The 57,671-nt window shown below is 43.5% G+C and carries 49 protein-coding genes, 1 pseudogene and 1 other annotated feature (1 of these 51 only partly in view); of the genes and pseudogenes, 47 read left to right on the plus strand and 3 right to left on the minus strand.

Going from position 1 to position 57,671, the window contains the following annotated elements; translation table 11 throughout:
* From DW981_RS01090 to DW981_RS01100, 3 genes are all read right to left on the minus strand, one after another.
* Window positions 1-879: the 5' portion of an RNA degradosome polyphosphate kinase gene (locus tag DW981_RS01090; RefSeq protein WP_118506470.1), read on the minus strand. The gene continues 1,326 nt to the left of window position 1, outside the view; only the first 879 of its 2,205 coding nucleotides appear in the window; the start codon lies at window positions 877-879; the stop codon falls past the left edge of the window.
* A 15-nt stretch (window positions 880-894) separates the two neighbouring features.
* Window positions 895-2,466, minus strand: a complete 1,572-nt coding sequence (locus DW981_RS01095; RefSeq protein WP_022026273.1) for an HD domain-containing protein — start codon at window positions 2,464-2,466, stop codon at window positions 895-897.
* Between the two features lie 236 nt (window positions 2,467-2,702).
* Window positions 2,703-3,119 carry a helix-turn-helix transcriptional regulator gene (locus DW981_RS01100; RefSeq protein WP_022026274.1) on the minus strand — a complete coding sequence of 139 codons (417 nt, stop codon included), beginning with the start codon at window positions 3,117-3,119 and terminating at the stop codon, window positions 2,703-2,705.
* Between the two features lie 298 nt (window positions 3,120-3,417).
* Between DW981_RS01100 and glmM the strand changes: the two genes are divergently transcribed.
* The 47 genes and pseudogenes from glmM (at window position 3,418) to DW981_RS01330 (ending at window position 57,661) form a co-directional block, all read left to right on the plus strand.
* The gene (gene glmM / locus DW981_RS01105) at window positions 3,418-4,761 is read left to right on the plus strand and encodes a phosphoglucosamine mutase (RefSeq protein ID WP_022026275.1); all 1,344 of its coding nucleotides are present in this window, start codon (window positions 3,418-3,420) and stop codon (window positions 4,759-4,761) included.
* A gap of 86 nt (window positions 4,762-4,847) precedes the next feature.
* Window positions 4,848-6,134, plus strand: a complete 1,287-nt coding sequence (tig, locus tag DW981_RS01110; RefSeq protein ID WP_118506472.1) for a trigger factor — start codon at window positions 4,848-4,850, stop codon at window positions 6,132-6,134.
* A gap of 135 nt (window positions 6,135-6,269) precedes the next feature.
* Window positions 6,270-6,857, plus strand: coding sequence for an ATP-dependent Clp endopeptidase proteolytic subunit ClpP (gene clpP, locus DW981_RS01115; RefSeq protein WP_118506512.1), 588 nt, complete (start codon window positions 6,270-6,272; stop codon window positions 6,855-6,857).
* An 87-nt stretch (window positions 6,858-6,944) separates the two neighbouring features.
* Window positions 6,945-8,222 (plus strand): ATP-dependent Clp protease ATP-binding subunit ClpX, encoded by a 1,278-nt coding sequence (gene clpX / locus DW981_RS01120; protein WP_022026278.1) that lies wholly within the window; start codon window positions 6,945-6,947, stop codon window positions 8,220-8,222.
* 86 nt (window positions 8,223-8,308) lie between these two features.
* Entirely contained in the window at window positions 8,309-9,166 is an 858-nt protein-coding gene (locus tag DW981_RS01125; protein WP_118506473.1) for an LON peptidase substrate-binding domain-containing protein, read from the plus strand.
* Window positions 9,121-10,629, plus strand: a complete 1,509-nt coding sequence (lon, locus tag DW981_RS01130) for an endopeptidase La (RefSeq protein ID WP_118506474.1) — start codon at window positions 9,121-9,123, stop codon at window positions 10,627-10,629. The genes DW981_RS01125 and lon overlap by 46 nt, the downstream gene beginning before the upstream one ends.
* Window positions 10,630-10,656: 27 nt before the next feature.
* Window positions 10,657-11,265, plus strand: coding sequence for a ribosome biogenesis GTP-binding protein YihA/YsxC (yihA, locus tag DW981_RS01135; protein WP_118506475.1), 609 nt, complete (start codon window positions 10,657-10,659; stop codon window positions 11,263-11,265).
* 78 nt (window positions 11,266-11,343) lie between these two features.
* Entirely contained in the window at window positions 11,344-13,029 is a 1,686-nt protein-coding gene (locus tag DW981_RS01140; RefSeq protein ID WP_118506476.1) for an NlpC/P60 family protein, read from the plus strand.
* Between the two features lie 117 nt (window positions 13,030-13,146).
* Entirely contained in the window at window positions 13,147-14,184 is a 1,038-nt protein-coding gene (locus DW981_RS01145; protein WP_118506477.1) for a D-alanine--D-alanine ligase, read from the plus strand.
* Window positions 14,185-14,192: 8 nt separating this feature from the next.
* On the plus strand, window positions 14,193-15,563 hold the full coding sequence (gene murF / locus DW981_RS01150) for a UDP-N-acetylmuramoyl-tripeptide--D-alanyl-D-alanine ligase (protein WP_118506513.1): 1,371 nt from the start codon (window positions 14,193-14,195) through the stop codon (window positions 15,561-15,563).
* Between the two features lie 15 nt (window positions 15,564-15,578).
* Window positions 15,579-15,825: a binding site (T-box leader), on the plus strand.
* A gap of 186 nt (window positions 15,826-16,011) precedes the next feature.
* Complete coding sequence (gene pheS / locus DW981_RS01155) at window positions 16,012-17,031, plus strand: phenylalanine--tRNA ligase subunit alpha (protein ID WP_022026284.1); 1,020 nt, start codon at window positions 16,012-16,014, stop codon at window positions 17,029-17,031.
* 102 nt (window positions 17,032-17,133) lie between these two features.
* The gene (pheT, locus tag DW981_RS01160; protein WP_118506478.1) at window positions 17,134-19,575 is read left to right on the plus strand and encodes a phenylalanine--tRNA ligase subunit beta; all 2,442 of its coding nucleotides are present in this window, start codon (window positions 17,134-17,136) and stop codon (window positions 19,573-19,575) included.
* A gap of 19 nt (window positions 19,576-19,594) precedes the next feature.
* Window positions 19,595-20,071 (plus strand): VanZ family protein, encoded by a 477-nt coding sequence (locus DW981_RS01165; RefSeq protein ID WP_118506479.1) that lies wholly within the window; start codon window positions 19,595-19,597, stop codon window positions 20,069-20,071.
* Window positions 20,072-20,102: 31 nt separating this feature from the next.
* A complete protein-coding gene (locus DW981_RS01170) occupies window positions 20,103-20,438 on the plus strand; it encodes a DUF6142 family protein (RefSeq protein ID WP_118506480.1) in 336 nt (111 codons plus the stop codon).
* A 48-nt stretch (window positions 20,439-20,486) separates the two neighbouring features.
* Window positions 20,487-21,296, plus strand: coding sequence for a hypothetical protein (locus DW981_RS01175; protein ID WP_118506481.1), 810 nt, complete (start codon window positions 20,487-20,489; stop codon window positions 21,294-21,296).
* Window positions 21,297-21,572: 276 nt separating this feature from the next.
* Entirely contained in the window at window positions 21,573-23,366 is a 1,794-nt protein-coding gene (locus tag DW981_RS01180; protein WP_118506482.1) for an ammonium transporter, read from the plus strand.
* A 268-nt stretch (window positions 23,367-23,634) separates the two neighbouring features.
* Window positions 23,635-24,342 carry a response regulator transcription factor gene (locus tag DW981_RS01185; protein WP_022026291.1) on the plus strand — a complete coding sequence of 236 codons (708 nt, stop codon included), beginning with the start codon at window positions 23,635-23,637 and terminating at the stop codon, window positions 24,340-24,342.
* A gap of 90 nt (window positions 24,343-24,432) precedes the next feature.
* Window positions 24,433-27,285: a HAMP domain-containing sensor histidine kinase gene (locus tag DW981_RS01190; RefSeq protein ID WP_182434065.1), complete on the plus strand. Its 2,853-nt coding sequence runs from the start codon at window positions 24,433-24,435 to the stop codon at window positions 27,283-27,285.
* Window positions 27,286-27,416: 131 nt separating this feature from the next.
* Window positions 27,417-28,883, plus strand: a complete 1,467-nt coding sequence (gene miaB / locus DW981_RS01195; RefSeq protein WP_022026293.1) for a tRNA (N6-isopentenyl adenosine(37)-C2)-methylthiotransferase MiaB — start codon at window positions 27,417-27,419, stop codon at window positions 28,881-28,883.
* A gap of 50 nt (window positions 28,884-28,933) precedes the next feature.
* Complete coding sequence (locus tag DW981_RS01200; RefSeq protein ID WP_022026294.1) at window positions 28,934-29,974, plus strand: deoxyguanosinetriphosphate triphosphohydrolase; 1,041 nt, start codon at window positions 28,934-28,936, stop codon at window positions 29,972-29,974.
* 92 nt (window positions 29,975-30,066) lie between these two features.
* On the plus strand, window positions 30,067-31,866 hold the full coding sequence (gene dnaG / locus DW981_RS01205; RefSeq protein ID WP_118506484.1) for a DNA primase: 1,800 nt from the start codon (window positions 30,067-30,069) through the stop codon (window positions 31,864-31,866).
* Between the two features lie 54 nt (window positions 31,867-31,920).
* Window positions 31,921-33,309: an RNA polymerase sigma factor RpoD gene (gene rpoD / locus DW981_RS01210; RefSeq protein WP_279220169.1), complete on the plus strand. Its 1,389-nt coding sequence runs from the start codon at window positions 31,921-31,923 to the stop codon at window positions 33,307-33,309.
* Window positions 33,309-33,983 (plus strand): class I SAM-dependent methyltransferase, encoded by a 675-nt coding sequence (locus tag DW981_RS01215; RefSeq protein WP_118506485.1) that lies wholly within the window; start codon window positions 33,309-33,311, stop codon window positions 33,981-33,983. Before rpoD ends, DW981_RS01215 begins: the two co-directional genes overlap by 1 nt.
* A 40-nt stretch (window positions 33,984-34,023) precedes the next feature.
* Window positions 34,024-35,697 carry a nucleoside kinase gene (locus DW981_RS01220; protein ID WP_118506486.1) on the plus strand — a complete coding sequence of 558 codons (1,674 nt, stop codon included), beginning with the start codon at window positions 34,024-34,026 and terminating at the stop codon, window positions 35,695-35,697.
* Window positions 35,698-35,845: 148 nt separating this feature from the next.
* The gene (gene folD, locus DW981_RS01225) at window positions 35,846-36,694 is read left to right on the plus strand and encodes a bifunctional methylenetetrahydrofolate dehydrogenase/methenyltetrahydrofolate cyclohydrolase FolD (protein WP_118506487.1); all 849 of its coding nucleotides are present in this window, start codon (window positions 35,846-35,848) and stop codon (window positions 36,692-36,694) included.
* A gap of 15 nt (window positions 36,695-36,709) precedes the next feature.
* The gene (rimO, locus tag DW981_RS01230) at window positions 36,710-38,062 is read left to right on the plus strand and encodes a 30S ribosomal protein S12 methylthiotransferase RimO (protein ID WP_022026300.1); all 1,353 of its coding nucleotides are present in this window, start codon (window positions 36,710-36,712) and stop codon (window positions 38,060-38,062) included.
* A 26-nt stretch (window positions 38,063-38,088) separates the two neighbouring features.
* Window positions 38,089-38,631 (plus strand): CDP-diacylglycerol--glycerol-3-phosphate 3-phosphatidyltransferase, encoded by a 543-nt coding sequence (gene pgsA, locus DW981_RS01235; protein ID WP_118506488.1) that lies wholly within the window; start codon window positions 38,089-38,091, stop codon window positions 38,629-38,631.
* A complete protein-coding gene (locus DW981_RS01240) occupies window positions 38,618-39,124 on the plus strand; it encodes a CinA family protein (RefSeq protein ID WP_022026302.1) in 507 nt (168 codons plus the stop codon). Before pgsA ends, DW981_RS01240 begins: the two co-directional genes overlap by 14 nt.
* A gap of 1 nt (window position 39,125) precedes the next feature.
* Window positions 39,126-40,355, plus strand: coding sequence for an NAD(P)/FAD-dependent oxidoreductase (locus DW981_RS01245; protein WP_347474480.1), 1,230 nt, complete (start codon window positions 39,126-39,128; stop codon window positions 40,353-40,355).
* A 19-nt stretch (window positions 40,356-40,374) separates the two neighbouring features.
* A complete protein-coding gene (gene cmk / locus DW981_RS01250; protein ID WP_118506490.1) occupies window positions 40,375-41,034 on the plus strand; it encodes a (d)CMP kinase in 660 nt (219 codons plus the stop codon).
* 44 nt (window positions 41,035-41,078) lie between these two features.
* Window positions 41,079-41,924, plus strand: a complete 846-nt coding sequence (gene ispH, locus DW981_RS01255; RefSeq protein ID WP_118506491.1) for a 4-hydroxy-3-methylbut-2-enyl diphosphate reductase — start codon at window positions 41,079-41,081, stop codon at window positions 41,922-41,924.
* Complete coding sequence (gene rpsA / locus DW981_RS01260; protein ID WP_022026305.1) at window positions 41,908-43,017, plus strand: 30S ribosomal protein S1; 1,110 nt, start codon at window positions 41,908-41,910, stop codon at window positions 43,015-43,017. The genes ispH and rpsA overlap by 17 nt, the downstream gene beginning before the upstream one ends.
* Window positions 43,018-43,133: 116 nt before the next feature.
* On the plus strand, window positions 43,134-43,910 hold the full coding sequence (locus DW981_RS01265) for a protein-glutamate O-methyltransferase CheR (RefSeq protein ID WP_022026306.1): 777 nt from the start codon (window positions 43,134-43,136) through the stop codon (window positions 43,908-43,910).
* A 30-nt stretch (window positions 43,911-43,940) separates the two neighbouring features.
* Window positions 43,941-44,956: pseudogene (gene plsX, locus DW981_RS01270) on the plus strand (phosphate acyltransferase PlsX).
* 37 nt (window positions 44,957-44,993) lie between these two features.
* Window positions 44,994-45,221, plus strand: coding sequence for an acyl carrier protein (locus tag DW981_RS01275; protein ID WP_022026308.1), 228 nt, complete (start codon window positions 44,994-44,996; stop codon window positions 45,219-45,221).
* Between the two features lie 18 nt (window positions 45,222-45,239).
* The gene (gene rnc, locus DW981_RS01280; RefSeq protein WP_118506492.1) at window positions 45,240-45,926 is read left to right on the plus strand and encodes a ribonuclease III; all 687 of its coding nucleotides are present in this window, start codon (window positions 45,240-45,242) and stop codon (window positions 45,924-45,926) included.
* Between the two features lie 8 nt (window positions 45,927-45,934).
* A complete protein-coding gene (gene smc, locus DW981_RS16020) occupies window positions 45,935-47,788 on the plus strand; it encodes a chromosome segregation protein SMC (RefSeq protein ID WP_347474478.1) in 1,854 nt (617 codons plus the stop codon).
* Entirely contained in the window at window positions 47,782-49,497 is a 1,716-nt protein-coding gene (locus tag DW981_RS16025; RefSeq protein ID WP_347474479.1) for a hypothetical protein, read from the plus strand. Before smc ends, DW981_RS16025 begins: the two co-directional genes overlap by 7 nt.
* Window positions 49,498-49,608: 111 nt before the next feature.
* Window positions 49,609-50,529, plus strand: a complete 921-nt coding sequence (gene ftsY / locus DW981_RS01290) for a signal recognition particle-docking protein FtsY (RefSeq protein WP_118506493.1) — start codon at window positions 49,609-49,611, stop codon at window positions 50,527-50,529.
* A gap of 39 nt (window positions 50,530-50,568) precedes the next feature.
* Entirely contained in the window at window positions 50,569-51,786 is a 1,218-nt protein-coding gene (gene ilvA, locus DW981_RS01295) for a threonine ammonia-lyase (RefSeq protein ID WP_118506494.1), read from the plus strand.
* Between the two features lie 17 nt (window positions 51,787-51,803).
* A complete protein-coding gene (gene hisZ / locus DW981_RS01300) occupies window positions 51,804-53,048 on the plus strand; it encodes an ATP phosphoribosyltransferase regulatory subunit (protein WP_118506495.1) in 1,245 nt (414 codons plus the stop codon).
* A gap of 14 nt (window positions 53,049-53,062) precedes the next feature.
* A complete protein-coding gene (gene hisG, locus DW981_RS01305; protein ID WP_118506496.1) occupies window positions 53,063-53,704 on the plus strand; it encodes an ATP phosphoribosyltransferase in 642 nt (213 codons plus the stop codon).
* 23 nt (window positions 53,705-53,727) lie between these two features.
* The gene (gene hisD / locus DW981_RS01310; protein ID WP_118506497.1) at window positions 53,728-55,020 is read left to right on the plus strand and encodes a histidinol dehydrogenase; all 1,293 of its coding nucleotides are present in this window, start codon (window positions 53,728-53,730) and stop codon (window positions 55,018-55,020) included.
* Between the two features lie 71 nt (window positions 55,021-55,091).
* Window positions 55,092-55,694 carry an imidazoleglycerol-phosphate dehydratase HisB gene (gene hisB, locus DW981_RS01315; protein ID WP_022025189.1) on the plus strand — a complete coding sequence of 201 codons (603 nt, stop codon included), beginning with the start codon at window positions 55,092-55,094 and terminating at the stop codon, window positions 55,692-55,694.
* A 10-nt stretch (window positions 55,695-55,704) separates the two neighbouring features.
* Window positions 55,705-56,967, plus strand: a complete 1,263-nt coding sequence (gene hisIE, locus DW981_RS15855; RefSeq protein ID WP_022025188.1) for a bifunctional phosphoribosyl-AMP cyclohydrolase/phosphoribosyl-ATP diphosphatase HisIE — start codon at window positions 55,705-55,707, stop codon at window positions 56,965-56,967.
* Between the two features lie 21 nt (window positions 56,968-56,988).
* Window positions 56,989-57,183, plus strand: coding sequence for a hypothetical protein (locus tag DW981_RS01325; RefSeq protein WP_022025187.1), 195 nt, complete (start codon window positions 56,989-56,991; stop codon window positions 57,181-57,183).
* The gene (locus DW981_RS01330) at window positions 57,173-57,661 is read left to right on the plus strand and encodes a CYTH domain-containing protein (protein WP_118506499.1); all 489 of its coding nucleotides are present in this window, start codon (window positions 57,173-57,175) and stop codon (window positions 57,659-57,661) included. The genes DW981_RS01325 and DW981_RS01330 overlap by 11 nt, the downstream gene beginning before the upstream one ends.
* The last annotated feature ends 10 nt before the right edge of the window (window positions 57,662-57,671 follow it).

The following is a 57,671-nucleotide window of genomic DNA, read 5'->3' on the forward strand; positions in this document are numbered from 1 at the left end:
AACTTCCAAACGGATTGCCTGCCCCCATTGACGTTTCTTGAGCTGTCGTTCGATCTCGATCAGAAGATCAGCAGCTTCATCTTCTTCAATGCTAAGGTCTGCATTACGCATGATACGATATGGAAATACCGATTCAATCTCATAATTGACAAACAGTTTTCCAATATTTTTTTCAATGATCTGCTCTAACAAAATAAAGGTTTTTTCACCTTTTTGCTCGGATGGGATCTCGACAAAACGAGGCAGTACAGAAGGAACCTGAACCGTTGCAAAATCGGTATCATTGGAATCAGCTCCTTTCTTTTTGTTGCCATGTGACAGATAAAGATCGCGGAATTGTCCGCCTGCAGCTTTGTCTTTTTTCATGCGGAGAATAGCACCAATATTTAATGTTTTATTACGGATCAGCGGAAATGGTCTGGATGAATCCACTGCCATAGGAGTAAGTACCGGGTATACTTCATCGGTAAAATAACGGTCTACATATTTGGACTGTTTCTCACTAAGATTTTCATAGTGGGATAAGACGTGTACGCCTTCTTTTTCGAGGGCCGGGATCAGAGAACGATTAAAAATATCATACTGATCTTTAACGAACAAATGTGTACGTTCGTTGATCGCAGCTAACTGTTCTGCAGGGGTCATGCCGGAGATGTCTTTTTTGTTGTATTTTACCTGTACCATGTCTTTGAGAGAGGCAACACGTATCATGAAAAACTCATCTAAGTTGGATGACGTAATGCTCAAAAATTTAAGACGATCAAATAAGGGAAGAGAGGAATCTTTGGCCTCTTCCAGTACGCGGCGGTTAAATAACAGCCAGCTTAATTCACGGTTATAAAAATATTCCGGTTTGGAATAAGGTGATTTTGTACTCATGATAGAGTCTCCTTTCTATAGACACTTTTTTTGGCGGAGGACAGGGCGAATACCGAAGGCCTCTTCAAAAAATGGTGATTTCTGTATAAACATACCATGTTCCAATGTGATGTCATACAATGTCTGACCGGTGATGGTAAGATCATATCCGCGTTTGCGGACCGTAAAATTGGTGAATTTCTGTTGATGGCTTCGATCCATAGCATCGGCAAGACAGAGTATTGCATTTAGTTTTGCAATCTTGATATATTCTTCACGGCTGAATTCATTTTTGATCTCGCTGTATTCCGGAAAGTCGCCGGTTGTATATCGGATCACATAAGCAACGATCATACGTTCCTGATGGGATAATCCGATGATCTCTGTGGAAGTAACAATTTTGTAGGAGTTTTCACCGATGTCATTTAAGTTGAGAAAACTGCCACAATTGTGAAGTATCGCTGCTATCTGAAGAAGTAAACGATCCTTCTTGGTCAGGTGATTGGCTTTGCGCAGAGCATCAAACAGCTTTAAGGCAGCAATCTCTACCTGATGAATGTGTTCTGTATCGCAGCAAAAGCGTTCTGCCAGTTTGCGTGATACGGAGATGATATCATCCGAGAAAGGATGAGCCGGAACAATATGTTCTTTGCATTCGGCAAAATCAGCTGCCATGCCATCGCAGATCGTTATGCCGGACAACCACATAAACTCGGCATCTGTCTCTTCAAAAATATTGTGATAGATCATGGCAGTCGGCAAAAGCAGCTCTGCCTTGTCTTCAGAAATTGACAGTTCGCGGGCAAGATCATCCGGTGCCTGCGTGGAAATGGCATGATACAGTTCTTCGTATTCCTGACGGTTGACGGAATCTTTTTTGTTACCCTTTGAATCGACCGGCTGCAAATTGCCAAAATGGTGCGTGACCAGATATTTTACAAACGTTTGCAGTTGGTTGCCGACAGCAATAATGTTTCGGACATTACAATCTTGCAAATACAGTTTAGAAAACGTATGCAGACTGTTAGAAATATATTCATGAACCAGATTCTGATAATTGATCACATCGCCCTGCATTGTTTGTAAAAACTCTTGGATCCGCAGAGAACCTAACAAAATATTATGGGTCGTGATCAGGTTGTTTTTGTCGAATAATGATAATTGGATACTGCCACCGCCGACATCGACCAAAAGCGTACCCTTTTGGATCAGCTTGTGGAATGAGTTGGGCTGCAATGCGATGGCTTTATAGCATAGATAGCGCTGTTCGGAGTTGCTGAGGATCTTGATCTGAAAGCCTGTGCGCTGTTTCACCTGATCTAATACGATCAGATTATTATCGGCTTCCCGGAGAGCACTGGTTGCAATGATCATATAATCTTTGATGCGGTACTCCATCATCTTTTCCTTAAAGCCGAGTAAAATATTACAGAGCTTATCAATCGTGTGATAGCTGATATGTCTTGTGGAAAATGTTTCATATCCAAGACGCGCTGTGTGATGCAGATATTCCAATTCATGTACACCGTGTTTTTTGGAAATCTCGTAAATACGCATTGCGGTTTCATGACTACCGACATCAATTGCCGCAAAAACAGTTATTGCCATGAGAATATACCTCCTGTTCATGTAATGATAATAGTTTAAATCATTTTGTATAAAAAAACCATATATAACTGTCGAATTATACTTTTTTTACAAATAATTTACACAAATTTCCCATGCCTTATAACTGATCGCATTTCGTTTTTACAGTGATTTCCAGATTTTGTTGTCTCTGATGAATGATTTACCTGCCCTTCGGAGAACTCGAAGTCACGTAAAAACGTTGCGTTCTGCGTCTATTATTTTGTTGGAATAAATCGATTCGCTTTTGTTTTCGTCTGCCGGGATGGATATTCGGTGACATTCTTGACCATCTGATAGACATGCTGGATCTCTTCGGAATTTAACTTTTGCAATAGTGGAATAAAATAGGCGAAGGATTGATACGTATTATCATCAGTATAGAAAAAGGTAAAGGGATCGACGTGAAGATAATCGCAGATGTTAAAGAAGCCTTCCAATGCCGGATAATTTTTACCGGATTCAATGGAATTAATGTAGTTTTTGTTTAATCCAAGATCCAAGCTCATTTGGCGTGCGCTGATTCCGGCCGCTTCGCGAAGTTTTGCAAGACGCAGTCCAAAACTGTGTTTGTTCCACTTTAAAGAAAATAATGTTGTATCACAAATATCACTTGTAGCTTTATAAATATTCATACGTGCCCCTTCCTATTAGATAAAATATTTGATATCATCATAACAGGTTTTATTTTGGAAAACGCCATGTAGAAACTGGCGTTTAGGGATATATGCCATAATGAAAGTGGCATCAAAAAGGAGCAATTGAGGAATATAGGCCGTATTGGAAACAGAACATTGATTTTGAAAAGCACATATGGTAGAATTGTAATGTTGTGTAAAGCACCGGTTGCTTATTAGGAGAATAGGACATAGAAGAGACAGCATAAGGCAGCGGTAGAGTTGAAAGAGTGAAGAGTCAGAATGGAGGAGTAACGTGAAATATTTTGGAACCGATGGATTTCGTGGAGAAGCAAATGTTAATTTAAATGTAATGCATGCATATAAAGTAGGTCGTTTTTTAGGATGGTATTATGGAAAAGAGCACAAGGCGCGTGTGGTGATCGGTAAAGATACCAGACGTTCCAGTTATATGTTTGAAGATGCTCTTTGTGCAGGTCTTACAGCGAGTGGTGCGGATGTGTATCTTCTGCATGTAACGCCAACCCCAAGTGTGTCTTATGTTGTGCGAACAGAAAAGTTTGACTGCGGTATTATGATATCTGCCAGCCATAATCCGTATTATGATAACGGATTAAAGGTGATCAATGGTAAGGGACATAAGATGGAGGCTGAGGTTGAAGAAAAGATTGAGACATATATTGACAGCGAAGTAGATGACATTCCTATGGCAACCAGAGAAAATATCGGATGCACGATCGATTATGCGATCGGAAGACATCGTTACATCGGTTATTTAATGTCTTTGGCAACTCGTTCTTTTAAGAATATAAAAGTTGGATTAGATTGTGCTAACGGTTCTTCTTATTCCGTGGCAAAAGGTGTTTTTGATGCATTGGGAGCGCAGACATTTGCGATCGGCATGAATCCGGATGGAACAAACATCAATGATAACTGTGGATCGACGCATATTGATAATCTGCAGAAGTTTGTGGTCGAGAACAATCTTGATGTTGGATTTGCGTATGATGGAGATGCAGACCGTTGCCTTGCGGTAGATGACAAGGGTCAGGTGATCGATGGAGATGCGATCTTATATCTGTGTGGCTGTTACCTGAAGGATAAGGGAGAATTAAATAACAATACGGTTGTTACGACGATCATGTCTAATATGGGACTTTACAAGGCGTTTGACAAAGTTGGTATTTCCTATGAAAAGACATCCGTTGGCGATAAATATGTCAATGCCAATATGATGCAGTTTGGTCATTCTCTGGGCGGTGAGCAGTCCGGACATATTATATTTAGTAAATATGCGGTTACCGGAGACGGTGTGCTTACTTCTTTGATGCTGATGGAAGTTATGTTGGAAAAGAAAGAAAAATTATCCGAATTGCGAAAGGGACTTGTGATCTATCCGCAGGTATTGAAAAATATTCGCGTTAATGACAAGCCGGCAGCAAGAGCTGATGAAGATGTGATCGAAGCCGTGAAAAAAGTCGAGCAGGCGCTAGGCGAGAATGGTCGTATTTTGCTGCGCGAGAGCGGCACTGAACCGGTTATCCGTGTTATGGTGGAAGCAGAGACACAGGAGCTTTGTGAGCGGTATGTTGATGATGTGATCGCAGTACTGAAAGCCAAAGGACATGAGGCAAAATAATTAATTTTGAAAAAGCCTTGATTTTCGGAGAAAGTTCATGCTATAGTATAGCAATGTGATATTTTTATAAGGAGGAATTTACAAGAATGAGTGTACAGGTAGAAAAGTTGGAGAAGAGCATGGCTAAGCTGACAATTACAGTTGAGGCTGCAAAGTTTGATGCAGCAGTTGATTCAGCTTATCAGAAAAATAAAGGTAAGATTGCTCTGCCGGGATTCCGTAAAGGAAAGGCTCCAAGAGCAATGATCGAGAAAATGTACGGCACGGGAGTATTTTATGAGGATGCAGCCAATGAGTTGATCCCGGAAGCATATGAGACAGCAGCTAAGGAAAGTGAGCTTGAGATCGTTGCACAGCCTGAAATTGAAGTAACACAGATGGAAAAGGGAACGGATTTCATCTTTACAGCTACCGTAGCAATAAAGCCGGAAGTTACTTTGGGTGACTACAAGGGCATTGAGGTAGAGAAGAAAGAGGCAGAAGTAAGTGAGGAAGAGATCACAGCAGAGATCGATAAGGCAAGAGAAGCTAACTCCAGACTGATCACGATCGAGGATCGTGCTACAGAGGACGGAGATACTGTTATCATCGACTTTGATGGTTATGTAGATGGCAAGCAGTTTGAAGGCGGTTATGCAGAGGATTATACGTTAGTTCTTGGATCACATTCTTTCATTGATAATTTCGAGGATCAGTTGGTTGGCAAGAATCTCGGTGAGGATGTTGAAGTAAACGTAACATTCCCAGAAGAGTATCATGTAGACGAGCTTAAGGGTAAGCCTGCATTGTTCAAGGTAAAGATCAAAGAAATCCAGAAGAAAGAGCTTCCTGAACTGGATGATGATTTTGCACAGGATGTATCTGATTTTGATACATTGGATGAGTACAAGGCTGACGTTGAGAAGAAAATCTTAGAGAACAAAGAGAATCAGATCAAACGTGAGCAGGAAGATCAGATCATTGAGAAGATCATTGAGAATGCACAGATGGAGATTCCACAGCAGATGATCGCTGCACAGACACGTCAGATGACACAGGAGTTCGCACAGCGTCTTCAGTCTCAGGGATTGTCTTTGGAGCAGTACATGCAGTTTACAGGTCTTACTCCACAGAAGATGATGGAAGATTTAGAGCCACAGGCTTTGAAGCGTATCCAGAGTCGTTTGGTATTAGAGGCAGTTGTTGCTGCAGAGAACATCGAGGCTTCTGATGAAGAGATCGATAAAGAGTTAGAGAATATGGCTTCTATGTATCAGATGGAGATCGACAAGTTAAAAGAGTTAATCGGCGATGATGAGAAGAAACAGATCGGAATGGATCTGGCAGTGCAGAAAGCAGTGGAATTTGTTGTAAAGGAAGCTGTTGAGAAATAATACAAACAGAAGTTAACGCCATCCGCATCAGGAAGCTGTTTCAGCTGCCTGATGGGCTGGCGTTTTTGTTAAGTCTAAGAGAGTATGTCCTGCAGCTTAGTATTTGCAGGTACATGGAAAGGCATGGTGAGCACAATGAGTTATAGTATTCCTTATGTTATTGAAAAAACGAGTGGCGGAGAGCGTTCGTATGATATTTATTCCAGATTGTTGCAGGACCGCATTATTATTTTATCCAACGAGGTAAATGATGATATTGCGAGTTTGGTAGTATCTCAGCTGTTGTTTTTGGAATCTCAGGATCCAAACAAAGATATCAGCCTTTATATCAACAGTCCGGGAGGATCTGTTAGTGCAGGATTTGCCATCTATGATACAATGAATTATGTAAAATGTGATGTTTCTACAATTTGTATGGGCCTTGCGGCAAGCATGGGTGCATTTTTGTTAGCAGGAGGAGCTAAAGGAAAACGACTTGCCCTTCCAAATGCGGAGATTATGATCCATCAGCCATCCGGCGGCGCCAAAGGTCAGGAAACAGAGATCCGTATCGTCGCAGAACAGATCTTAAAGACAAGAAGTCGTTTGAATGAAATTTTGGCAGAAAATACCGGTAAGCCATTAGAAGTTATCCAGGCTGATACAGAGCGTGATAACTATATGACGGCTGCAGAAGCAAAAGAGTATGGTTTGATCGATGAGATTGTGACTAACCGTAAATAACAGACTGTATTCACTGTTACGATCGTGAAATAGAGATCTGTATAAAGTTATTGTAAGAGTGGGGGAATATCAGGCAGGGAGGTAGTCATGTCAGGAAAAAAAGATGATAAATTAAAATGTTCTTTTTGTGGAAAGACACAGGATCAGGTGACGCGTCTGATCGCAGGACCGGGTGTGTATATTTGTGACCAGTGTGTAGAACTTTGCTCGGAGATCATGGAAGATGAGATGACACAGAAGGCAGAGCAGGTCGACAATGATACTGAGATCAATTTGCTTAAGCCAAAAGAGATCAAGGATTTTTTGGATGAGTATGTAGTTGGACAGGATGACGCAAAGAGAGCTCTTTCAGTAGCAGTTTATAACCATTATAAACGTGTGTTGTCTGCAAAAGATATGGATGTTGAGATTCAAAAGAGTAATATTATCATGGTGGGACCTACAGGTTCCGGTAAGACTTTTTTGGCACAGACATTAGCAAAGATATTAAACGTTCCGTTTGCCATTGCAGATGCAACTGCACTGACGGAGGCAGGATATGTCGGAGAAGATGTTGAAAACATTCTGTTAAAGATCATACAGGCAGCAGATTATGATATGGATCGTGCGGAGCATGGTATTATTTATATTGATGAGATTGACAAGATCACCCGTAAGGGCGAGAATGTTTCGATCACTCGTGATGTTTCCGGTGAAGGTGTACAGCAGGCACTGCTCAAGATTTTAGAGGGAACGGTAGCCAGTGTACCACCGCAGGGCGGAAGAAAACATCCTCATCAGGAGTTCTTCCAGTTAGACACATCCAATATTCTATTTATTTGTGGTGGAGCGTTCGATGGTTTGGAGAAGATCATAGAGGGACGTATCGGTCAGAAATCCATTGGATTTAATGCTGAGATCGCAGATAAGCGTGATGAGACAATTGGAGATCTGTTCCGACAGGTATTGCCGGAAGATTTTGTGAAGTTTGGTTTGATCCCTGAGATCATTGGTCGTCTTCCGGTTACGGTAGCATTAGATCTTCTGGATGAGAAAGCACTGGAAAAGATTTTGGTAGAGCCTAAAAATGCGATCACAAAACAGTATCAAAAACTGTTTGAACTGGATGGCGTGAAATTGTCGTTTGAACCGGAAGCGATCCAGGCTGTTGCAAAACAGTCGTCAGAACGCAAGACCGGCGCAAGAGGACTGCGTGCAATCATGGAAAATGTAATGCAGAATGTGATGTATGAGGTTCCATCCGTGGATGACATTAAAGAATGTGTTATTACAGAGCAGTCAGTTTTAGGTGAGGAAGAACCAAAGTTGATCACAAAAGAGGACGAAGTTAAGCAGTTGACAGTGGATAAAGATGCAACTGCATAAACAAACTTTGTGCTTTTTACGAATGTTGCAGGGGTAACGTAAGATGCGTTGCCCCTTTTGTGGATAAGATACAAGGAGAGAATGGAATGAATAATCAAAAAATTCCAATGATCATCCTGTCAGAGTGTGTTGTATTTCCGGGAAGTTCTGTGTATTTGAATTTGTATGACAGTCGATCCGAAAATGCGGTATCACAAGCTATTGGACCGGGCGGAAAACTGGTTGGAGTCACAAGGATGCCGGCAGAAACGGCAGACGATGATCATTCAAAATTATATTCGGTGGGAACGTTATTGGAAGTCAAACAGATGAATACGCCGAGAAAAGGACATCCACAGGCTGTTGTGCGTGGCGTTTGCCGTGTTATGATTGAAGAAGTCCATCGGGAATCGGATTGTTATTATTGTGAATATAGTGAATTTCAAGAAATAGAGTCAGAGGAAGATTCCCAGACGATCCTTGCGATGGGCAGCATTCTCAATGCCCTGCAAAGAAAATATGCGGAATTTAGAGAAGATGTTCCTGCTACAGTATGGGATGCTATCGCTGATGAGAAGGACCGCGGGGCTTATGTCGATCAACTTAGTGGATTGTTAGAAAGTGATTATACACAAAAACAAAAGCTTTTGGAGGAGCCATCCATTGACGAACGCGAAAAGCGGCTTGCTGTCTACATGACGCAGGAGATCAATCTGTTTATTGAACAGGAGAAGATTCAAAAAAAGATCAGAGAAAATATAGATAAGAAGCAGATGGAGATGTATCTGCGAGAGCAGATCGATGCTATTCATGAGGAACTTGGTGATGATGACGTAGGCTCTCAGGCAGCTAAATATCTTCATAAATTAGAGAAACTAAAGGCTCCTAAGCGTGTTAAAAAGGCGATTCGTGAAGAATTATGCGTTATCAGCGTTTTGCCAAAAATCCATCGGAAAGTGAAATGATCCGTGATTATCTGGATAATCTGTTTGCGTTTCCATGGAAGAAAAAGTCTGAGGAGAGCTTAGATATTGCGTATGCAGCACAGGTGTTGGATGAGGATCATTATGGTCTTACTAAAGTAAAAGAACGTATTTTGGAATGTTTGGCGGTAAAGGCAATGAAGAAAGATGCAGTGAGTCCGATCCTTTGTCTGGTCGGTCCTCCGGGAACCGGTAAAACATCGATCGCCCGTTCAGTCGCAAGGGCATTGGGACGCAGTTATGTTCGCATTTGTCTTGGCGGTGTCAATGACGAGGCGGAGATACGTGGACACAGAAGAACGTATGTCGCATCTATGCCGGGACGGATCGTAAAGGCGTTTTGTCAGGCAAAAACCAATAATCCATTGGTTTTGCTGGACGAGATCGATAAGATCGGAAAAGATTATAAAGGGGATCCGTCCGCAGCGTTGTTAGAGGTGTTAGATCCTGAACAAAATAAGCATTTTTCGGATCATTATATGGAAATACCGATCAATTTGTCTCATGCGATGTTTTGGTGTACTGCTAATTCATTGGAGTCAATTCCGCTGCCGCTTCGTGACCGTATTGAGATCATTCAACTGTCCGGATATACGGACAATGAAAAATTTCATATCGCCAAAGAATTTTTGTGGAAAAAACAGAAAAATGCCAATGGTTTGACAAATTCACAGATTACAATAACGGATAAGGCAATTCGTATGATTATTGCTCGTTACACCAGAGAGGCAGGAGTGCGTGATCTGGAGCGCAAACTTATATTGTTGTGCCAGAAGGCAGCGAAAAGCATTGCAACAGGTGAGAAAGATAAGGTTCGTATATCAGAACGCAATCTGAAAGAGTATCTTGGCAAAGAAGTGCATACCATCCGGATGGCGAATAAGAGAGCGCAAGTCGGTATTGTTCGCGGATTGGCATGGACGGCTGTTGGTGGAGAGACGTTAGAGGTCGAAGTTGGTATTATGCCCGGAAACGGTAAGCTGCTGCTTACCGGCAAGTTAGGGGATGTCATGAAGGAATCAGCGCAGATCGCATTAACGTATGTGCGAAGCCAGACCGCAAAGCTGGTGAAAGACTCTTATTATGCAGAACATGATATTCATATTCATGTACCGGAAGGCGCCGTGCCGAAGGATGGACCATCTGCAGGTGTTACAATGGCAACGGCCTTATATTCTGCGGTGACAGGATGGAAAGTCAGAGCAGATATTGCCATGACGGGAGAAATCAGCTTACGTGGATCAGTGCTTGCTATTGGTGGCCTTAAGGAGAAAATGCTTGCGGCGAAAGCAGCCGGGATCGCTCAGGTCTTCATTCCGAAGGATAATGAGAGTGATCTTGCGGAATTTTCGGAGGACATTTTAGAAGGGATCACGGTTACTACGGTGTCCTCGGTAAAGGAAATATGGAAGCAGAGTATAGAAACTGCCTCCGGCGAAGCATAAGAACATGGAAAGGCATGGAATAATAGAATGAAAGTAACGAGTGTTAATTTAGAGACAGTTTGTGGTATTACAAGTAAATTGCCGGAAAATGACAAATTGGAAGTCGCTTTTGCCGGGCGTTCCAATGTAGGAAAGTCTTCCTTGATCAATGCACTGATGAATCGTAAATCTTATGCACGTACTTCGCAGCAGCCGGGTAAAACACAGACGATCAACTTTTATAATATTAATGAATTGTTGTATTTTGTTGATCTTCCGGGATATGGTTATGCGAAAGTGTCACAGGATACAGTCAAAAAGTGGGGGAAGATGATTGACGGATATCTGCACCAGTCAAAGGTGCTGCGTCTGGTTTTTTTGCTGGTGGATATACGGCACAAACCTAATCAAAATGATATACAGATGTATGAATGGTGTGTCAATTATGGATTTAATCCGATCATTATTGCAACTAAATCGGATAAGATCAAGCGTTCACAATTGCAAAAACAGATCAAGCAGATCAAAGATGCGCTGCAGGTAGTAGATGGAACGCCGGTTATTCCGTTTTCTGCGTTGAATAAAAGCGGACGGGATGAGATCTGGGAATACATTGATATGATGTATGAAGGATTTCAGGCAGAGCGATCACAATAGGGGAATCGATGTCTGATACCAGTGATAATTTAGGGCAGACGGATTATTTACAAGGTGAATTAAATGTAAGGAGGAAACATGGAGGCAACAAAGAAAACACAAGGGAAATGGCAGATCATGTGTCTGGTACTGCTGCTTGCAGGAATGATTTTTGGAATCAGCAGAGATGCGGCTGCTTTAGAACGTATTTTTACCGAAAATGAGCAAAGTGTTTATGTGGGAGATCAATTTGATCTGATGAATCTGGTAGAACCGGATATGAAAGCAGGAACAACATTTCACTTGACAGAACCATCAACGGAAACGGCGTCAGTGACAGAAACCGGAATCTTGACTTGTTTGAAAGAGGGAACGGTGACGGTTGAGGCGGAGCGCAAAAATGACGATGATACATCATATAAAGATACGATCGAGATTAATGTGATCGCACCGGAACAGGTCAAACTTGCTTATGGACAGAGTGTTTCTAAGCCGATGCAGGAATATTTGCTGCAGATGGGTTATACGTTGTCGGCAGATAGAAATAGTGTCACAATTAGTGAAGACGGCTCCCTGCAGGCAGTGGGGTTTCGCCCTTCCGTGATCTATGCGGACAATGGACGTGGCAGCTGTTTTGCGATAGCAGAAGTAACGATTGAGACACCGAGCTATTCACAAGAGTATGTTACACGTGCTGTTGGCAGCAAGGCAACCGCTGTCGGTGTTGACGGTTTTTCCTTTATCGGAAGTGGCAGTGAAAAGATTACTTATGCAACCGGAGATGATAAAGTAGCTGTTTGGACAACGCAGGGAATACAGGCTGTAGCTAAGGGGCAGACGACACTGAAAGCGACGCTCACTGCATATAACAAGGACACGATAACACTTACGATGCCGGTATATGTGACAACACCAACGGTATCCGGTAAGACAGTGATCTTGGCATCCGGCTGTGTGAAGAAGCCTTCGATCAGCGGAACAATCGCACAAAGTAAGATTACCTGGGATCCTGAAAAACAGGGTGCGGCATATTTTACAGAGCAAGGTGATATTTTTGCAAATTATAAGGGATCGAAAAAACTAACATTGAATATCGATGGATTGGATTTTTCTATTTTGGTTCGTGTCAGTGATCCTGCCTATGCGGATTTCAACATTATCATGTACAAAGGTATGGGAAAGACGCTGAAGCTTAAAGGACTTGTGCCAGGAAGTAAGGTTAGCTTTTCCTCTAACAATAAGAAAAAGGTAACGATTACATCCAGAGGCAAAATGAAAGCGAAGAAGATCGGTCATACAAATATTACAGTAAAGGCGGATGGACGCACGTTTAAGATCTGGGTTGAGATTTCCAGTAAACGGGGTTATCGGGCATCCAAGAAAGCGATTGCGATCTCTAAGACGAAGACGACATACAGTCAGGCACGTAGAATGTCTAAGAGATTTTACGACTGCAGTTCGTTAGTTTCTCGAGTATATCGTAAATATGATGTATATTTTGGATCGAAAAGCGGCTGGTCACCGGTTGCCGCAGATATTGGAAAATGGTGCACCAGAAATCATAAAGTTATTGCAAAAAAAGCGGTTTCTTATAAAAAACTGCTTCCGGGAGACTTGATCTTTTTCTCCGGCTGGCGTAATGGAAGATACAAGAATATCACGCATATTGAGATATATACCGGCGGCGCAAAGGATGTGTCTGCAAGCAGCCGTTACGGGAAAGTGGTTCATTATGGATATGGCAAAGGAGATTCTGTGGTGTTGGTAGCACGTCCTACAAAATAGGAAATTGTTTGTTAGAAGCAGGAAGGGCAATGCATTAGCGTTGCCCTTTTGCATGTAGTGTGCTAAGATAGAGTGGCGTAAATAATTAGCATGTAAAACAAAAATGGAGGCACAGTTATGAACATCATCGTATTGGCTGGAGGACTTAGTACAGAAAGAGACGTATCGTTTAGCACCGGAGAAGACGTGTGCAAAGCGCTGCGTGAAAGGGGACATCAGGCAGCAATGCTGGATGTTTTTTTAGGATATGAAGGAGATGTTTCAGAGGATTTTTTTGTAAGAAATGATGCGATCCGCTCGGACGATAAAAAGATCAAGTCCATTGACCCGGATCTGGATCAGATCAAGCAGATGCGCGGAGATTCCGAGGATGGTTTCTTTGGACCGAATGTTCTGGCACTTTGCCGAAAGGCAGATATTGTATATATGGCGTTGCATGGCGCAGATGGTGAAAATGGTAAAGTACAGGCAGCGTTCGATCTGCTTGGCATTCGTTACACAGGTTCCGGCTGCGTAGGCAGTGCGGTTGCCATGGATAAAGGATTGTCCAAAAAGATCTTTTTGGAGGCAGGGATCCCAACGCCGAAAGGATTTTCCGTTCGCAAAGGACAGAGTGGCGATCTGCCGGAAGATATGGCATATCCGATCGTTGTGAAACCATGTTGTGGTGGTTCCAGTGTTGGTGTAAGTATGGTACAGAGTGCTGAGGAATATGAGGCCGCGCTTCAGACTGCATTTCGCTATGAAGATGAAGTCGTTGTGGAGGAGTGTATCAAAGGAAGAGAGTTTTCTGCCGGCGTGCTTGGTGGAGAGAGTCTGCCGATCATAGAGATCATTCCGAAAGCAGGATTTTATGATTACGAAACGAAATATCAGCCGGGAATGGCAATGGACGTATGTCCTGCGGAATTATCAGAAGAAAAAACAAAAGAGATGCAGAATTTTGCAAAGAGAGTATATGATGAGTTGAAGTTAGAGGTGTATGGACGTATCGATTTTCTGATGGACGCAGACGGAAATCTGTTCTGTCTGGAAGCAAATACACTGCCGGGCATGACGCCGACTAGTCTGCTGCCACAGGAAGCTGCAGCGATTGGTATGGATTATGGAACGTTGTGTGAGAAGATTATCTCGCTGGCTATGGAGAAGAAATGAGGTTTCGTATGTTGACAATGACACCTAAAAAGATTGCGGAAATATGCGGTGGTACCTATTATGGGGATCGGGATTTGGCTACAAAGGAGATCACCGGAGTTGTGACGGATAACCGGCAGGTGACAGAAGGTGGAATGTTTGTGGCGATCAAAGGGGCAAAGGTGGATGGAAACCGTTTCGTTCCGGCTGCCTATGAAAGCGGGGCACTTTGCTGCATGTCAGAAGATAAGCCTGGTGAGCAGAAAAAGGCTTATATTCAGGTCAAAGACTGCCTGCAGGCGATCAAAGATATGGCAGCGTATTACAGGACAATATGTACCTTGCCTATAGTAGGAATTACCGGAAGTGTTGGAAAGACTACGACCAAAGAGATGTTAGCGTCTGTGCTCTCAACACACTTTAACACATTAAAGACATTAGGTAATTTTAATAACGAATTGGGAATGCCGCTTACATTACTTCGCCTGCGTGAGGAACACGAGGCGGCCATCGTGGAAATGGGAATCAGTGATTTTGGAGAAATGAGCCGCATGACAGCGATTGCCAGACCGGATATGTGTGTGATCACCAATATCGGCTGCTGTCATCTGGAACAATTGGGTGACAGAGATGGCGTATTAAAAGCCAAAACCGAGATATTTCAAGGAATGAAAGAAGGCGGCACTGTTTTTTTGAACGGCGACGACGATAAATTGATCACGGTAACGCAGGTACATGGCAAACGACCGGTATTTTTCGGCTTGAATGACAACAACGATGTGCATCCGTTGAAAATCACATCTAAGGGATTATCCGGTACGGATGTGACTGTGCAGACCTCTAGGGGAACGCTTCAGATCACCATTCCGGTACCGGGTCGTCATATGATCACCAATGCGCTTGCTGCAGTAGCGGTAGGTCAGCAGATGGGGTTGTCGGACGAGGAGATCGTTCAGGGGATTGCAGCGTTTCGTCCGGTCGATGGTCATGGCAGTGTGTTTGCAACGGAACACTTTACGATCATGGATGACTGTTATAATGCTAATCCGGTATCCATGCAGGCAGGGGTTCGTCTGTTATCTGAAGTGCCGGAACGTAAAGTCGCCATTCTTGGTGATATGTTTGAGCTTGGCGCAGAGGAAGAAAAGCTGCATTACGAAACGGGAAGATATGTGGCTGGATGCGGTCTGGATCAGATCATATGCATTGGAACGCTGGCAAAACAATATCTTGCCGGAATTACGGATGTCGATCCTTCTGCCAATGTGATCTGGTTTGCGACACTGGAGGAGGCGATGGCGAAATTGCCTGATCTGCTGAAAGAACAGGATGCCATTTTGGTAAAAGCTTCCCATGGTATGCATTTTGAAAAGATTGTTGCGTATTTTAGAGAAATGTGATAAAATTTGGATTTGAGAAAAGTAATGATCGTGTTTAGTAGTTTGCTATGATTCGATGAAGAGAGAGGATGTCCCCGGCTGTAAGCATCCTGTGCGTTCCCATAGTAAATGAATTTCTCACGGGAGCTGCAGCTTTGAAGATTTTTTGTGTAGAGGCTGACGTTTGCACGCGTTACGTGTAATGAAGAGTTTATGTGAAGTAGAGAAGATATTCTCTTTCCATAAAAAGCAGGGTGGTACCGCGGAGAGATCCGTCCCTGACGTAGGATGACTGCGACAGGGCAATGCTTATATTTTTGAGAAGAAGCAGGAAAGTTCTGGCAGCAGAGGTTTCTTGCTTGTTTTTCTTTAACGGCAGGGAATTTACTGTTTGGACTTACGACAGCGTCAGCAGTCTGGTGCGGCATAAACCGCGCAAACATTTCAACATAAGAAAGGAACTGATATGATGAAAGAAAAGTTGACCAAAATTTTAGAGGATGCACTGGGCCAGATCGACCGCACAGAGCAGTTGGAGCATTTGAATGATGTGAAAGTGGCATTCTTAGGCAAGAAGGGTGAATTAACTTCAGTGCTAAAGTCAATGAAAGACGTTGCGCCGGAGGATCGTCCAAAGGTCGGACAGCTTGTCAATGAGGCGCGCGCTAAGATCGAGACGAGATTGGAAGAAAAACGGGCCGCTTTTGAAAAAGCAATTCAGGAAGAAAAGATTAAGAGCGAGACAATTGATGTAACATTACCGGGCACAATGTTGCCAAAGGGCCATCGTCATCCGAATACGATCACTTTAAAAGAAGTAGAGGATATTTTTGTTGGTATGGGATATGAAGTAGTAGAAGGGCCTGAGGTTGAGTATGATTACTATAACTTTGAAGCACTTAATATTCCGGCAAATCACCCGGCAAAAGACGAGCAGGATACGTTTTATATTACAAAAGATATTTTACTTCGTTCCCAGACATCTTCGGTACAGGTGCATGAAATGGAAAAGGGCAAACTGCCGATCCGTATGATCGCACCGGGACGAGTATTTCGTTCGGATGAAGTAGATGCAACCCATTCACCGACTTTCCATCAGATTGAAGGTCTTGTCATTGATAAAAATATCACGTTTGCGGATCTGAAAGGAACGCTGCAGGAGTTTGCAAAGCGTTTGTTTGGTGAAGAGACCAAAGTAAAGTTCCGCCCGCATCATTTTCAGTTTACAGAGCCTAGCGCAGAGATGGATGTTACCTGTTTTAAGTGTGGCGGTAAGGGCTGTCGTTTCTGCAAGGGTTCCGGCTGGGTTGAGATCTTAGGCTGTGGTATGGTTCATCCACATGTATTGGAAATGAGCGGAATTGATCCGGAAGAGTATACCGGTTTTGCCTTCGGTGTCGGTTTGGAGCGTATCGCATTGTTCAAGTATGAGATTGACGATATGAGACTGCTTTATGAGAACGACACACGTTTCTTGAAACAGTTTTAAATAGGACATAAGATTAGGAAGATGTTCACAGGAAACAGACAACGAGAATGAAGAATGCAGCGGTCGGATCATTTATACAGACTGCGGAAAAGAGGTAAATAAATGGATACATCATTATCATGGATAAAAGCATATGTGCCGGATCTTGATTGTACGGCACAGGAATATACAGATGCAATGACATTGTCAGGAACAAAGGTAGAGGGATTCACAGAGTTTGATAAGAATCTCGACAAGATCATTGTTGGCAAGATCAATAAGATCGAAAAACATCCGGATGCGGATAAGCTTGTGATTTGTCAGGTACAGATAAATGAAGAGGGTGAAGAAGTTCAGATCGTAACCGGAGCAGCAAATGTCAAAGAAGGTGATAAGGTTCCGGTCGTATTGGACGGCGGACATGTTGCAAGTTCACACAAAGATGGGGAAAACGAGAATGGTTTTAAGATCAAAAAGGGAAAACTGCGTGGCGTAGAATCATTCGGAATGATGTGTTCGATCGAAGAGTTAGGATCTACGACGGACATGTATCCGGATGCAGCCAAAGACGGAATTTATATTTTAAGCGACAATCCGGAGTACAAAGATGCACCGATTGGATCAGATGCGATAGAACTGCTGGGATTACACGATGTGACATTTGAATATGAGATCACATCTAATCGTGTAGACTGCTTTGGCGTTCTCGGTATTGCACGTGAAGTAGCAGCTACGTTTGGTAAAAAATTCGTTCCTCCGGTTGTAACGAAAACAGGAAACGATGAAGATGTGAATGATTATATCTCCGTTGATGTACAAAGTCCGGAATTGTGTCCACGTTATGTTGCCAGAGTTGTCAAAAACATCAAATTGGCACCATCACCTGAGTGGATGCAGAGAAGACTGGCGTCTGTTGGTATTCGTCCGATCAATAATATTGTTGATATTACCAACTATGTTATGGAAGAGTTTGCGCAGCCAATGCACGCATATGATCTGGATACGATCGAGGATCACAAGATCGTAGTCCGTAAGGCAAACGCCGGTGAGCCGTTTAAGACATTAGATGGACAGGAGCGCACCTTAGATGACAGTATGTTAATGATCTGTGACGGTAAGAAACCGATCGGTCTTGCCGGTATTATGGGTGGTGAAAATTCCATGATCACAGATGATGTAAAGACAATGTTGTTTGAGGCTGCTACATTCGATGGGACGAACATCCGTCTGTCCGGAAAGAAGCTTGGTATGCGTACCGATGCGCAGGCAAAATTTGAAAAAGGACTGGATCCGAACAATGCAATGGATGCAATGGATCGTGCCTGCCAGTTGATCGAAGAACTGGGCGCCGGTGAAGTGGTTGGCGGTGCAGTGGACTTTTACCCGGTAAAGAAAGAGCCGCTCCGCATTGCGTATGATCCGGCTAAGATCAACGCACTTCTTGGAACGGATATTTCAGAAGAAGATATGATTCGTTACTTTGAAACGATCGATCTTCCGGTAGACCGCGAGAAGAGAGAAGTAATTGTACCGACCTGGCGTCAGGATCTGGAGCGTATGGCAGATCTTGCAGAGGAAGTTGCAAGATTTTACGGTTATGATAACATTCCGATGACGCTGCCAAGCGGTGCTGCAACGTCCGGTGGATTATCTCAGAAATTACAGCACGAAGATATGGTTCGTGAAGTAGTTGAAAATTACGGTTTCTGCGAGGGTATGACATTCTCGTTTGAAAGCCCGAAAGTATATGATAAACTGAATCTTTCCGAGGATGATGTGCTTCGCAAGAGTATTCAGATCACGAATCCTTTGGGTGAGGATTACAGTGTAATGCGTACTTCCGCACTTGGTGGAATGTTAACTTCTCTGGCTACGAACTTTAAGCGGCGTAATCAGGAAGTGCGCTTATATGAGCTTGCCAATGTTTACCTTCCAAAGCAGCTTCCGCTTACTGAACTGCCGGATGAGAGAATGCAGCTCACGCTCGGTATGTATGGTAAGGTTGATTTCTTTGATATGAAGGGTGTCGTACAGGCTGTGTTAGAGCGTATGGGGATTAAGGCAGCTGCTGTGAAGTACGATCCAAATGCCGGGAAGAGTTTCCTGCATCCGGGCAGACAGGCAGTTGTTACCTGTGGTGGACAGAGTGTTGCTTATTTGGGAGAAGTGCATCCGGAAGTTCAGAAAAACTTCGGTATCGGTACACGTGCTTATTTAGCAGTTGTTGATATGAAGGTTGTCAGCAGTTTGGCTGATTTTGATGTTAAGTATGAAGGTGTTGCCAAGTTCCCGGCAATGACACGCGATATTAGTTTAACAATGAGCAAAGATGTTTTGGCAGGCGAAGTGGAGGAGATCATCCGCATTCGTGGAGGTAAATTGTTAGAGTCTTGCGAATTGTTTGATATTTATGAGGGAGAGCAGTTGACGAGAGGATATAAATCTTTGGCTTATAAGATTGTATTTAGAGCGTCAGACCGTACGTTGACTGATGATGAAGTCAACAAGTGTATGGATAAGATTATGAATGGACTGGGCGAGAAGAATGTAGTACTTCGTCAATAGTCGCAGAAAGGGATATGATGTGAGAAAAGAGCATAAGCAGAGGATTCGAATAATATCGTGGATATTATTTGGCATATATCTGATCATGATGGTATATTTTTTGTTTTTCAGTGAGCAGATGGGACGTGTACCACGGGATACGTACCAATACAATTTGCATCCGTTTGCTGAGATTAAGCGGTATCTGTATTATGCCGGCAGAGTGGGGACAGCATTGGTGCTGCTAAACCTGCTAGGCAATATCATATGTTTCATTCCATATGGATTTGTAATACCGGTACTGTCTGTGCGATGCAGCAGTTTTGGTAAGATCCTTCTGCTAAGTTTTTTGGCATCATTACTGGTAGAGAGTATACAATTAGTGTCCAAGTTAGGATCGTTTGATGTAGATGACATTATGCTGAATACACTAGGAGGCATATTGGGATATGTATTGTTTCGATGCTGCAATGCGATACTTCATATTTGGAACAAAAAACGAAACTCACCAAGTTAGCGGGTTATCTTGGGGTATGGAGGATTAGTACATGGCGAGAAAAAAGAAGGAAAGAGAATCTTCTCTACATTTGACAGACAAGCATCATCCGTTATTAGGCATTGTTGCTACGTTGTTGGCGGTTTTGTCGGCAGGGATGTTTGGCGCTGCCTGCGTTGCTGCAAGCGGGAGTAATGGTCATGCAGGTTTGTTAGTCGGATTCGTTGGAATCTGTAGTTTGGTCGTGGCAGGTGTTGGTTTCGTGCTGGCATGGATCAGTCTTCATCAGGAAGATATCCGTCCGCATTTTCCAACAATTGCATCTATATGTAATGGGCTGTTAGTTATCTTTTATCTGATGCTCTATATATGGGGGACCATCGTTTGATCTATGTTTGCATCAAACGTTTTATTGTAGAAAGGAGAACCATTACGTATGGCAGTTCATTTTTCTGATGAGGAAAAAGAAAAACTGAAACAAGACAAAGCATCTATTTATGAGGATCATACCGATGAGGCGATCAAAGAGGAGATTAAAAATCTATCTTGGAAAGGTAAGTTGAAGCAGTTTCAGCAATATTATCTCAAGGGAGTGATCATAGCGGTCGTGATCATAGCGATGATCGGACTGCAGGTATATGATGCGGTCACAAAGGCAGATGTCCTGCTGTTTATCTGTGTGCAGGGAGATGTTATTGATGATGATAATGTAGAAAAGATCCAAAAGGCATTGAACGAGTATTTAGGATATCAAGATGGCAAGGAAACCGTTCGCCTGTCTTTAGATGGAGATGATCAGCAGATCCAGACATTTCTGTATTCCGGCACGGCAGATCTTTTGATCTGTTCGGAGGAGAATTTAGAAAAATGGGGGCATGCCGGCTATTTTTATTCGGAAAACGGCAAGGATGGTGCAAAAGGCAATGAAGAGGTTGCGTTTTATTCGGAATATCCGGAAAAATATCGTCGATACACGCAGTATATTTCCGGAGAGGATGTACGCAGCAATACCACGGACAAGAACATGAAGGCATCCGATAAAACGCAGTATTTTACCGGTTTATCACTCGAAGACAGCGACAAATATAAACAGCTTGGTGGTATGCTGCCGGATCCGGTCATTGCAATGAGCAATGAGTCAAAACATCCGGAAGATGCGGAGAAGATCATTCGCTATTTGATGGATAACTCCCTAAAGTGGAATCTCAAGATCAAAACGGCGTCAGATGGGCAGAATACGAAGTAGTCAAAATTTTAGATTCATTTTTGAAAAAATTTAGGAATTTTCACAAATTGATAAAAAAATGAAAATAAAGGTTGACGAAAATTTATTTTCTGCTATAATTTCAGTTATGACAAAGGTGTCACGAAGAGAATTCGTGGCACCTTTTTTCGTTTCATTGATAATTTTTTGGTGAAACGGGCAAGGTCAACATTTGATGTCCTAATTAACGTCCGGACAACGTATTCATTTATGAATTGGGATCATATGAAAAACTACAACAAAAAGGAGGATATCGTTATGTCAAAAGAAGTGATTACTTATATTAACGAGAATCTATATGGTATTTGGTTTTTGATCGGTGCCGCATTAGTATTTTGGATGCAGGCCGGATTCGCAATGGTTGAGACAGGTTTTACAAGAGCAAAAAATGCAGGTAACATCATCATGAAAAACCTGATGGACTTCTGTATTGGAACCGTGACATTCATTTTGATCGGTGCATCATTGCTCTTGGGCGAGGATTTCCTGGGATTTATCGGAAAACCCGGCTTGGATATTTTTACAGCTTACAAGGATTTTGATTACTCCGCATTTGTATTTAACTTAGTATTCTGTGCCACAACGGCAACGATCGTTTCCGGTGCAATGGCAGAGCGTACCAAGTTCTTATCTTACTGTGTATACTCTGCAGTAATCTCTGCTTTTATCTATCCGATCGAGGCACATTGGATCTGGGGTGGCGGTTGGCTGTCTCAGATAGGATTCCATGATTTTGCGGGATCTTGTGCGATCCATATGGTTGGTGGTATCTCAGCGCTGATCGGTGCTAAAATACTTGGACCTCGTATTGGAAAGTACAGTGTACGTACCGGTAAGCCGCATGCTATTCCGGGACATAATATTCCAATCGGTGCACTTGGTGTATTCATCCTGTGGTTAGGCTGGTATGGATTTAACGGTGCAGCAGCAACGTCATTAAGAGATTTAGGATCTATCTTCCTTACAACAACAATTTCTCCTGCAATTGCTACTGTAGTATGTATGATCTTTACTTGGATCAAATATGGCAGCCCGGATGTTTCTATGTGTTTGAATGCTTCTCTTGCAGGTTTGGTTGCGATCACTGCACCTTGTGATGTAACAGATGCAGCAGGTGCAGTAGTGATCGGTGCTGTAGCCGGATTGTTGGTAGTGTTTGGTGTATGGTTGTTAGATTATAAGTTGAAGATTGATGATCCGGTAGGTGCCGTAGCAGTACATATGATGAACGGTATCTGGGGTACATTTGCAACAGGTTTATTTGCAACTAAGTCAGCACCGGGCTTCCAGATTGCATTAGATAACGGTGCGATCAAATCACAGGGTCTTTTCTATGGCGGTGGATTTGGTCAGCTTGGATTACAGTGTTTGGGTATCCTTTCTGTAGCAGCTTGGACGGCAGTAACAATTTCTATTGCTTTCTTAGTGATCAAAGCAACTCTTGGTCTTCGTGTTACACCGGAAGAAGAGCTTCGTGGTCTGGATGTTACAGAGCATGGCATGCCATCTTCCTATGCAGACTTTATGCCAGCCGGCGATATGTTCTACTCTAGAGGAACATCTGCTGAGATGTTGAAGGGTGAGGTTCCGATCGACAAGGCAGTGGAGGTTGTCAAGGTGACAGGCCGCGAGCCGGTTATTCCACCGACAGCGACAGCTCCTGTCAGAAGTGCACAGGCAAAGGATTCCGATGCTCCAAAGATCACCAAGATCTCTATCGTATGTCAGCAGAGCAAGTTCGAGGATCTGAAGATTGCCATGAACAATATTGGTGTCAGCGGTATTACCGTAACACAGGTTCTTGGATGTGGAACACAGAAGGGTATTACGACAAGATATCGTGGTGCAGAATTGGATGTTATCCTGTTGCCTAAGATGAAAGTTGAAGTTATCGTCAGTGCCGTTCCGGTAGAAGATGTTATCGAAGCAGCCAGAAAGGCTCTTTACACCGGCAACATTGGCGATGGTAAGATCTTTGTATACGATGTTGAAAATGTCGTAAAGGTTCGTACCGGTGAGGCTGGATTTGATGCTTTGCAGGGCGAAAATTAATAAGATCTCATAAAAAGTTTTTCTCTAATATAATATATTGCAATAAAAAGGAGCTGTGCGCCGGGCGTACAGCTCCTTTTCGGCTGAACAGGAAATTGTTGTTATCTGGTATGATGCCTTGTAAAACACAAGCTTTTCTCTTTTGGATCAGAATCTTAATAATTCTTAATAAACAAATGACAGGTTTTATTGTATAATGTCTTTAGCAAATTATTTGCATTTCAATAGAGTCTCAAAGATTGGGCCGGAAAGGTATGGTTAGGGAAGAATGAAGAGAATATTAGTATGTGATGACGATCATGAAATTGTGCAGGCAATCTGCGTGTATTTAACAGATGCCGGATTTGAAATTGTGCAGGCATATAGCGGTAAAGAAGCGTTACAGTGTGTGTTAGATCCTGATCAGCAGATCGATCTGATCATTATGGATGTGATGATGCCGGAAGTAAATGGAATTGAAGCGACGAAGAAGATACGCGAATTATATAATATACCGATCATTATGTTGTCGGCAAAATCAGAAGATGAAGATAAGATCACAGGATTAAAGATCGGTGCGGATGATTACATGACAAAGCCGTTTAATCCGGAAGAGTTGGTGGCACGTGTGGAATCTCAGCTTCGACGGATCGAGATGATACGCGAGGGCAAGAATAAGCGCAGTAATGTGATTCGGATCGGTGGATTAGAGGTAGACGAATCAGAGTCAGATGTTACGGTAGACGGTCGAAAGGTGCGTTTGACACCGATAGAGCATCGGATCCTTCTGTTTTTGGTACGCAATGCTGGAACGACCTACTCATCGACAGAATTATATGAAAATATTTGGGGAGAGATTCCGGTCGACACCAAAAATATTGTGGCTGTTCATATTCGTCATATACGTGAAAAGATTGAGATCGATCCCAAGAATCCACGTTATGTCAAAGTAGTGTGGGGACGTGGTTATAAGATTCAATCACAGACAGAGAATTGATCACTGGTAATACGGTAGAAGGCTGTAGTGTCTTGGCACACGACGACCTGCAGTATGATTTACAATTGGTGTGCAGAAATGAGGTTCTATATGGGAAAATGGCGCGGGTCCCTAGCAGTACATATTATATTGCCACTTTTACTAGCGGTGGCGATCGGATTTTCGACGGTAGCCGGCATGATCATAGAGGGAACGAAAGAATATGCGAATGAAGGCGGTCAAAAGCAAGAAGATTTTTATGTTTCGCAAAAACAGGTCGAGCAGATGATGGATGGTTATCTGCGATTGTATGAGCAATATATGCAGATTGGAAGCGTTATAGCACCGGATGGCATGATCGATTATGATACGGTTTTGCTGACCTCTTTATCTTCTGGAGAGCATAAACAATATACATTAAAAGAATTGTTACGACGGGCAAACAGTACCGGGCTTCATGCGAGCAGACTGCGTTCTTTTATGTCCGATTTTCAGGACAAGTGCGCCTCCGGAGTCAGTTATCCGATCGAGACACAGTATGCGCTGTCTGCAAGAGATAAGGTCATTGTTGATGATGGACAAGTCTACCAGTTTACGAATCATTCCGGAGTGGGCGTAAGAGAAAAGCAGATTGCGGATGCACTGAAATATGAGTCCAACATGGTGTTGGTAAATAGTCTGACCAAAGATTATGGAAAGCAGTATCAGAAAGATCTGGATATTGAGATTGGACATTTGAATACGATGCCAATACAGTTTCATGCCAGCAGTGTCTATGAAAAATATATTATTACCTATTATGAAAAATATGCGAAATGGTATTTTATTAATAAATTATTGAGATACGCCAAAGATGATCAGGGAAAATGGTCCAAAGAATATCTGGATTTTTACGAGCAATATGAAGCGTATACGGAAACAGAGGAAAAACGGTATAGCAAAAAAGAGTGTCAGAAACTGCTGGAACAGGAGATGGAAGACACGTATGCTCACATTCCGGACAACAAAATGCCATGGTCAATGCACCGTATTCCGAGAACTATGGAAACGGCGACAGATTATGCAGTGTTTTTGGTAGAAACCTATCAGGAATTGCACTATATCTTTTCGGAGACCAATTTTGCATATGGCTATCAGGATTCTGCCGGTATGCTGTTGACGAATAATGAGAATTGGTGGAATCAAGTCGAACGCATGGTTACGGCAGGCAAAGTGGATAAGGCGACGGATAAGAGTAATGTATTGTTTGCTTATTATAATAACAGAGACTATAACGGACAGAGTAATCTGCCGGAGGATACGTTTGAAATGTCCGGTAATATTCAGGAAAAGATCATGCAGATCGCACAAGAATATCAAGGTCGGTCTTATAGCATTGCAGTTGGATTGGATTTAAATGCAGTTCGTAATAAAACGGTGGCGGATGTTTTTGAAACACAATATATCTGGTCTGACAAGCAGGCGTATTATGCACAAATCGGGCACAGTCTGTTAATGCCTGCTCTTGTTTTGACGCTGATTTTATTATTTGCTATGTGTTTATGTACAGGGCATCGGGCAGGATATAAAGAGATCGTATTACACAGTGTGGACAAGGTCTGGCTGGAATTGCTTGCTCTATGTGTCCTGTTTTTGGTACAGATATATCACTGGATGCTGCAAATGTGGAACGGCTCTATGGCAAGGCTGGATTTTTTGATTGCGGCCATTCTCTTTTGGGCAATGAATTGTCTGGCTGCAGAAATTTTTTTGAGTTTATTAAAACGAATGAAAGCGGGAAACTTTTTGGAGGGAAGTATTCTGTTTCTGTTTGTCCGTGAGATCATATTTGGAAAGCTGCATTTGGGACAGTTTCCGGGATTTGCCAAAAGATTGTTTTATGAATTGCCGATCGGGCAGAGATATTTGACCTTGTTTTTACTGGAAGGATTGGCGCAGGGAGTATTGATTGTATATGTATTCCAATTTGTACAGAAATACCGAGGAGTAAAGACAGTCCTTATGGAGCGGAAAGGGATACTATGCCTTGTGGCTTATTTGGTGTTGCTGCTTCTCTTACTTGCAACACAGATTCATAATCTGCGCACGGAGCGGGCGGATCGCATTTTGCTGCGCGAGGTAGAGCAGATGTCAGAAGGAGATTTTTCAATGCACATCGTGGCACCAAGTGGAGCTTCTTACCGACAGACCAAACTGGTACAGTATTTGAATCGTGTTGGCATGCGCGTGGATGAGGCGGTTGAAAAAAGTGTGCGCAGCGAACGAATGAAAACAGAACTGATTGCCAATGTGTCACATGATATTAAGACGCCGCTTACTTCTATTATAAATTATGTGGATCTGTTAGGCAGACAGAATCTTACCAATGAAACGGCGAAGGAATATATTGCAATCTTAGATCGCAAAAGTAAGCGCTTAAAAACATTGATCGAAGACTTGATCGAGGCATCAAAGGCATCCAGTGGTGCGATCGAATTAGAGATGGATGTCATTGATTTTGGCGAAATTGTAACGCAGACGAATGGTGAGTTCGAAGACTTGTTCCAAGAAAATAAATTGGAACTGGAGTGCGATATTCCAAATCATGAGCTGCTCTTTTTGGGAGACGGAAGAAGGGTATACCGTATTTTGGAAAATCTGTATATGAATACAAAAAAATATGCCATGCCGGGTACGCGTGTGTATGTTGCACTGCAGGAGCAGGAAGAAGGAATCGTGTTCTCTATGAAAAATGTGTCGGCGGCCAAGCTAAATATTACACCGGAAGAGCTTACGGAACGTTTCGTGCGTGGAGACAGTTCGCGTTCTACAGAGGGCAGCGGTCTGGGGCTTTCTATCGCGAAGAGCCTGACGGAGCTGATGCAGGGAACGTTTCAGATCTTTTTGGATGGCGATCTGTTTCATGTGGAAGTTATGTTTCCGCATTATCAGGAGCAGCAGGAGAAAATGGAAAAGGAAGTATAATATTATCACTGCGCCGGGATCGATATCATTCTTCATGAAATAGAAGCGGTTTTTAGCGGCTTTGACGGACAATGTAATATATGGTATAGTAAAATGATTAGAGAATTTTTCAAGATAGGAGCAGCTAACTTATGGAACACTATACCAATATAAATGCTATGGTGCAGGCGGCAGACCTTACATTGCCGCCACCGGAAAAAGAACCGGACAGACAGTATTATTTTATAAAAAAACTGCAGCAGCATATTGCGCAGAAAGAGCAGGAAAAAGGGCGAAAGCTCACATGCAATATTAAAACATTTGGATGTCAGATGAACGCCAGAGATTCGGAAAAGATCCTAGGTATTCTTCAGACGATCGGATATGAGGAGACGGATAGTGAACAGGCAGATCTGGTGCTGTATAATACCTGTACCGTTCGTGAAAATGCAAATCTTAAGGTATATGGAAGGCTAGGGCAGTTAAAACGTTACAAGTCCAAAAATCCGGACATGCTGACGATCCTTTGCGGCTGCATGATGCAGGAGCCGGAAGTTATTGAGCGCATAAAGAAGAGTTATCGCAATGTAGATATTATTTTTGGCACGCATAATATATTTAAGTTGGCAGAATTGCTGGCAATGCGACTGTTTGATCAGGATGCCAAGAGAATGATCATTGATATTTGGAAAGATACAACGGAGATCGTGGAAGAATTGCCAAATTCCCGTAAGTATTCTTTTAAGGGCGGCGTTAATATTATGTTTGGATGCAATAATTTTTGCAGTTACTGTATTGTGCCGTATGTACGTGGACGTGAGCGCAGCCGCGAACCGGAAGATATTATCGAAGAGATCAAAGGTATGGTAGCGGATGGCGTTGTTGAGGTGATGTTACTGGGACAAAATGTAAATTCTTACGGTAAGACGTTAGAGCATCCGATCAGTTTTGCACAGTTATTGCGTCAGGTAGAGCAGATCGAAGGGCTGGAGCGGATCCGTTTTATGACTTCACATCCGAAGGATCTGTCAGATGAGCTGATCGAGGTGATGTCGCAGTCTGATAAAATATGCAAACATCTACATTTGCCACTGCAGTCCGGAAGCAGCCGTCTGCTAAAGATCATGAATCGTCATTATACCAAGGAAAGCTATTTGGAACTGGTAGATAAGATCCGGGCCAAAAATCCGGACATTGCCCTTACGACAGATATTATTGTGGGATTCCCGGGAGAGACAGAAGAAGATTTTGCAGATACGATGGATGTTGTGGAAAAGGTTCAGTATGATAGCGCTTTTACGTTTATATATAGTAAACGCACCGGAACTCCTGCTGCCGCTATGGAGGATCAGGTGCCGGAAGAAGTGGTTAAAGAACGTTTCGATCGTTTGTTAGAACGAGTTCAGCAGATTGCCGCAGTACATGCAGGCAAAGATGTCGGCAAAGTTGTGGAGGTATTGGTTGAAGAACAGAATGGACAGGATGCATCTCTTATGACAGGGCGCACCAGTCAAAATTATGTCGTGCATTTTCCGGGAGAAACTTGCTTGATCGGCAAGATCATTCCGGTGAAATTAATTGAAAGCAAAGGCTTTTATTATATGGGAGAACAAGCGTAATATCGATGGCGGTCAGAAAAAGGCGCAGCACTTGAAAAAGGGGGATTTCCATGGCACAGACAAAAAGTTTACGGCAGAAGCAGGAAGAGCGGGAACATCAAATATTAGGTCCGTTTGCATCTTATGCAGATGAGTCCGGAGGTCGCGACCACGAGGAGCCGCAGTGTGATATCCGAACGGATTTTCAGCGTGATCGTGACCGTATTTTGCACTGTAAGGCATTTCGCCGTTTGAAACAGAAAACACAGGTCTTTTTGGCTCCGGAGGGAGATCATTATCGTACCCGTTTAACGCATACGTTGGAAGTGGCGCAAAATGCGCGGACGATCGCACGTGCGCTGCTTTTGAACGAAGATCTGACAGAGGCGATCGCACTTGGTCATGATCTTGGACACACGCCTTTTGGTCACGCCGGAGAGCGTGCACTGAACCGCATCTCTGAGGAATATGGCGGTTTTCATCACAATGAGCAGAGTGTTCGCGTGGTGGAACGGCTGGAAAAAGATGGCAAAGGCTTAAATCTGACGGCAGAAGTACGAGATGGAATCCTCAACCATCAGACAAGTCTGATGCCTATGACATTGGAGGGAAAGATTGTTCGCCTATCGGACAAGATTGCGTATATCAATTCGGATATAGATGATGCGATCCGAGCCGGTATCATTCGGGAGGAGGAGATTCCAAAAGAATTGACAGATGTTTTGGGGGATACGACCAACAGTCGCCTGAATACGTTGGTGCATGACATCGTACATAACAGCGAGGGGAAGAATGAGATATGCATGTCATCTGACGTTGAGAAAGCAATGTTTGCATTACGCAAGTTCCTATTTGCTAATGTATATACCAATCCGATCGCCAAGGGCGAAGAGCGCAAAGTTGTACATATGATCGAGCAATTATATGAATATTTTATTCATCATTCTGACAAATTACCGGAAGAATTTTTGGAATTGATCAGGCAAGGGGAAACAACGCAACGTACGGTCTGTGATTTTATTGCGTGCATGAGTGATCGGTATTCAGTAAACCTATATAAAGAGATCATGATACCGAAGTCCTGGTCGGTTCGTGGTGTGGAACACCGATAAAGAAAAATATATTTTGCCTGCAAAAAAGGAAATGGGAAAAAGACGTCGAATAACCCAAATAGAGTGTTTGATTTCGGAAAGGAGGAAACGGTGTGCCCAGATATACAGAAGAACAGATCGAACAGGTTCGGTCGGCAAATGATATAGTTGATGTGATAGGCGCGTCAGTACGATTGAAGCGTTCCGGCAGCGGGTATGTCGGGCTATGTCCGTTTCATAGTGAGAAATCACCATCCTTTTCCGTGAACCCGGCGAGACAGATGTATAAATGTTTTGGCTGCGGTGTGGGTGGAAATGTGATCACGTTTGTCATGGAATATGAGAATTATTCGTTTCCGGAAGCGATGGAAAGCTTGGCAGAGCGGGCAGGGATCACTTTGCCAAAGCAGGAAATGACTGCCAAGCAAAAACAGGAAGAAAACTTGCGCTCAACGTTATTGGAGATCAATGCCAAGGCGGCAAGATATTATTATGCGACGCTAAAATCTCCACAGGGTAAATTAGGCCTTGAATATCTGCGGGGACGACAGCTTAGCGATGAAACGATCTTAAGGTTCGGTTTAGGTTATGCCGGACAGGGCGGCGGTGAGCTTTACCGCTATTTACGGCATGAAGGGTATGATGATCGCATTTTGCGTGAGACCGGATTGTTTAAGATGGATGAGCGTGGCGTTTATGATAAATTTTGGAACCGTGTTATGTTCCCGATCATGGATGTGAATAACCGGGTTATTGGTTTTGGAGGAAGAGTTATGGGGGATGCCAAGCCGAAATATTTGAATTCTCCAGAAACAAAACTTTTTGACAAGAGCCGTAATCTGTTTGGCCTCAATTATGCAAAGCAGGGCAAACGTAAGAAGTTTATTCTTTGTGAGGGATATATGGATGTGATCGCATTGCATCAGGCAGGATTTAGTGGTGCAGTGGCATCGTTAGGTACTGCATTTACAGAGCAGCAGGCCAATCTGCTTCGAAGATATACTGATGAAATCTATCTGACGTATGATAGTGACGAGGCGGGAGTCAAAGCAGCACTGCGTGCAATACCGATATTAAGGCGTGCAGGTATTACGGGACGTGTGGTTCATATGGAGCCATACAAAGACCCGGATGAGTTTATCAAGGGACTTGGCAGTGATGCGTTTGAAGAACGTCTGGAACAAGCACAGAACAGTTTCTTTTTTGAAGTAGATGTGCTTCGAAAACAGCACAATCTGAGTGATCCGGAGGAAAAGACAAAGTTTGTGCATGGAATGGCACGTAAACTTTTGGTGTTTGAGGACAAAGTGCAGCGGGATAGTTATTTGGAGGCGTTATCTGCTAAGTATAGCGTTCCAAAGGAAGATTTAAGATCCCTCGTGATCCGCTACAGCAATATGGAGCCGGAAGGTTATCGGGAGGTCATGGAAGAACGACATGAACAGAGCAGAAGAAAGGCGATCCGCAAGGATCCGGAGGGAATGGCATATACGTATCGGCTGTTTTTGTCTTGGTTGATCGAACAGCCGGCCCTTTATGAACAGGTTAAACACATTGTGCATGTTGAGGATTTCTTAGCGGAGCCGTATCGTCAGGTGGCGGGGCTGCTATACGAGCAGCTGGAACGCGGACAAGCAGAACCGGCACAGATCATCAGTCGGTTTGAAGATGTAGAAGAGCAGCGGATGGTGGCAGGAATGTTTCAGACAACATTATCTGCGAAGATGGACAACCGTGAAAAAGAAAAGGCGGTCAACGAATTGATCCATCGGATCAAGGAGCGCAGTATAGAACATCAGACAAGAACTTTGACGGATTTTTCACAGCTTCAGGATCTTGTCCGCCAGAAAAAAGAACTGGAATCTCCGGGAAAACTGCATATTTCCCTGACAGGAGATCAGAATAGACAATAGATACAATGGAAAAACCCGGATATCCCGGTACACAGATAGAAAGGAAGGAACAACATGGCAACAGAAAAGAAACAGGCGGAGCTGCAGGAGACAGTCGTTTCCGAGACAAAGGAAAAGAAACAGACCAAAACTGCTAAGAAGGCGAGCACAACGAAAAAAACGTCTGCTTCTAAGGCAGAGACAAAAGCGGAGTCTGAGAAGGCAGCTAAGACAACGACGAAAAAGCAGTCGGCTGCGAAAGAACCTGCGGAGAAAAAGCAGACGAAAAAGGCATCTGCCGCAACGACGAAGAAGGCATCTGCCAAAGAAGCAAAAGCGACAGAAGATGAGGCAAAGAAATTTATGGAGCGCATGAGCGCATTGTTAGATCTTGCAAAAAGTAAGAAAAATGTGTTGGAGATCACAGAGATCAACAATTTTTTTAAGGATATTGATCTGACAGAGGAGCGTATCGAAAAGATCATAGAGTTTTTGGAACAAAAAAATGTGGATGTTTTACAGATTTCGGATGATAAAGATACCGATGATGATATGATCTTGGAACTGGAGAATAATGGGGAAGTTCCGGACGATGATGAGATCGAGAATATCGATCTGTCTGTGCCGGATGGTATCAGTATTGAGGATCCGGTACGTATGTATCTGAAAGAGATCGGTAAAGTGCCGCTTCTTACTGCGGATGAAGAGGTTGAGCTTGCAAAACGTATGGAAGAGGGCGATGTGGAGGCTAAGAAGAAGTTAGCAGAAGCCAATCTTCGTCTCGTAGTCAGCATTGCAAAGCGTTATGTTGGTCGCGGAATGCTGTTTTTGGATCTGATCCAGGAAGGAAATCTTGGTCTGATCAAGGCAGTAGAAAAGTTTGATTATAAAAAGGGATATAAATTCAGTACGTACGCAACTTGGTGGATCCGTCAGGCAATCACACGTGCGATTGCAGATCAGGCGAGAACAATCCGTATCCCGGTTCATATGGTAGAGACGATCAACAAGTTTGTACGTGTTCAGCGTCAGTTATTGCAGGAACTTGGCAGAGAACCATATCCGGAAGAGATCGCAGAACAGATGGGCATGCCGGTAGAGCGTGTTCGTGAGATTCAGAAGATCTCTTTAGAGCCGGTTTCTTTGGAAACACCGATCGGTGAAGAGGAAGACAGTCATTTGGGTGATTTCATTCAGGATGATAATGTACCGGTTCCGGCAGAGGCAGCAGCGTTTACGTTGCTCCGTGAGCAGTTGGATGAAGTGCTTGGCACGTTGACGGATCGTGAGCAGAAGGTGCTCAAACTTCGTTTTGGCTTGGAAGACGGCAGAGCCAGAACATTGGAAGAAGTTGGTAAGGAGTTTAAGGTGACCAGGGAGCGTATCCGCCAGATCGAAGCGAAAGCTTTGCGCAAATTGAGACATCCGAGCCGCAGCCGCAAATTAAAGGATTATTTGGAGTAATGCAGTTATCTAAACGATTGCAGACCGTGGCACATCTCGTACACACTGGCGGTGTTGTTGCTGATATTGGATGTGACCATGGATTTACCATTATATATTTGGTGATGAATCAGCTTGCATCGGCAGGGATTGCTATGGATGTGGCAGATGGACCGTTAATGCGAGCGAAAGAACATATACATCAGTATGAACTCGATAACAGGATCGCATTACGAAAGTCAGATGGTTTGCAGCAGCTTGTAGAAGGCGAGGCAGATACAATATTGATCAGCGGTATCGGTGGAGCTTTGATGGAACGTATTTTGCGGGAATTTCCGCACGTAACACAGTCTGCGAAAGAACTGGTACTTTCGCCTCAGTCAGAGATATACAAAGTACGTCATGCGCTGCACGATCTGGGTTTTGTGATCGCACAGGAAGAGATGGTATTTGATCAGGGTAAATATTATACGATCATACGGTGTGAGAGGGGCAGTGAGCATTACTTCACGGAGGAAGAATATATATATGGAGGGTACCTGATGCGAACGAGACATCCGGTATTTCTGGAATATATGCAAAAAGAGCTCGCGCGGGTGCAGCGTGTTTTGGAGGCAATGCCGGATACACAGCCGGCGAAGAGGCAGATTCTTCAGGAACAGCAGACTATCTCAGATATTTTGAATCCGAGATAACAGGCTGCATTGTCAGTGACAGAAAGGCAAAGGTGTTGTTATGGGGAAACAGATTAAAGTGGAAGTGATCATTGGCGCTAAAAGGATTCCTAAAACTTACGAAGAGGGAGTTACCTATGCGCAGGTGGCCAAAGAAGTACAATCGGCATATTCATATCCGATCATTCTAGCCAGACGTGGCGGTAAATTGGTGGAATTAAATAAGCGGATCCGTGAGGATGTCCAGATATGTTTTATGACGACGGCAGATGACAGTGGGCACAAGACGTATGTTCGTGGTGTGACATTACTGATGTTACGCGCGTTTTATGCGGTCTGCAAAGGGCAGCCGTTGGAAAATGTATATGTGCAATATCAGATCGGCGATAGCTGTTACTGCGAAGTGAGCGGTGTCCCTGTGACGGAATCTTTGCTGCAGCAGGTTGAACAGTATATGAAAGAACTGGTACATAGAGATATTCCATTTTTGAAACGGTCGGTAGATACTTCCGAAGCACTGCGTATTTTTGAAAAATATGGCATGATGGATAAGAAAAAATTATTTGAATATCGTCGTGTTTCCAAGGTAAATATATATACATTAGACGGATTTGAGGATTATTATTATGGTTATATGCCGGCAAGTACCGGTGTACTTCAGTATTTCAGTTTAGAGCCATATGAAAACGGATTTATGCTGAATCTGCCAAATAGCAAAACTCCGGATCGAACAACATTGCACAAACCAAGTCCAAAGTTGTTTGCAACCTTGCAGGAGGCGAAATCGTGGGGCAAGATGGTGGATGTTGATACGGTAGGTGCGTTGAATGATGTGATCTCGCATGGTGGTGCGCCGGAACTTATATTGGTACAGGAAGCACTTCAGGAGAAAAAGATTGCGCAGATCGCAGAGCAGATCGCCAATGACCCAAGTAAGAAATTTGCCATGATCGCAGGTCCGTCTTCTTCCGGTAAGACATCATTTTCTCATCGATTGTCGATTCAGCTTCGAACACTCGGAGTGCATCCGCATCCGATCGCATTAGATAATTATTTTGTAGACCGCGATGAAACACCGTTAGATGAAAATGGCAATTATAACTTTGAGTGTCTTGAAGCGATCGATGTTAAACTGTTTAATCAGCAGATGAATGAGCTGCTTGCCGGAAAACGTGTCGAACTGCCGACTTTTAATTTTGTGACCGGTCAAAAAGAATATAAAGGAGACTATAAGCAGTTAGGTGAGGATGATATATTAGTGATCGAGGGGATCCACGGCTTGAATGATAAACTATCTTATACGCTTCCAAAAGAAAGTAAGTTTAAGATATACATCAGTGCGCTGACCCAGATCAACATTGATGAGCATAATCGGATTTCTACGACAGATGGCAGATTGATCCGGCGAATGGTACGTGATGCCAGAACAAGAGGCGCTTCGGCCGCTCGCACGATCGGTATGTGGCCATCGGTACGCCGCGGGGAAGATCAATATATATTCCCATTTCAGGAAGAGGCGGATGTTATGTTTAACTCGGCACTGATTTATGAGCTTGCTGTTTTAAAACCGTATGCAGAAGCAATCCTCTTTGGAATACCGAAGGATGCACCGGAGTATATCGAGGCAAAGCGTCTGCTTAAGTTTTTGGATTATTTCATTGGAATCAGCAGTGAAGACATCCCGAAAAATTCACTGATGCGTGAATTTGTGGGAGGCAGTGTCTTTAATGTATAGGAGTAATCTGTATAGAAAATTGCAACATTGACAGCAGGGCTGTATTAGGCACACATAATACAGTTTTTCCAGATCTGTCAGCAGGCAGTGTAGGACGGTCGGCAGATATGATAGATAACATGGTGTGCAGAAATGAGGACAAAAAGATATGGCACAGATTATTGATGGAAAGAAAATTTCAACACAGATCAAAGATGAGGTGAAAGAGCAGGTTGCTGCTCTGAAACAAAAAGGAATTGATGTAACTTTGGCCGTGATTCAGATTGGTAAAGATCCTGCATCTACTGTATATGTCGGCAACAAAAAGAAGGCCTGCGAATATGTAGGTATTCGTTCTTTGGCATATGAACTGCCGGAAGAGACCAGTGAGCAGGAGCTTTTGGAGTTAGTACAATCGCTCAATGCTAAAGAAGATGTCGATGGCATTTTAGTTCAACTTCCGCTGCCAAAGCATATTGATGAGGATAAAGTGATCCGTACGATTTCGCCGGACAAAGATGTGGATGGTTTTCATCCGGAGAGCGTAGGACGTTTAAGTATTGGGCAGCCGGGCTTTGTTTCCTGTACACCGGCAGGGATCATCCAGCTTTTGAAACGTTCTGGAATAACGATTGACGGCAAAGAATGTGTTATTATCGGTCGGAGTAATATTGTTGGTAAACCGATGGGAATGCTCTTACTTAGAGAAAATGGAACGGTGACGATCTGTCATTCACACACTCCGGATCTGAAGACGGTTGCCAAGCGTGCAGATATTTTAGTCGTTGCGATCGGCAAGGCGAAGTTTGTAGATGCTTCTTATGTGAAAGACGGGGCCGCTGTCATTGACGTAGGAATGGATCGTGATGAAAATGGCAAGTTGTGTGGTGATGTTGACTTTGCTTCTGTTGAACCGGTTGCAGGGGCGATCACACCGGTTCCGGGAGGCGTTGGTCCGATGACGATCGCAATGCTTATGAACAATTGTGTGGAATCTGCACAGAGAAAACATTGTTAGAAATGGAGACTACGAATGGAACAACAGAATGTAACACCAATTTATTTTGTGTCGTTAGGGTGTGACAAAAATCTTGTGGACAGTGAAATGATGATCACTTCACTGCGGGAACAGGGCTTTCGTCTTGTGAATGAAGAGACAGAGGCAGAAGTGATTGTTGTAAATACCTGCTGTTTTATTGGGGATGCCAAGGAAGAAAGTATCAATACATTGTTAGAAATGGCGTCCTACAAGGAAACAGCTAAATGTAAGCTGCTTGTGGCTGCGGGATGCCTGGCTCAGCGTTACCATAAAGAGATACAAACGGAGATACCGGAAGTCGATATTATTGTCGGCACAATGGGGTATGAAAATCTCGCGGAAACGATCCGCGGAGAGTTGAAAGAGCATCAGGGTGTTGTTGAGACATTACAGAATATTGATTATCTGCCGACGCCGCTGACGAATCGAGATAGTATGTCCGGTGGATATTATGCATATCTTAAGATTGCAGAAGGCTGTGATAAATGCTGTACGTACTGCGTGATCCCGAAAGTACGCGGACATTATCGCAGTGTTCCGATGGAGAATCTGCTTGCACAGGCAGAACATCTGGTTCAAAACGGAGCCAAAGAGCTGATCTTGGTGGCACAAGAGACAACATTATATGGTGTGGATCTATATGGACACAAGAGCCTTCCTGAGCTTTTGGAAAAATTATCGGAATTAGAGGAGCTGAAATGGATCCGCATTTTATACTGCTATCCGGAAGAAATCACAAAAGAGCTGGTTCATGCGATCAAAACGCTTCCGAAAGTATGTCATTATCTGGATATTCCGATCCAGCACGGTTCTGATGGCATATTAAAGCGGATGGGGCGGCGTACCAATAGCAAAGAACTGCGGGATATGGTACATTATCTGCGTCAGGAGATTCCGGATATTGCACTTAGAACAACATTGATCACAGGATTTCCCGGCGAGAGCGAGCAGGATTTCGAACAGTTGAAAGAATTTGTGGAGGAACTTCGATTCGATCGACTTGGCGTATTTACGTACTCAAGGGAAGAAGATACACCGGCAGCCGCAATGGAAGAACAGGTGCCGGAAGAAGTTGCAGAAAAGCGGCGGGATGAGATCATGCAGATCCAGCAAAAGATCGCTTTTGAGAAGACGTCGGCGCAGATTGGACGTGCTTTAGAAGTAATGGTAGAGGGGGCCCTGCCGGAAGATGGTGTTTATATTACGAGAACGTATATGGATGCACCGGAAGTGGACGGGTATGTATTTGTGGCAACTGATTGGAATCTGATGTCGGGAGATTTCTTAAACGTCAAGATTACCGGTGCAGATGAGTATGATCTCATTGGAGAGGTCATAGAGGAATAAGAGAATAGAATTGAAGGAGGATAAATATGAATTTACCAAATAAGATTACGATGCTTCGTGTATTTTTAATACCTTTTTTTGTTGTGTTTATGCTTGTATCAGCCATCCCTTATAGCAAATACATTGCATTAGTTGTTTTTGTTGTAGCAAGTCTGACGGATACCTTAGATGGTTATATCGCCAGAAAGTATAAACTTGTATCCAATTTTGGAAAATTCATGGATCCGTTGGCAGATAAATTATTAGTTTCTTCGGCGATGATCTGTCTGGTGTCCTTAAACAGAATTCCGGCTTGGGTTGTTATTGTGATCATAAGCCGTGAGTTTATCATTAGTGGATTTCGTCTGGTCGCATCGGATGCCGGTGTCGTGATAGCGGCGAGCTGGTGGGGCAAGATAAAAACAGTTGTACAGATGATCATGGTCATTGTCTTGATCTTGTCTATACACAATCCGGTTGTTGCTGTGATCGAGCAGATATTGATCTATTTAGCACTGGTACTTACGGTGGTATCGTTATTGGATTATTTGATCAAAAATTGGAAGGTTATGGACGATGGAAAGATGTAATGAGATAAGAGTACCATCTGAGGAGGCGGTACAGTTAGTAGAATATTGTATCCAAAACGGTTATAAGATTTCTACAGCGGAGTCATGTACCGGAGGCCTGATCGCAGCGGGTATTGTAGATGTACCGGGTGCATCAAATGTCTTTGAAGAAGGATATGTTACGTATGCAGACCGGGTTAAACAAAAACTGCTTCATGTATCCGTGACAACGATTCAAAAGTATACGGTGGTAAGTGCGCAGGTGGCTGAAGAAATGGCGCTTGGAACAGCGCAGGCCAGTGGAGCCGATATTTCTGTTACGACAACAGGTTATGCAGGACCGGAAGATGGTGAAGATGGGACACCGGCAGGAACCGTTTACATCGGAACCTGCTTTCGTGGGCGCGCAGAGAGCAGAAAATATTGCTTTGACGGTGATCGTGGGCAGGTACGCTTGCAGGCAGCCCGTGAGGCAATGAAATTTGCATTAGAAAGGATGAAACAGATTGAGTGAGGTGATCGTTGTAGGCGGTGGAGCAGCCGGTATGATGGCAGCTATTGCGGCAGCGGACTGTGGACATCAGGTAACCATTATAGAAAAAAATGAAAAATTAGGAAAAAAATTATTTATTACAGGAAAAGGCCGGTGTAATATCACCAATGACAGTGATGTAGAGAATCATTTGAATCATGTGATCTCCAATCCGAAATTTATGTACAGTGCCTTTTATAGTTTTGACAGCAGCCGTATGATCGACTTCTTGGAACAGGAAGGTCTGGCGGTAAAGACAGAGCGCGGCAATCGCGTGTTTCCGCAGTCTGATAAGTCTTCCGATGTGCTGCAAACGCTGCAGAAAGCACTTCGCAGAAGAAATGTTACGGTCAGATTGCATACGAAGATGACAGGACTTATGATCGAAGATCATAATTGTAAAGGCGTAAAAGTACAGAGTTATCATGGTGCATTGGAAACACTGACAGCGGATGATGTCATCCTTACAACGGGGGGACTTGCATATCCTTCTACCGGATCGACAGGTGATGGACACCGGCTGCTGAAACAGGCAGGAGTTGCTTTAGAACCATGTTATCCGGCGTTAGTGCCTGTCGAGACGGTAGAAGAGTGGCCAATCAGACTGCAGGGATTATCGCTTCGCAATGTGTCGTTGCGCGTGGAACGTGGATCGCATAAAATATACGAGGAACAGGGAGAAATGCTGTTTACGCATTTTGGTGTAAGCGGACCATTGGTCTTGTCGGCGAGCAGCCTGCTCGGTCGTAAAGGTGCCAAAGACTGTAAACTGCATATTGACTTGAAACCGGCCTTGTCGGAAGAACAGTTAGATGAACGGTTACAGCGTGATTTTGCCGCACAAAAAAACAGCATGTTTAAAAACAGTCTGGGAAAGCTGCTGCCGTCAAAATTGATCCCGGTTATCGTGGAACTTTCCGAGATCACGCCGGATAAGCAGGTCAATGAGGTGACTAGGCAGGAGCGGCACAGACTGGTTAAGCTATGCAAAGATCTCACCTGTACCGTCAAAAAGCTGCGGGATTTTCCGGAGGCGATCGTTACCGGAGGAGGCATTTCCGTAAAGGCGATCAATCCGGCAACCATGGAATTAAAGGAGATTTCACATTTATTTGCAGCCGGAGAGCTGATCGATGTAGATAGTGTGACGGGAGGGTATAATCTTCAGGTTGCGTGGTCAACCGGGTATTTGGCAGGAATATCAGTGTATTGAATGATAATGGAGGATAGATATGTATAATATTGCAATTGACGGACCGGCAGGAGCCGGCAAAAGTACTATTGCCAAGATGGCAGCGAAGAAACTGGATTTCATCTATGTAGATACCGGAGCTATGTACCGTGCGATGGCGCTGTATTTTCTGCGCCGGGAAATTGATGCAAAAGATGAGAAAAAGATTGCAGAGGCCTGTGAGCATATCAATGTGACGATTGCTTATCGGGAGGGGGAACAGCAGGTACTTCTTAACGGTGAAAATGTCAATGCCTTTATTCGTACGGAAGAGGTTAGCATGATGACATCTAATACTTCAAAATATCCTGCTGTACGTGAGAAACTTCTTTATTTACAGCGGGAACTTGCGGCAGCTAACAATGTGATCATGGACGGCCGGGATATTGGAACTTGTGTCCTGCCGGATGCAGAGCTTAAGATATATCTTACAGCCAGTGCATCGGAGCGAGCTAAAAGACGTTATTTGGAGCAGAAGGAACGCGGTGTGGAAAGTGATCTTGCCCAGATCGAAAGGGATATTATTGCACGTGATGAGCAGGATATGAATCGTGAGATCGCTCCGTTAAAGCAGGCAGAAGATGCTATTTATCTAGACACCTCTGATATGACGATCGAGGAAGTAGTGACAAAGATCGTATCACTCGTTCAAAAGGCCTGAACAAAACGGATCTTTGTGGGCATAGAAAGGATTGAAAGATTTGTATGAAAGTTACATTGGCTAAGAGTGCGGGCTTTTGCTTTGGAGTGAAGCGGGCAGTGGAAATGGTTTATAAGGAAGCGGAGACGGGAAAGAAAGTTTATACGCTCGGTCCGATCATTCACAATGAGCAGGTTGTGCAGGATCTGGAACAAAAAGGTGTACGTGTGATCGATACGCCGGAAGAACTTTCCAAAGCGGAGGATGCGACGGTGATCATCCGCTCACATGGCATCAGCGCAGACGTGTATCATCAACTGGAAGACAAAAAGGTTCGCATTGTTGATGCGACCTGTCCTTTTGTCAGCAAGATCCATCGCATTGTTGAGAAAAAATATCAGGAAGGAAGCTGTATTGTCATTGTCGGCAATGCAAACCATCCGGAAGTGGAAGGAATCAATGGCTGGTGCAATGGCGCAGCTACAGTGATCGGAAGCGTTTCGGAGGCAGAAAATTATAGTCAGGAACCAGCCAGGAAACTTTGTGTTGTGGCACAAACGACATTTAATTACAAGAAATTTAAAGATATAGTTGATATTTTTTCGAAAAAGAGTTATGATATAGACGTTATGAATACAATTTGCAACGCTACCGAAGAGCGTCAGACGGAAGCGGCAGCCATTGCCGGTGACTCCGACGCAATGATAGTGATAGGTGGAAAACATAGTTCGAACACGCAGAAACTGTATGAAATATGCAAGAATGTGTGTCCGGACACACATTTTATACAGACACTTGATGACTTGGATTTGAAGCAATTTCAATCTTTTCGTAGCGTGGGTATTACTGCAGGGGCCTCGACCCCAAATACTATTATTAAGGAGGTTCAATCATATGTCAGAAATGAATAATGAGTTTGAACAGTTATTGGAAGAAACATCATTAGTAACAATCCACAATGGAGAGGTTGTAGAAGGGACAGTCATCAGCGTTAAGGAAGATGAGATCGTTCTTAACATCGGCTACAAAGCAGATGGTATCATTACCAGAAATGAGTACAGTAATCAATCCGGCATTGATCTGAGAGATGTTGTGAAAGAAGGCGACAAAATGAACGCCAAGGTACTCAAGGTGAATGATGGTGAGGGACAGGTATTATTAACATACAAACGCCTTGCTATGGAGAAGAGTAATGAGCGCATTCGTGAAGCATTTGAGAATAAAGAAGTACTTAAAGCTAAGGTTGTCAATGTATTAACAGGTGGCTTGAGTGTCATCGTTGATGAGACTAAGATCTTTATCCCGGCCAGCCTTGTATCTGATACTTATGAGAAAGATCTTTCTAAGTATGCAGGACAGGAGATTGAGTTTGTTGTCAGCGAGTTTAATCCAAAGAAGAGAAGAATCATTGGTGATAGAAAGCAGCTTTTGGTTGCAGAGAAGAAGAAGAAACAGGAAGAGCTTTTTGCAAGAATTCATGTTGGCGATACTGTAGAAGGTGTTGTTAAGAATTTGACAGATTTCGGTGCATTCATCGATCTTGGCGGAGCAGACGGACTTCTTCATATTTCTGAGATGTCTTGGGGACGTGTTGAAAATCCTAGAAAGGTATTCAACGTTGGCGACAAGACTAAGGTTCTTATTAAAGACATCAAAGACGATAAGATTGCATTGAGCCTGAAGTTTGAGGATCAGAATCCATGGTTAAATGCTGATGGAAAATATAGCGTTGGTTCTGTTGTGAAGGGTAAAGTCGCACGTATGGCTGATTTCGGTGCATTCATTGAGTTAGAGCCTGGTGTTGATGCATTACTGCATGTATCTCAGATCTCTAAGGAGCATGTTGATAAGCCGTCTGATGTATTGAAAGTTGGTCAGGAAGTGGAAGCTAAAGTTGTTGATTTCAATAGCGAAGATCACAAGATCAGCCTGAGCATCAAGGCTTTATTGAATGACTCACAGGCGGATGAAGAAGAGGATGTCGCTGAAGAGCCAGCAGAGTAATAGTAGGTAATCGCTCGCCAATCCGTACTTGTACGGGTTGGCGATTTTTTTCGTATAGGGTTTTCGTTTGTGCGAAAAGTATGGAATGAAATTTGCGTATGTAAAGGAGGTCAGAAATGGGCGATTATGAGTTGTTTAAGAAACAGGTATTCGGGTTGACCCAGATAGACCTGAGTTGTTATAAAGAACGTCAGATGAAACGACGCATTGATGCGTTGATCACAAAGTGCAAGATTACATCATACGAGGAGTATATCCGATTGCTAAAGACAGATAAAGTGAGATTGGATGAGTTTGTGGCATACTTGACCATTAATGTATCTGAATTCTATCGCAATCCGGAGCAGTGGAAGCTGCTGGAGGATGAGATGCTTCCGTATTTATTTGAGCGCTTTGGCAATGATCTGCATATATGGAGTGCTGCCTGCTCGACAGGAGATGAACCGTATACACTTGTTATGCTGTTAGCAAAGTTTATTCCGCTGGATAAGATCCATGTTTATGCGACGGATATTGACAGACAAGTGTTAGAAAAGGCGCAGATAGGTATTTATGATGAAAAGAGCTTAAAAGGACTACCGAAAGAATTTGTGTCGAAATATTTTACACAGGTTTCTGACCGGAGTTATCAGATCAGTGATCAAATCAAGCGTTGTGTCAAATTTTGTCAACATAATCTGCTGAAGGATAGATATCCAAAAGAATGTGATATGATCGTCTGCCGTAATGTGATGATTTATTTTACGGAGGAAGCCAAAAAGGAGATATATCAAAAGTTTAATGCATCCCTTAAAAAAGACGGGTTGTTGTTTGTTGGAAGTACAGAACAGATCATATCGCCCGGCAATATCGGATTTGCAAGTTTTAAGTCATTTTTTTATAAACGCTTATAGTGTGGATAGTGAAAGGCATGGTGAAGAAAGATGGAGACTAAGATTAAGATCGTTGTGGATGCGATGGGTGGTGATTATGCACCAGAGGTTCCGGTACAGGGAGCCGTAGAAGCATTGCAGGAAAATACAAATATTTCTATCGTATTGGTAGGTAGAACAGATGCGATCAAGGAGCAGCTTGCAAAATATACGTATGATAAAGAGCGCATAGAGATCGTTCATGCAGAGGAAGTGATCGGATTTGACGAGCCACCGGTGATGGCAGTTCGCAAAAAGAAGGATTCTTCCATCGTAGTTGGCATGAACTCGTTAAAAAAGGCGAGGCAGATGCATTTGTATCAGCAGGAAGCACCGGTGCTATATTAGTTGGTGGTCAGATGATCGTTGGAAGGATCAAAGGTATTGAGCGAGCACCGTTAGCGCCATTGATCCCAACGGCCAAAGGACCGGCATTGCTGATCGATTGTGGAGCAAATGTAGATGCCAGAGCTTCTCATTTGGTGCAGTTTGCACAGATGGGATCCATATATATGAAACACGTTGTTGGAGTAGACAATCCTAAAGTTGCTATTGTAAATATTGGTGCAGAAGAAGAAAAAGGAAACCAATTGGTGAAAGAAACATATCCTTTATTGAAAGAATGTAAAGATATTAATTTTACCGGAAGTATTGAAGCAAGAGACATTCCGAAGGGTGATGCCGATGTTATTGTATGTGAGGCATTTGTTGGCAATGTTATTTTGAAATTATACGAGGGATTGGCAGGGACACTGCTTTCTAAGGTGAAGCAGGGGCTCATGTCTACACTTCGCAGTAAGATAGGGGCATTGCTGATCAAGCCGGCATTGAAAAAGACAATGAAAGAGTTTAACACGGATGATCATGGCGGAGCACCATTGCTTGGCTTGAGAGGATTAGTTGTTAAAACGCATGGCAGCTCCAATGCGAAAGATGTCAAAATGGGCATTTTGCAGTGTGTGCAGTTTACCGAAGAGCAGATCAATGAAAAGATCAAAGAGAATCTTGCAGTAAAGCAGGAAGATTAGCGAATAGTATGAGATGGGAAAGGAATGAGTGTTTCTTATGGAGTTTGAAAAGCTGCAGATGATCATTGCAGAAGTTCTGGGCAAAGACTCGGAGCAGATTTATGCCAAAGCGCGGCTGGTGGAGGATCTGGGAGTGGATTCTCTGGAAGTTTTTCAGATCATTATGGGAATGGAAGACACGTTTGATGTTATTTTAGAGGAAGAAGCGGTGTATCAGGTGAAGACGGTACAGGATCTGTGCAATCTTGTGATGATACCTGCATAAAAAGGAGTATGATGAACAGTGAGACAGGAAAAGATAATTGAGTTTGAAAAAAAGATTGGATACACGTTTGAAAATCCGTATCTGTTGGTGACGGCATTGACTCACAGTTCGTATTCAAATGAAAAACGACTGAAAAAATATAAATGCAATGAGCGTTTGGAGTTTTTGGGGGACGCTGTATTAGAGTTGATCTCCAGCGAGTATATTTTTAAGGAAAATCCGCAGAAACCAGAGGGAGATCTTACAAGGATACGGGCAAGTTATGTCTGTGAACCGACGCTGGCAGCTTGTGCGCGAGATATTTCTTTGGGAGATTATCTGCTTTTGGGTAAAGGAGAGGATCGCACCGGGGGCAGAGAGCGGGATTCTATTTTGTCAGATGCCATGGAGGCTACGATCGGTGCTGTTTATCTGGATGGAGGATTTGCCAGAGCAAAAGAGTATGTCGAGGCATTTGTGCTGCGTGATATCGAGAACAAAAAGTTGTTTTATGACAGCAAAACGATTCTGCAGGAGATTGTGCAGGGAAGACATCTTGCGTTGGCATATCAGCTGGTGAAAGAAACCGGACCGGATCACTGTAAATCATTTGAGGTTGCTGTGATGATCAACGGTAAAAAGATAGCGGTCGGGACAGGAAGGACAAAGAAAAAAGCAGAGCAGTCGGCAGCGTATGAGGCAATTCTTGCTTTGCGGGAGAAATGAGGTAAGGAATGTATTTAAAAAGTTTGGAGGTACATGGCTTTAAGTCGTTTGCCAATAAATTAGTATTTGAATTCCATAACGGAATCACTGCTATCGTTGGACCAAATGGCAGTGGTAAGAGTAATGTGGCGGATGCTGTCAGATGGGTGCTTGGTGAACAGAGTGCCAAACAGCTTCGTGGAGCGAAGATGGAAGATGTCATTTTTGCCGGAACACAGCTTCGTAAGCCACAGGGCTTTGCGTATGTGGCGATCACGATCAATAATGAAGATCACAAGTTGAAAGTGCCGTATGAAGAGGTAAAGATTGCTCGACGGGTATACCGATCCGGTGAAAGCGAGTACCTGCTCAACGGTGCTTCGTGTCGTTTGCGGGATATTCAGGAATTACTGTTAGATACCGGTATTGGTAAGGAAGGTTATTCTATCATCGGGCAGGGTCAGATTGATAAGATCTTAAGTGGTAAGCCGGAAGAGCGTCGCGAGCTTTTTGACGAGGCTGCCGGTATTGTGAAGTTCAAAAAGCGCAAAACGGTTGCTGAGAAGAATTTAGAGGAAGAGCAGCAAAATCTTGTGCGAATCGAAGACATTTTATCGGAGTTGGAAAAACAGGTTGAGCCATTGGAGGCGCAATCCGAAAAAGCAAAAGAATATTTGAGTTACCGTGATGAACTGCGCAATCTGGATATCAATGTATTTTTGCAGGATTACAAAGAAAACAGCGCTTCCATGGAGGAACTTCGCGAGAAGGAAAGTATTGCAGATGGAGATCTGGCTAAGACAAAGGAAGAATATGAAACGGTCAAGTCAGAATATATTCAATTAGAAGAGGCACTGGATAAACATACGCGGAATCTGGAAGAATGCCGTGAAACGCTGAGTGCTGATAAAGTGAAGTTGAATCAGCAGGAAGGCGATATAAAAGTATTAGAGGAGCAGATCAATGCGGTGCGCCAAAGCGAGCTGTATTATCGTGAGCAGATAGAGAACTACCGTGCCAAAGTGTCTGAACTGGAAAGCGAACAAGAAGAGCATCGCGCAAAAACGAAAGAATTTGAAGATAAATTACAGCAGATGGAACAGTCCCGTCAGGATGTTACTGCTAAGAGGGAAAAGACCGGCAATGAGATCGCACTTCTCGAGCAGGAGATCGCAGGTCACAATGAGGCGATCGCACAGGCAAAAGATGCAAATACGGATGTTGTGACGCAGGAAGAACGCTTTCAAACGCTGTTAGAGCAGAACAATATCAAAAAAGTGGAACTGACAAAACGGATTTTGGAAAATAAAACGCAAACGGCCGGTTTGCAGGAGATTTTAGACCGAGAGCAAAGCAATCTGCAGGAGATCTCGGATAAGATACAGGCGTTAGATGATGCCGGAGCAGAACTCGCACATTCTGTCAAGCATATGCAGGGACAGACAGAGCAGTTAAATCTCGAGCGCCGGGAGACGGAGCGACAGTATCACATGGATCATTCCAGACTGCGTTCTCTGCAAAATATGACAGAGCGCTATGAGGGGTTTGGGCAGAGCATCAAGCGTGTTATGGAGCAAAAGCCGAATTATCCGGGCATTGTCGGAGTTGTGGCAGACATTATTCGCGTAAATAAAAAGTATGAGATCGCAGTGGAAACTGCACTTGGCGGCAGCATTCAAAATATCGTGACCGATAATGAGCAGACCGCCAAAAGTATGATCGCTCATTTAAAAAAGAATCGCTACGGCAGAGCTACATTTTTGCCGTTGACCAATATACATACAAAGGCAGCAAGCCGCGCACAAAATATTATGGCAGAGCCGGGTGTGATCGGTATGGCATCCACCCTTGTAGAGGCAGAAGATCGCTTCTCAGATTGGTAGAATATTTGCTGGGACGTTTTGTTGTAGTTGATCATATCGATCATGCGATCGCTTTGGCCAAGAAGTATCATCACACGATACGTATCGTTACGACAGAGGGTGAACTCTTAAATCCGGGTGGTTCTATGTCCGGTGGTGCTTTTCGTAACAACAATAATCTGTTGGGAAGACGCCGCGAGATGGAGGAACTTGAGCAGCAGACGAAGAAATGGAAAGCGCGCCTTACTGAAATCGATGCAGATATTGCCAAGTATGAGAAAGATGGTGCGCAGATCCGTCAGAAGATCGAGACAAATCATCACCTGCGAGAAGAACTGGTATTGCAGCAAAATACTGCAAAATTGCAATATGATCGTGCAAACCGCGATATGGAACAAGCGAAGGAACAGCTTGATCACATTCGTTTTGAAAGTCAGGGAATCGAGGGACAGAAAAAGGAGCTGCAGGATGAATTAGATAAGCTGCAGGATCAACGTAAGGAAAATGAGGATCAGAATAAGATCCGCGAAGAGCGCATTGCAGAGTGCACGGACAAGCTTGATCAGGTCCGGGAGCAGCAAAGACAATTAGAGACAGAAGATGCACAGCTCCAATTGGACTATACAACATTGGAGCAGAAGAAACAGTTTCAGCAGGAAAATGTGAATCGTGTTGCCGGAGAACTGCAGAATATTTGCCAGCAGATGGAGGAAGCATCCGGGAATAATATGCAGGCAGATGAGCGGGTACGTCAAAAAGAGGCACAGATCGCGGATTTAAGACAGCAGATGGATCAGCTTTCTGTGCAGATCACGACGTTGACAGAGATGGTTGAGCAGAAAGTGCAGAAACGTGAGGAGCTGACAACGAGGCAGAAAGGCTTTTTTGAGCGTCGGGAGAGCTTATCAGAGCAGATGAATGCATTGGATAAAGAGGTGTTCCGCCTGCGCAACAGTCAGGAAAAACTGCAGGAAAAGATGGATTCTTACACGAACTATATGTGGGAGCAGTATGAACTGACCTTTAGTAAAGCGGAAGAAATTCGTGTAGCGTTAAATATGTCCGGGGCGCAAATGCGTGCCCAGATCAAAACCCTAAAAGGCAAGATCAAAGGCTTAGGGGATGTCAATGTCAATGCAATTGAACAGTACCGGGAGCTAATGGAACGCTATGAACTGCTTAACGGCCAGCATGATGATCTCATTAAGGCAGCCGATGTCTTACGTGGCATTATCGAGGAACTGGATACTGAGATGAGAAAACAGTTTGAAGAACAGTTTGCTGAAATTCAGACACGTTTTGATAAAGTGTTTAAGGAACTATTTGGTGGTGGACGTGGAGCACTGGAGTTGACAGAGGGAGAAGATGTCCTTGAGGCAGGCATTAAGATCGTTGCCCAGCCACCGGGAAAGAAACTGCAAAATATGATGCAGATGTCCGGTGGAGAGAAAGCTCTGACAGCGATCGCGCTGCTTTTTGCCATCCAAAGTCTGAAACCATCTCCGTTTTGTCTGTTGGACGAGATCGAGGCAGCGTTGGATGATTCTAATGTAGGGCGTTATGCCAATTATCTGCATAAATTGACCGAAAATACACAGTTTATCGTTATTACGCATCGACGTGGTACGATGAATGCTGCAGATATCCTGTATGGTATCACTATGCAGGAAAAGGGAGTATCTACGTTGGTTTCTGTCAGTCTGTTGGATGAAAAAGAGATTGCCAATTAGATGGACAGATTGTCGGCATTTGAAACATATTGTATCTGATGTTGCATTTTAGCAGTAAAACAGGTAATATAGTAAGATGGTGCATAAAAAAGAATAACATGGAGAGTGAATATGAGTGAAAAAAAGGGATTTTTCAGCAGACTGAAAGACGGACTGACAAAAACACGAGACAACTTTGTCGCTGGAATTGACAATATATTCAACGGCTTTTCGGAGATTGACGATGATTTCTATGAAGAGCTCGAAGAAGTGCTTATTATGGCAGATATTGGTGTAAATACTACGTCAAAGATCATTGAGAATCTGCAGCAAAAAGTCAAAGAGCAGAAGATCAAAGAGATCAGTGTCTGCAAGCAACTGTTGATCGACAGTATCAAAGATCAGATGCGCGTGGATGAACATGCATATGACTATGAGAATGAGACTTCGGTTGTATTGTTGATCGGTGTCAACGGCGTTGGAAAAACAACGTCAGTAGGCAAGTTGGCAGGACAGTTCAAAAACAATGGTAAGAAAGTGATACTTGCAGCTGCTGACACATTTCGTGCGGCAGCAATTGAACAGCTTACCGAATGGGCAAATCGTGCAGGCGTGGAGTTGATCTCCGGTCAGGAAGGCGGTGATCCGGCAGCAGTTGTGTATGATGCCGTAAATGCAGCAAAGGCAAGAAAGGCAGATATTTTGCTCTGTGATACAGCCGGACGACTTCATAACAAGAAAAATTTGATGGAGGAGCTGCGCAAGATCAATCGAATTATTGAACGTGAATATCCGAATGCACATCGGGAGACACTGGTTGTATTGGATGGAACGACGGGACAGAATGCATTAGCACAGGCAAAACAGTTTGGCGAAGTGGCAGACATTACCGGAATCATTTTGACAAAATTAGATGGTACGGCCAAAGGTGGGATTGCGATCGCAATTCAATCAGAGCTGCATGTACCGGTGAAATATATTGGTATTGGAGAGCAGATTGATGATCTGCAGAAATTTGATGCAGATCAATTTGTTGACGCACTGTTTGAATGATTGACAGGATAAAAAGAAAATTCATTGGAGGATAGTAACATGATGACATTAGATAAGTTTGAAGAAGCTTCAGAAAAGGTTAAGGAAGTCGTACTTCCGACCAATCTGATCTATAGCGAGTACTTTTCAGAACAGACAGGAAATAAAGTATATCTGAAACCGGAAAATATGCAGTACACAGGAGCTTATAAGGTGCGAGGCGCTTATTATAAGATCAGTACAATGTCATCGGACGAAAGAGAAAAAGGATTGATTACGGCATCTGCAGGAAATCATGCGCAGGGAGTTGCCTACGCGGCCAAATTATATGGTGTTCCGGCAACGATCGTAATGCCGACAACGACGCCGTTGATAAAAGTGAATCGAACGAAAGGTTATGGCGCTAACGTGGTACTGCATGGATCAGTATACGATGAAGCCTGCCAGAAAGCGTTGGAATTGGCAGAGAAGAGCGGTGCTACTTTTGTACATCCGTTTAATGATGAAACCGTTGCAACCGGTCAGGGAACGATTGCAATGGAAATCTTTAAGGAACTGCCGACAGTAGACATTATTTTGGTCCCGATCGGTGGTGGTGGACTGGCAGCCGGTGTTTCAACACTTGCTAAGCTGTTAAATCCGAACATCAAAGTGATTGGCGTAGAGCCGGCAGGCGCAAGCTGTATGAAAGCATCTTTAGATGCGGGCAAAGTAGTTACACTGCCAAATGTAGAGACAATTGCGGATGGTACCGCTGTTAAGACTCCGGGAGATAAGATTTTCCCATATATACAGAAAAATATTGACGAGATCATTGCTGTTGAGGATGAAGAGTTGATTGTCAATTTCTTAGATATTTTGGAAAACCATAAGATGTTAGTAGAAAACTCAGGCTTGCTTACTGTGGCAGCATTAAAGCATCTCGACTGCAAGGGCAAACGGGTCGTTTCAATCTTAAGTGGCGGTAATATGGACATTATTACGTTGTCTTCCGTCGTTCAGCATGGACTGATCGCCCGCGGCAGAGTATTTACCGTTGCCGTACAGTTACCGGACAGACCGGGTGAACTTGTCAACGTAGCGGATATTATCGCAAAAGAAAAAGGAAATGTTATCCGCTTAGAGCATAATCAGTTTGTCAGCATCAACCGTAATGCGGCAGTTGAGCTTCGGATCACGCTTGAGGCATTTGGACAGGAGCACAAAAATGAGATTTTAAAGGCGCTTCGTGACAAGGGGTATGACGCAAAAGAAGAGACACCGACAGGTATGTATTAGAAAGGAATGGTTGTTTTATGGCAGGAACAGAAAATACAAAGGCATCAGAATTGTTGCACACACCCGGTGGAGTGCGGGATATTTATGGCAGTGCTTGTGCCAGAAAGCTGGAGGTACAGCATTCGTTAGAGCAGGTGATGCATTCCTATGGATTTCGAAATGTGCAGACACCGACGTTTGAGTATTTTGATATTTTTAATAAAGAACGTGGAACAGCTGCATCCAATGAGATGTTTAAGTTCTTTGACCGTGGCAACAATACACTAGTATTGCGACCGGACATGACGCCGGCGATCGCACGCTGTGTTGCCAAATATTTCCGTGAGGAGACTGAGCAGATGCGTTTCTGCTACACGGCACAGACTTTTGTCAGTACCGGACAATACAAGGGTAAATTGCAGGAAGTGACACAGGTTGGAGCAGAGCTTTTTATGGATGACAGCTCCGATGCGGACGCAGAGATGTTAGCATTGACGATAGAATGTCTGTTAGAGAGCGGTTTGAAGGAATTTCAGATCGAAGTGGGACATGCCGATCTGTTCCGGGCTTTGGTAGAGGAAGCAGGCTTTGAGGAGGAGACGATCGAGACGCTGCGTGATCTGATCGAGAGCAAAAACTTCTTTGGCGTGGAAGAATTGTTAGGCAAGCTCACGGTACAGCAGGGGTTAAAAGAGGTCTTTGTGAAACTGCCGGAACTATTAGAGAACTTAAAAGAGGCGGCAGATTTTGTGCGTGCGAGAAGTAAGAGCGAGCGCGTATATAAAGCATTAGAACGCTTGGAAAAATTAGAAGAGATCTTAAAGATATATGGTTTAGAAGATTATGTCACGATCGATCTCAGTATGCTGAGTCATTACAGCTATTATACAGGAGTTGTATTCCGTGCCTATACATATGGAAATGGTGAGGCGATCGCCAGCGGTGGCCGCTATGACGGTTTGGTGGCACAGTTTGGCAAAGAGGCGCCGGCAATCGGTTTGGTTATCGTATTAGACCAGTTGATGATCGCAATGGAGCGTCAGAAGCTGTTTGGAGAGACTGCACTTGGCGGAACACTTTTGGTGTATCCGAAAGAGGTGCGTGCGCAGGCTTTGCAGGAGGCTAAGAAAATGCGTGAAGGTGGACAAGTTGTTCAGATGATGCGCAAATCTTCCAAAAAAGAAATTGAAGAATATGTTGCTTACGCAAAACGCAACGGTAATGATTCTTTGATCTACCTGACGAAAGATGGCGAAAAACAGCAGATGATAGAGACGAAATAAGTAGGAGGATAGCGATGAAATACATAACATTTGCCCTGGCAAAAGGGCGTTTGGCAAAACAGACATTAGCGCTGTTAGAGCAGATTGGTATTACATGTGAGGAAATGAAGGATGAGAAAACGCGTAAGCTGATCTTTGTAAATGAAGAACTTGGTTTTAAGTTTTTCCTTTCGAAAGCATCGGATGTTCCGACTTATGTTGAAATGGGTGCTGCTGATATTGGTGTAGTCGGTAAGGATACCATTTTGGAAGAGGGCCGCAAGTTATATGAAGTATTGGATCTCAATTGCGGCAAATGCCGTATGTGTGTTGCAGGACCGAAAGAGGCGAAGGAACGCTTGAATGACGGTTCCCTGATCCGTGTGGCAAGCAAGTATCCTCGCATTGCAAAGGATTATTTTTATAATGTCAAACATCAGACAGTTGAGATCATTAAACTGAATGGGTCGGTAGAGCTTGCTCCAATCGTTGGTCTGTCAGAAGTGATCGTGGATATTGTTGAGACAGGTTCGACACTGCGTGAAAACGGTTTGGAAGTATTGGAAGAGATCTGTCCGTTATCGGCGAGAGTGGTTGTTAATGAAGTGAGTATGAAGATGCAGCATGAGCGTATTACAAAGTTGATCCGAGATCTGCGGAAAGTTATTCCACAGTAACATAGAAAGAGGAGGAAATTACGATGAGAATTGTAAAGCTGACACAAAAAGAGCGCGAAAATATTTTGGAAAATCTTTTGAAAAGAAGTCCGAATCAATATAGCAAATTTGAGACAACGGTTCGCGATATTTTGGATAAAGTGAAAGCAGAAGGTGACCAGGCACTGTTTGCGTATACAGAACAGTTTGATGGTGTAAAGATCACTGAGGAAACCTTCCGTGTTACCGAAGAAGAAATTGCTGAGGCATATGAAAAAGTAGATTCTCATCTGATTGAAATCATTCGTAAGGCGTTAGTGAATATTCGTGATTACCACCAGAAACAGGTTCGATACAGTTGGTTTGACAGCAAACCGGATGGCACGCTGTTAGGTCAGAAAGTAACGGCATTGGAACGTGTTGGTGTATATGTTCCGGGTGGTAAAGCAGTATATCCGTCATCGGTTTTGATGAATATTGTTCCGGCAAAGGTGGCAGGAGTAGAACGTATCGTTATGACAACACCGCCGGGAAAAGATGGCAAAGTATATCCGATCACATTGGTTGCAGCCAAAGAGGCTGGCGTCGATGAGATTTATAAAGTGGGTGGAGCACAGGCAATCGGTGCTTTGGCATATGGAACCGAAAGCATCAAAAAGGTTGATAAGATCGTGGGACCAGGTAATATTTTTGTGGCACTGGCCAAGAAAGCGGTATATGGACATGTCAGCATTGACTCGATCGCCGGCCCGAGTGAGATTTTAGTACTGGCAGATGAGACAGCCAACCCACGTTATGTAGCTGCTGACTTATTGTCACAGGCAGAACATGATGAGATGGCATCTGCGATCCTGATCACGACTAGCGAAGAGCTGGCTGATAAAGTATCCGAAGAAGTTGATGGTTTTGTGAAAAAATTATCCCGTCAGGAGATCATCCAAAAATCATTGGATTCTTACGGTTATATTCTGGTTGCAGATACGATGGAAGAGGCGATTGAAACAGCTAACGAGATTGCTTCAGAGCATTTAGAGATCGTTACGAAAAATCCATTCGATACAATGACGAGAATTCGTAACGCCGGAGCGATTTTCTTAGGAGAGTACAGCAGTGAGCCTTTGGGTGATTATTTTGCAGGACCAAACCATGTGCTTCCGACAAATGGCACTGCGAAGTTTTTCTCTCCACTGTCGGTCGATGACTTTATTAAGAAGTCCAGTATCATTTCCTATTCCCGAGAGGCACTGGAGCTGGTACATCAGGATATCGAGGACTTTGCAACTGCTGAGAAGTTCACTGCACATGCAAATTCAATCGCTGTTCGATTCGAACAATAATTGGAATACAAATTGCAAACTTTTGAAAAATCGGGTAAAATAAAAGGAAAAGCAAAGAAATGAGGATTCCTATGGAACAGAACGTGAAGTGCCGTCAGGCTGAGGTGACAAGAAAGACCGGAGAAACGGATATTACGATCCGTTTAAATTTGGATGGAACAGGGAAAGCTTCTATTCAGACCGGGATTGGATTCTTTGATCATATGTTGAATAGTTTTGCCAGACATGGGTTGTTTGATCTGGAAGTACAGGCAAAGGGTGATCTGGAGGTGGACTGCCATCATACGATAGAGGACACCGGAATTGTTTTGGGTGAGGCGATCCGTCAGGCTGTAGGGGATAAAAAGGGCATCTGCCGTTTTGGCGAGTGCATCTTGCCGATGGATGAAACGCTAGTACTATGTGCATTGGATCTGTCAGGCAGACCATACCTGCGCTATCATCTGGACCTTACAGTTCCATCTGTGGGACAGTTCGATACGGAGATGGTTCATGAATTCTTTTATGCAGTAAGCTATGCAGCAGGAATGAATCTTCATGTAAAACAGCTCGATGGGGAGAACAATCATCACATTATTGAGGCTGCTTTTAAGTCGTTTGCAAAAGCATTGGATCGTGCAGTGAGTTATGACGGACGTATATCTGATGTATTATCAACCAAAGGAAGCCTATAGGAGGACGATTATGAACCACAAAAAGATAATTCCTTTTATTAATGCAGAGAATGAGTATCCTGCAAATGTCATTCAGTTGGCAAACCGCTATTCCTGTGAGGGTGCGGACGAATTGTTTTTATATAATTATACCGGAGATGAAGCTTCCAGAGAGGAGTTTTTGTCTACCGTGCGGGAGATTGAAAAACAGATCGACATTCCATTTACGGTTGGAATCTATGTATCACGGTTTGAGGATGCCAAAAAGGCACTCTATACCGGAGCAAGTTCTGTTGTGATCCGTAAGGCTTTGCTGCCGGAGGAGAAAGAATTAAATGAGATCCTGCGCCGTTTTGATCGTGATAAACTGGCTGTGGAAGTCGACATGAAGGCTGATTTTCAAAATGCGGAACAGCTCAATGCTTTTTATGAGCAGGGATTTGGTACGGTCGTGTTAAAGCATATTGATACGACAAAGAGTTTTAGTGATGCGATCGATCAGTGCAAAATGACGGTTTTGATCCGAGATGGATTGATCCGTAATGATCTAAGTGAGTTGCTTTCCTATAGCAATGTATACGGTGTATCAACTAATTATTTTGAGGACAAAGATATTTATAAAGCAAAACGTGCATTGAAGCAGAATGGTATAGCTGTGGAAGTTTTTGAAAGCCTGATTGATTTTGCTGATTTTAAGCTGGATGCCAATGGGTTGATCCCGGCAATTGTGCAGGATTACCGCACCGGTGAAGTTCTTATGCTTGGATATATGAATGAGGAGTCTTATGCGAAGACGATCGAAACAGGCCGCATGACATATTTCAGCCGAAGCAGACAGAAACTTTGGTTAAAGGGTGAAACTTCCGGTCATTTTCAGTATGTTAAATCATTGTCGTTAGATTGTGATAATGATACGATTCTTGCTAAAGTGCGTCAGATCGGTGCTGCCTGTCATACCGGCAATCGAAGCTGTTTTTTCAAAGAATTGGCCAAGAAAGAATATATTCAGACGAATCCTCTTACCGTATTGATGGAAGATTACAACGTTATTATGGAACGAAAAAATCATCCAAAGGAAGGTTCGTATACGAATTATCTGTTTGATAAGGGAATCGATAAGATTCTTAAGAAATGTGGAGAAGAGGCAACGGAGATTGTGATCGCTGCCAAAAATCCGGATGCAGAAGAGCTGCGCTATGAGATTGCAGATTTCCTGTATCATATGATGGTCTTGATGGCAGAATGTGGTTTGGACTGGAATGATATCACGAAGGAATTGGTGAATCGCAGGTAATAATAAGAAGGAGGAGAAGATATGATTGGTGTTTTGTTAGCAAAGGGGATTGCTGATCTGTCCTTTGGAGGTGCGCTGCTTTGGTATGTCGTTAAATATATCGTCAGTGCTGCTCTTGCCGTCGCAGCGGTTATGTTGGGAATCCGCCTGCGCAAAAATAAAAACGCAAAGACAGAGCAGTTAGCAGTGGATAAGGAAAGTGCTCATGGAAATTGAGAAAAAATATCAGATCAAAGAAATGCCTTGTTTGGATGGAGCTATGACAAAGGAAATGGAGCAGGGGTATCTCTGCACGGATCCGGTAGTGCGTATCAGACGAAGCAATGACAAGTATATTTTGACCTGTAAATCCTTTGATGGAATGATTGGCGAAAGACGGGCGGATGTTCGTATGTGCCAGGAGTATGAGATAAACCTGCCGGAGGAAAGTTATAAGCATCTGCGCCAGAAGGTAGATGGCGGCTTGATCTCTAAGACACGGTATATTATTCCGTTAGCAGATGGACATATTGCGGAATTAGATGTATTTCATGGTCCCTTAGAGGGACTTCGTTTTGTTGAAGTGGAATTTCAGGATGAGGAAGATGCAGATCTGTTTGTTCCGCCGGAATGGTTTGGTCAAAATGTAAGTGGTGATAAACGTTATTCCAACAGTTTTTTGTCAACGCAGACAGGGCTGGAAGCGTTTTTGTAAATACAAAGTA

Origin of the sequence: Clostridium sp. AM49-4BH (genome assembly GCF_003478335.1) — a bacterium.
Classification (GTDB): Bacteria; Bacillota; Clostridia; order Lachnospirales; family Lachnospiraceae; genus Butyribacter.

Excerpts from the sequence above, each read along its gene's own strand:
- DW981_RS01095 (WP_022026273.1), bottom strand. The coding sequence starts at position 2,466 with ATGGCAATAACTGTTTTTGCGGCAATTGATGTCGGTAGTCATGAAACC.
- DW981_RS01100 (WP_022026274.1), bottom strand. The coding sequence starts at position 3,119 with ATGAATATTTATAAAGCTACAAGTGATATTTGTGATACAACATTATTT.
- tig (WP_118506472.1), top strand. The coding sequence starts at position 4,848 with ATGAGTGTACAGGTAGAAAAGTTGGAGAAGAGCATGGCTAAGCTGACA.
- clpP (WP_118506512.1), top strand. The coding sequence starts at position 6,270 with ATGAGTTATAGTATTCCTTATGTTATTGAAAAAACGAGTGGCGGAGAG.
- clpX (WP_022026278.1), top strand. The coding sequence starts at position 6,945 with ATGTCAGGAAAAAAAGATGATAAATTAAAATGTTCTTTTTGTGGAAAG.
- DW981_RS01125 (WP_118506473.1), top strand. The coding sequence starts at position 8,309 with ATGAATAATCAAAAAATTCCAATGATCATCCTGTCAGAGTGTGTTGTA.
- lon (WP_118506474.1), top strand. The coding sequence starts at position 9,121 with ATGCGTTATCAGCGTTTTGCCAAAAATCCATCGGAAAGTGAAATGATC.
- yihA (WP_118506475.1), top strand. The coding sequence starts at position 10,657 with ATGAAAGTAACGAGTGTTAATTTAGAGACAGTTTGTGGTATTACAAGT.
- DW981_RS01140 (WP_118506476.1), top strand. The coding sequence starts at position 11,344 with ATGGAGGCAACAAAGAAAACACAAGGGAAATGGCAGATCATGTGTCTG.
- DW981_RS01145 (WP_118506477.1), top strand. The coding sequence starts at position 13,147 with ATGAACATCATCGTATTGGCTGGAGGACTTAGTACAGAAAGAGACGTA.
- murF (WP_118506513.1), top strand. The coding sequence starts at position 14,193 with ATGTTGACAATGACACCTAAAAAGATTGCGGAAATATGCGGTGGTACC.
- pheS (WP_022026284.1), top strand. The coding sequence starts at position 16,012 with ATGAAAGAAAAGTTGACCAAAATTTTAGAGGATGCACTGGGCCAGATC.
- pheT (WP_118506478.1), top strand. The coding sequence starts at position 17,134 with ATGGATACATCATTATCATGGATAAAAGCATATGTGCCGGATCTTGAT.
- DW981_RS01170 (WP_118506480.1), top strand. The coding sequence starts at position 20,103 with ATGGCGAGAAAAAAGAAGGAAAGAGAATCTTCTCTACATTTGACAGAC.
- DW981_RS01175 (WP_118506481.1), top strand. The coding sequence starts at position 20,487 with ATGGCAGTTCATTTTTCTGATGAGGAAAAAGAAAAACTGAAACAAGAC.
- DW981_RS01180 (WP_118506482.1), top strand. The coding sequence starts at position 21,573 with ATGTCAAAAGAAGTGATTACTTATATTAACGAGAATCTATATGGTATT.
- DW981_RS01185 (WP_022026291.1), top strand. The coding sequence starts at position 23,635 with ATGAAGAGAATATTAGTATGTGATGACGATCATGAAATTGTGCAGGCA.
- DW981_RS01190 (WP_182434065.1), top strand. The coding sequence starts at position 24,433 with ATGGGAAAATGGCGCGGGTCCCTAGCAGTACATATTATATTGCCACTT.
- miaB (WP_022026293.1), top strand. The coding sequence starts at position 27,417 with ATGGAACACTATACCAATATAAATGCTATGGTGCAGGCGGCAGACCTT.
- DW981_RS01200 (WP_022026294.1), top strand. The coding sequence starts at position 28,934 with ATGGCACAGACAAAAAGTTTACGGCAGAAGCAGGAAGAGCGGGAACAT.
- rpoD (WP_279220169.1), top strand. The coding sequence starts at position 31,921 with ATGGCAACAGAAAAGAAACAGGCGGAGCTGCAGGAGACAGTCGTTTCC.
- DW981_RS01215 (WP_118506485.1), top strand. The coding sequence starts at position 33,309 with ATGCAGTTATCTAAACGATTGCAGACCGTGGCACATCTCGTACACACT.
- DW981_RS01220 (WP_118506486.1), top strand. The coding sequence starts at position 34,024 with ATGGGGAAACAGATTAAAGTGGAAGTGATCATTGGCGCTAAAAGGATT.
- folD (WP_118506487.1), top strand. The coding sequence starts at position 35,846 with ATGGCACAGATTATTGATGGAAAGAAAATTTCAACACAGATCAAAGAT.
- rimO (WP_022026300.1), top strand. The coding sequence starts at position 36,710 with ATGGAACAACAGAATGTAACACCAATTTATTTTGTGTCGTTAGGGTGT.
- pgsA (WP_118506488.1), top strand. The coding sequence starts at position 38,089 with ATGAATTTACCAAATAAGATTACGATGCTTCGTGTATTTTTAATACCT.
- DW981_RS01240 (WP_022026302.1), top strand. The coding sequence starts at position 38,618 with ATGGAAAGATGTAATGAGATAAGAGTACCATCTGAGGAGGCGGTACAG.
- cmk (WP_118506490.1), top strand. The coding sequence starts at position 40,375 with ATGTATAATATTGCAATTGACGGACCGGCAGGAGCCGGCAAAAGTACT.
- ispH (WP_118506491.1), top strand. The coding sequence starts at position 41,079 with ATGAAAGTTACATTGGCTAAGAGTGCGGGCTTTTGCTTTGGAGTGAAG.
- rpsA (WP_022026305.1), top strand. The coding sequence starts at position 41,908 with ATGTCAGAAATGAATAATGAGTTTGAACAGTTATTGGAAGAAACATCA.
- DW981_RS01265 (WP_022026306.1), top strand. The coding sequence starts at position 43,134 with ATGGGCGATTATGAGTTGTTTAAGAAACAGGTATTCGGGTTGACCCAG.
- DW981_RS01275 (WP_022026308.1), top strand. The coding sequence starts at position 44,994 with ATGGAGTTTGAAAAGCTGCAGATGATCATTGCAGAAGTTCTGGGCAAA.
- smc (WP_347474478.1), top strand. The coding sequence starts at position 45,935 with ATGTATTTAAAAAGTTTGGAGGTACATGGCTTTAAGTCGTTTGCCAAT.
- ftsY (WP_118506493.1), top strand. The coding sequence starts at position 49,609 with ATGAGTGAAAAAAAGGGATTTTTCAGCAGACTGAAAGACGGACTGACA.
- ilvA (WP_118506494.1), top strand. The coding sequence starts at position 50,569 with ATGATGACATTAGATAAGTTTGAAGAAGCTTCAGAAAAGGTTAAGGAA.
- hisZ (WP_118506495.1), top strand. The coding sequence starts at position 51,804 with ATGGCAGGAACAGAAAATACAAAGGCATCAGAATTGTTGCACACACCC.
- hisG (WP_118506496.1), top strand. The coding sequence starts at position 53,063 with ATGAAATACATAACATTTGCCCTGGCAAAAGGGCGTTTGGCAAAACAG.
- hisD (WP_118506497.1), top strand. The coding sequence starts at position 53,728 with ATGAGAATTGTAAAGCTGACACAAAAAGAGCGCGAAAATATTTTGGAA.
- hisB (WP_022025189.1), top strand. The coding sequence starts at position 55,092 with ATGGAACAGAACGTGAAGTGCCGTCAGGCTGAGGTGACAAGAAAGACC.
- hisIE (WP_022025188.1), top strand. The coding sequence starts at position 55,705 with ATGAACCACAAAAAGATAATTCCTTTTATTAATGCAGAGAATGAGTAT.
- DW981_RS01325 (WP_022025187.1), top strand. The coding sequence starts at position 56,989 with ATGATTGGTGTTTTGTTAGCAAAGGGGATTGCTGATCTGTCCTTTGGA.
- DW981_RS01330 (WP_118506499.1), top strand. The coding sequence starts at position 57,173 with ATGGAAATTGAGAAAAAATATCAGATCAAAGAAATGCCTTGTTTGGAT.